36 protein-coding genes and 1 pseudogene are annotated in these 57,671 nt (G+C 42.7%); 24 read left to right on the top strand and 13 right to left on the bottom strand.

Annotated features, from left to right (window positions below; genetic code table 11):
* Positions 1-33: 33 nt before the first annotated feature.
* Both AACS90_RS12290 and AACS90_RS12285 read left to right on the top strand, forming a co-directional pair.
* Positions 34-7,533 (top strand): annotated as a pseudogene (locus AACS90_RS12290) (amino acid adenylation domain-containing protein); the annotation flags it as partial.
* Positions 7,530-9,221: a cyclic peptide export ABC transporter gene (locus AACS90_RS12285; RefSeq protein WP_099122932.1), complete on the top strand. Its 1,692-nt coding sequence runs from the start codon at positions 7,530-7,532 to the stop codon at positions 9,219-9,221. The pseudogene AACS90_RS12290 and the gene AACS90_RS12285, both read left to right, overlap by 4 nt.
* On the opposite strand, the gene AACS90_RS12280 is transcribed toward AACS90_RS12285, so the two are convergent.
* The 3 genes from AACS90_RS12280 to AACS90_RS12270 all read right to left on the bottom strand — a co-directional run bounded on the left by AACS90_RS12280 (position 9,199) and on the right by AACS90_RS12270 (position 11,966).
* Positions 9,199-9,603, bottom strand: coding sequence for an ASCH domain-containing protein (locus tag AACS90_RS12280; protein ID WP_193757254.1), 405 nt, complete (start codon positions 9,601-9,603; stop codon positions 9,199-9,201). The two genes, AACS90_RS12285 and AACS90_RS12280, sit on opposite strands and share 23 nt — an antisense overlap.
* A gap of 612 nt (positions 9,604-10,215) precedes the next feature.
* On the bottom strand, positions 10,216-10,578 hold the full coding sequence (locus AACS90_RS12275; RefSeq protein ID WP_099122930.1) for a nuclear transport factor 2 family protein: 363 nt from the start codon (positions 10,576-10,578) through the stop codon (positions 10,216-10,218).
* A 104-nt stretch (positions 10,579-10,682) separates the two neighbouring features.
* Positions 10,683-11,966 carry an aspartate aminotransferase family protein gene (locus AACS90_RS12270; RefSeq protein ID WP_371635590.1) on the bottom strand — a complete coding sequence of 428 codons (1,284 nt, stop codon included), beginning with the start codon at positions 11,964-11,966 and terminating at the stop codon, positions 10,683-10,685.
* Between the two features lie 195 nt (positions 11,967-12,161).
* Between AACS90_RS12270 and AACS90_RS12265 the strand changes: the two genes are divergently transcribed.
* The 6 genes from AACS90_RS12265 to AACS90_RS12240 all read left to right on the top strand — a co-directional run bounded on the left by AACS90_RS12265 (position 12,162) and on the right by AACS90_RS12240 (position 18,207).
* A complete protein-coding gene (locus AACS90_RS12265; RefSeq protein ID WP_099122928.1) occupies positions 12,162-13,064 on the top strand; it encodes a LysR family transcriptional regulator in 903 nt (300 codons plus the stop codon).
* Between the two features lie 223 nt (positions 13,065-13,287).
* On the top strand, positions 13,288-14,259 hold the full coding sequence (locus AACS90_RS12260) for a hypothetical protein (protein WP_099122927.1): 972 nt from the start codon (positions 13,288-13,290) through the stop codon (positions 14,257-14,259).
* Positions 14,260-14,296: 37 nt separating this feature from the next.
* Complete coding sequence (locus tag AACS90_RS12255; protein ID WP_099122926.1) at positions 14,297-14,695, top strand: hypothetical protein; 399 nt, start codon at positions 14,297-14,299, stop codon at positions 14,693-14,695.
* 124 nt (positions 14,696-14,819) lie between these two features.
* Entirely contained in the window at positions 14,820-15,476 is a 657-nt protein-coding gene (locus tag AACS90_RS12250) for an ankyrin repeat domain-containing protein (protein ID WP_099122925.1), read from the top strand.
* Between the two features lie 82 nt (positions 15,477-15,558).
* Positions 15,559-15,972 carry a DUF2946 domain-containing protein gene (locus AACS90_RS12245; protein WP_228860611.1) on the top strand — a complete coding sequence of 138 codons (414 nt, stop codon included), beginning with the start codon at positions 15,559-15,561 and terminating at the stop codon, positions 15,970-15,972.
* Positions 15,973-16,095: 123 nt separating this feature from the next.
* Positions 16,096-18,207 carry a TonB-dependent receptor domain-containing protein gene (locus AACS90_RS12240; protein ID WP_099122924.1) on the top strand — a complete coding sequence of 704 codons (2,112 nt, stop codon included), beginning with the start codon at positions 16,096-16,098 and terminating at the stop codon, positions 18,205-18,207.
* A gap of 157 nt (positions 18,208-18,364) precedes the next feature.
* On the opposite strand, the gene AACS90_RS12235 is transcribed toward AACS90_RS12240, so the two are convergent.
* Positions 18,365-18,856, bottom strand: coding sequence for a MarR family winged helix-turn-helix transcriptional regulator (locus AACS90_RS12235; RefSeq protein ID WP_099122923.1), 492 nt, complete (start codon positions 18,854-18,856; stop codon positions 18,365-18,367).
* Positions 18,857-19,042: 186 nt separating this feature from the next.
* Between AACS90_RS12235 and AACS90_RS12230 the strand changes: the two genes are divergently transcribed.
* The 4 genes from AACS90_RS12230 to AACS90_RS12215 all read left to right on the top strand — a co-directional run bounded on the left by AACS90_RS12230 (position 19,043) and on the right by AACS90_RS12215 (position 24,223).
* Entirely contained in the window at positions 19,043-19,930 is an 888-nt protein-coding gene (locus AACS90_RS12230) for an EamA family transporter (protein ID WP_099122922.1), read from the top strand.
* Between the two features lie 21 nt (positions 19,931-19,951).
* Complete coding sequence (locus AACS90_RS12225; RefSeq protein ID WP_099122921.1) at positions 19,952-20,548, top strand: NADPH-dependent FMN reductase; 597 nt, start codon at positions 19,952-19,954, stop codon at positions 20,546-20,548.
* A gap of 297 nt (positions 20,549-20,845) precedes the next feature.
* The gene (gene aspT, locus AACS90_RS12220) at positions 20,846-22,537 is read left to right on the top strand and encodes an aspartate-alanine antiporter (RefSeq protein ID WP_099122920.1); all 1,692 of its coding nucleotides are present in this window, start codon (positions 20,846-20,848) and stop codon (positions 22,535-22,537) included.
* A gap of 33 nt (positions 22,538-22,570) precedes the next feature.
* Positions 22,571-24,223 carry a bifunctional aspartate transaminase/aspartate 4-decarboxylase gene (locus AACS90_RS12215; protein ID WP_099122919.1) on the top strand — a complete coding sequence of 551 codons (1,653 nt, stop codon included), beginning with the start codon at positions 22,571-22,573 and terminating at the stop codon, positions 24,221-24,223.
* 130 nt (positions 24,224-24,353) lie between these two features.
* Here AACS90_RS12215 and AACS90_RS12210 read toward each other — a convergent pair whose 3' ends face one another.
* A complete protein-coding gene (locus tag AACS90_RS12210; protein WP_099122918.1) occupies positions 24,354-25,751 on the bottom strand; it encodes an MFS transporter in 1,398 nt (465 codons plus the stop codon).
* A 107-nt stretch (positions 25,752-25,858) separates the two neighbouring features.
* Here AACS90_RS12210 and AACS90_RS12205 point away from each other — a divergent pair, with 107 nt between their 5' ends.
* The gene (locus AACS90_RS12205) at positions 25,859-26,656 is read left to right on the top strand and encodes a helix-turn-helix transcriptional regulator (RefSeq protein WP_099122917.1); all 798 of its coding nucleotides are present in this window, start codon (positions 25,859-25,861) and stop codon (positions 26,654-26,656) included.
* A gap of 46 nt (positions 26,657-26,702) precedes the next feature.
* Entirely contained in the window at positions 26,703-27,140 is a 438-nt protein-coding gene (locus AACS90_RS12200; RefSeq protein ID WP_099122916.1) for a DUF3574 domain-containing protein, read from the top strand.
* A 54-nt stretch (positions 27,141-27,194) separates the two neighbouring features.
* Here AACS90_RS12200 and AACS90_RS12195 read toward each other — a convergent pair whose 3' ends face one another.
* Both AACS90_RS12195 and AACS90_RS12190 read right to left on the bottom strand, forming a co-directional pair.
* Complete coding sequence (locus tag AACS90_RS12195) at positions 27,195-27,809, bottom strand: pyridoxamine 5'-phosphate oxidase family protein (protein WP_371635585.1); 615 nt, start codon at positions 27,807-27,809, stop codon at positions 27,195-27,197.
* 58 nt (positions 27,810-27,867) lie between these two features.
* Complete coding sequence (locus AACS90_RS12190; RefSeq protein ID WP_099122915.1) at positions 27,868-28,293, bottom strand: N-acetyltransferase; 426 nt, start codon at positions 28,291-28,293, stop codon at positions 27,868-27,870.
* 880 nt (positions 28,294-29,173) lie between these two features.
* Between AACS90_RS12190 and AACS90_RS12185 the strand changes: the two genes are divergently transcribed.
* The 8 genes from AACS90_RS12185 to AACS90_RS12150 all read left to right on the top strand — a co-directional run bounded on the left by AACS90_RS12185 (position 29,174) and on the right by AACS90_RS12150 (position 47,525).
* Positions 29,174-32,278 (top strand): autotransporter domain-containing protein, encoded by a 3,105-nt coding sequence (locus AACS90_RS12185; RefSeq protein WP_099122914.1) that lies wholly within the window; start codon positions 29,174-29,176, stop codon positions 32,276-32,278.
* A gap of 267 nt (positions 32,279-32,545) precedes the next feature.
* A complete protein-coding gene (locus AACS90_RS12180) occupies positions 32,546-35,620 on the top strand; it encodes an autotransporter serine protease (protein ID WP_099122934.1) in 3,075 nt (1,024 codons plus the stop codon).
* An 85-nt stretch (positions 35,621-35,705) separates the two neighbouring features.
* Positions 35,706-38,786, top strand: a complete 3,081-nt coding sequence (locus tag AACS90_RS12175) for an autotransporter domain-containing protein (protein ID WP_099122913.1) — start codon at positions 35,706-35,708, stop codon at positions 38,784-38,786.
* A 172-nt stretch (positions 38,787-38,958) separates the two neighbouring features.
* Positions 38,959-39,978 (top strand): NADP-dependent oxidoreductase, encoded by a 1,020-nt coding sequence (locus tag AACS90_RS12170; RefSeq protein WP_099122912.1) that lies wholly within the window; start codon positions 38,959-38,961, stop codon positions 39,976-39,978.
* Positions 39,979-40,551: 573 nt separating this feature from the next.
* On the top strand, positions 40,552-43,620 hold the full coding sequence (locus tag AACS90_RS12165) for an autotransporter domain-containing protein (protein WP_099122911.1): 3,069 nt from the start codon (positions 40,552-40,554) through the stop codon (positions 43,618-43,620).
* 193 nt (positions 43,621-43,813) lie between these two features.
* Positions 43,814-45,295, top strand: coding sequence for a trypsin-like serine peptidase (locus AACS90_RS12160; protein ID WP_099122910.1), 1,482 nt, complete (start codon positions 43,814-43,816; stop codon positions 45,293-45,295).
* Positions 45,296-45,489: 194 nt separating this feature from the next.
* Positions 45,490-46,695: an MFS transporter gene (locus tag AACS90_RS12155; RefSeq protein WP_099122909.1), complete on the top strand. Its 1,206-nt coding sequence runs from the start codon at positions 45,490-45,492 to the stop codon at positions 46,693-46,695.
* 50 nt (positions 46,696-46,745) lie between these two features.
* Positions 46,746-47,525: a class I SAM-dependent methyltransferase gene (locus AACS90_RS12150; protein WP_099122908.1), complete on the top strand. Its 780-nt coding sequence runs from the start codon at positions 46,746-46,748 to the stop codon at positions 47,523-47,525.
* 102 nt (positions 47,526-47,627) lie between these two features.
* Here AACS90_RS12150 and AACS90_RS12145 read toward each other — a convergent pair whose 3' ends face one another.
* The 4 genes from AACS90_RS12145 to AACS90_RS12130 form a co-directional block, all read right to left on the bottom strand.
* The gene (locus AACS90_RS12145) at positions 47,628-48,626 is read right to left on the bottom strand and encodes a hypothetical protein (protein ID WP_099122907.1); all 999 of its coding nucleotides are present in this window, start codon (positions 48,624-48,626) and stop codon (positions 47,628-47,630) included.
* Entirely contained in the window at positions 48,616-49,473 is an 858-nt protein-coding gene (locus tag AACS90_RS12140) for a TauD/TfdA dioxygenase family protein (RefSeq protein ID WP_099122906.1), read from the bottom strand. The genes AACS90_RS12145 and AACS90_RS12140 overlap by 11 nt, the downstream gene beginning before the upstream one ends.
* Positions 49,474-50,464: 991 nt before the next feature.
* On the bottom strand, positions 50,465-52,429 hold the full coding sequence (locus AACS90_RS12135) for a pyridoxal phosphate-dependent decarboxylase family protein (RefSeq protein WP_099122905.1): 1,965 nt from the start codon (positions 52,427-52,429) through the stop codon (positions 50,465-50,467).
* Positions 52,430-52,736: 307 nt separating this feature from the next.
* Positions 52,737-53,633, bottom strand: coding sequence for a dimethyl sulfoxide reductase anchor subunit family protein (locus AACS90_RS12130; protein ID WP_099122904.1), 897 nt, complete (start codon positions 53,631-53,633; stop codon positions 52,737-52,739).
* A 366-nt stretch (positions 53,634-53,999) separates the two neighbouring features.
* Here AACS90_RS12130 and AACS90_RS12125 point away from each other — a divergent pair, with 366 nt between their 5' ends.
* Both AACS90_RS12125 and uspE read left to right on the top strand, forming a co-directional pair.
* The gene (locus AACS90_RS12125) at positions 54,000-54,755 is read left to right on the top strand and encodes an FNR family transcription factor (RefSeq protein ID WP_099111633.1); all 756 of its coding nucleotides are present in this window, start codon (positions 54,000-54,002) and stop codon (positions 54,753-54,755) included.
* 124 nt (positions 54,756-54,879) lie between these two features.
* On the top strand, positions 54,880-55,824 hold the full coding sequence (gene uspE / locus AACS90_RS12120; RefSeq protein ID WP_099122902.1) for a universal stress protein UspE: 945 nt from the start codon (positions 54,880-54,882) through the stop codon (positions 55,822-55,824).
* Between the two features lie 70 nt (positions 55,825-55,894).
* Here the strand turns inward: uspE and AACS90_RS12115 are convergent, their stop codons facing one another.
* Together AACS90_RS12115 and AACS90_RS12110 are read right to left on the bottom strand one after the other, a co-directional pair.
* Entirely contained in the window at positions 55,895-56,893 is a 999-nt protein-coding gene (locus AACS90_RS12115; protein WP_099122901.1) for a tyrosine-type recombinase/integrase, read from the bottom strand.
* A 598-nt stretch (positions 56,894-57,491) separates the two neighbouring features.
* Positions 57,492-57,671, bottom strand: a 180-nt coding sequence (locus AACS90_RS12110) for an IS1 family transposase (protein WP_241538287.1), incomplete at its 5' end; no start/stop codon positions are given.

Genomic DNA, 57,671 nt, shown 5'->3' with positions numbered 1-57,671 from the left:
TTACAGGGACAGGCGGACACGCTGTCTCCCCCCTTGCCGTACCGCAATTTTATTGCCCAGACCCTGCGCGTACCGGCCTCAGTCCATGAAGCGTACTTCCGGGAACGGCTGGCCGGGATTGATGCGCCTACCGCGCCGTTTGGCCTGCTCAATGTTCAGGGAAGTGGCGCTGACGTGACAGAAGTCCGTTTATCTCTGGATAAGACACTGGCTCATACTCTGAGGATGCAGGCACGTCGTTTAGGTGTCAGTCCCAGTGTATTGTTCCATGTGGCCTGTGCACAGGTACTGGCCCACACCAGTGGGCGTGATGACGTGGTGTTCGGCACCGTATTACTGGGGAGGATGCAAGGCACGATCAACGTGAGTCAGGGGATGGGGATGTTTATCAATACCCTGCCGATCCGGATAGCCCTGAAAAATCTCAGTGTGCTGGATGTAGTAAAGGCGACCGCAGGAGATCTGGCGGTCTTGCTGACTCATGAACAGGCTCCGTTAGCTTTGGCTCAGCGTTGCAGTAATGTCATCCCTCCTATGCCTCTGTTTAATGTTTTGTTTAACTATCGTCACAACTCGTCAGACTCTATTGAAAATTCTGTTTGGGGAGACGTGCGTCTGCTGGTATCAGAAGAAAAGACAAATTATCCTCTGGCCCTCGCGGTAGATGATTCAGGGGAAGATTTCGATTTGGTAGCCCAGTCTGTAACCGGGATAGATGCTGAACGAATAGTCAATTACTTGCACACTGCGATCAGCGAGTTGACTGAAGCGCTGGTCACTGAACCCCGGCAGCTCGTACGGGAACTGCCTGTTCTGCCGGAGTCTGAACGTCAGCAGTTACTGGTCGAGTTCAATGACACGCAGGCTGACTTCCCGCAGGCTGCTCTGATCCATGAACTGTTTGAACAACAGGTGGTAGAAACTCCAACAGCTATCGCTATCGTGTTCAAAGAACAAAAACTGAGCTACGACGAGCTTAATCGCCGGGCCAACCAACTGGCCCATTATTTAATTAAACTAGGTGTGAAACCGGATGATCGTATTGCCGTTTGTGTTGAACGTGGTCCGGACATGGTCGTAGGATTATTGGCTATTCTGAAGGCAGGTGGTGCTTACGTTCCCCTTGACCCGGCCTATCCGCGGGACCGCCTGAGTTATATGCTTCATGATGCTGCTCCGGTCGCTCTGCTCACTCAATCCACCCTGACGGAAAAACTGGATAATCAAGTACCAGCTATCCTGCTTGATGAATCTGTTTTATATGCTCCTGATGACATGCCAGATACAAACCCTGATCGTCGGGCATGTGGGCTCAACTCACGCCATCTGGCCTATGTGATTTACACCTCCGGTTCAACTGGTCAACCGAAGGGAGTCATGATTGAACACCGTAGTCTTTGCAATTTAGCCTTGTATCATCTGGATATTTTGGCCGTAAAACCGACTGACCGTGTCCTGCAATTTGCTTCACACAGCTTTGATGCCTGTATTTCAGAGTGTTTTATGGCTTTGCTGAGTGGTGCCAGTCTCTATCTTGCTGAGCGTGCAGATATCCTGCCCGGCACCGCCCTGTTAAGAACTTTAGAAACTGATGCCATTACGCATGTGACGCTGTCACCCACTGCATTGGCCGCGATGGATGCCCTCCCTGCCACTTTAAAAACGCTGATTACAGCTGGCGAAGCCTGCCCACTTTCGCAAGTCAAACGCTGGTCTGAAGGACGGAACATGATTAATGGCTATGGGCCGACTGAAATTACGGTCTGCGCAACCACTTATCTGTGTAATAGTCAGGATGATATAGCACCGCCTATCGGTAGCCCGATAGCGAATACACGGATTTACATCCTTGATCCCTCTGGTCAACCTGCTCCTCTGGGTGTAGTCGGTGAAATTTATATCGGAGGCATCGGTGTAGCCCGAGGATATCTGAACCGCCCTGAACTGACTGCTGAACGTTTTCTGCCGGATCCATTCTCTACTGAGCCAGAGGCTCGTCTGTATAAAACCGGCGATCTGGGTAGCTGGCTACCGAATGGTAATATTGAATACTTAGGCCGTAATGATTTTCAGGTCAAACTAAGAGGATTCCGTATTGAACTGGGAGAAATCGAAAGCCAGTTATTGCAATGCCCCGGTGTACGCGAAGCAGTAGTACTGGCTCGTGAAGGAAAAGAAGAAGGAGAAAGTGTTGGTGCGCAGAAGCGGCTGATAGCTTATATCTTACCTCAGCCCAATGTTGAACTGATCCCGGCTGAATTGCGGCGGCAATTAATGCAGCATCTGGCTGAATTTATGATCCCCAGTGCCTTTGTTATCTTAGATGCTTTCCCGTTGACTCCGAACGGCAAACTTGATCGTCAGGCTCTCCCCGTTCACGAACAGTCAGCAGTCATCACCCGAGACTATGAAGCACCAGTGGGTGATGTGGAAAAGGCACTGGCAGAAATTTGGCAGGAATTACTGGGACTGGAACGGGTTGGCCGTCACGACCATTTCTTTGAGCTGGGCGGACATTCGCTGATCGCGGTCAGCCTAATTGAACGGCTACGCTGCCGGGGATACGCGCTGGATGTACGTAGCATCTTTTCAGCACCACGACTTACAGATATGGCGCAGACAATACAGATCCGGCAAAACATACCTGATTCTGTGGTCCCACCTAACCACATTTCCGCCGATTGTACCGCCATTACGCCTGATCTCTTACCCTTGGTGACGCTGTCACAAGAAGAGATTGACATTATTGTCGCAACTGTTCCCGATGGAGCTGCCAACGTACAGGATATCTATCCCTTATCCCCTTTACAGGAAGGTATTCTGTTCCATCACCAGTTGCAGGAAAATGGCGATGCTTACCTGTCACACAGCGTACTGGCTTTTGATACCCGCTCGCGTTTGGAGGCTTTCCTTGATGCCCTGCAACAGGTTATCGATCGCCATGATATTCTGCGGACGGCTTTTTACTGGCAAGGCTTGAGCCAACCTGTTCAGGTAGTCTGGCGACAGGCGAAATTGTTAGTAATGCCATTTATTTCCACATCAGCAGAGAATATCCCGGCACAACATATTCTGGCACAGCTACAGGCAAGCATTCCCTCTCGGCTGGATATCAGTCAGGCACCGTTGTTCGCTGCCAGTACTGCCCATGATGCGGACAGTGACGAATGGCTGCTAACGCTGAGTTTTCACCATCTGGTCAGTGACCATGTCACACTGGAATTAATCATGGATGAAATCCAACACGTATTACAGGGACGAGAGGGATCCCTGCCGGTACCATTGCCGTACCGCAATTTTATTGCCCAGACGCTGAGTGTACCGGCTTTGGTACATGAAGATTACTTCCACCAGCGGCTGGCCGGGATTGATGAACCCACCGCCCCGTTTGGTTTACTGGATGTACAGGGCAACGGGCAGGCGATCACCGAAGCCCGCTTGCCGCTGGACAGCGCGCTGGCACATACCCTGCGTTCGCAGGCCCGCCAGTTGGGGGTCAGTCCCGGTGTGTTGTTCCACGTAGCCTGTGCGCAGGTATTGGCCCACACCAGCGGCCGCGATGATGTGGTCTTCGGCACCGTATTATTGGGCAGGATGCAAGGCACAACGGGAGCCGATCAGGTGATGGGGATGTTTATCAATACCCTGCCGATCCGGATATCCCTGAGCACTCAGAATGTACGGGAAGCTGTGCTGACCACGTCGCGGGATTTGGCTACCTTGCTGGAACATGAACAGGCCCCGCTAGCACTGGCGCAAAGATGTAGCGGCGTTATGCCGTCGCTACCCCTATTCAACGTCTTGTTCAATTACCGGCACAGCCCGTCAGACACAGGTGACAATTCTGGTTGGATAGGTATGCGCGTGTTGGTCTCTGAGGAGCGGACGAACTACCCCATTACTCTCTCGGTGGATGATCACGGGGACGGTTTCACGCTGGCTGCTCAGACAGTGAATGGAATCGATCCTGATAGAATAGTGCATTATCTGCACACTGCCCTCAGTGAACTGGCGGATGCGCTGACCGCTGACGCTCAGCAATCGGTGCTCAACTTATCTATTCTGCCGGCAGCAGAACGTCAGCAGTTACTGGTGGATTTCAACGCCACACAGGCCGATTTTCCACAGCATGTCCTTATTCATGAGCTGTTTGAACAACAGGTCGCCCGGACACCTGATGCCCTTGCCGTGCAATTCGAAGAACATTCCCTGAGTTATGATGCCCTCAATCGTAAAGCTAACCAACTAGCGCATTACCTTATGACGTTGGGCGTCAAACCGGATGTTCGGGTAGCTATCTGTGTTGAACGCAGCTTAGATATGATGGTAGGAATATTGGCAATTCTCAAAGCCGGAGGTGCGTATGTGCCTCTCGACCCGGCTTATCCATCTGAGCGGCTGGCTTATATGCTGGCTGATTCTGAACCCGTGGCCTTGCTGGCCCAGACAGAGCTGGCGGGCTTATTCAGCCATCTGATCTCCACGGTGCTGCTTGATAGCCAAACATCGCTTTTGGATATCCAGCCTGACCATAATCCCGATACAACCACATTGGGGCTGAATTCACGTCATCTGGCTTATGTCATTTATACCTCCGGCTCCACCGGACAGCCCAAAGGAATTATGGTGACTCACCGCAATGTCATCAATCTGTATACCGGGCTGCAATCGATGATCGATATCACACCACCGTGTCGCACCGCACTGAATGCCAGCATTGTGTTTGACGCTTCGGTACAGAGCTGGCTGCAATTGCTGGCGGGCCATACACTGGTCATCATTCCGGAGGCTATTCGTGCCAATGGGATACAGCTTTGGCATTATCTGGCGCACCACGCGGTGGATCTGTTTGATTGCACTCCCGTGCAACTGCAATGGCTACTGAATGCGGGGTTAGGTACCGATACGGATTATCAGCCCAAACTGGCGTTAATCGGCGGAGAGGCTATTTCTCCTGTCTTATGGTCGCGTTTGCAACAGATAAAAATGTCCCGTTTTATCAATGTCTACGGCCCAACAGAATGTACCGTTGATACGACTTTTTGTGTGATAGATCATTCACTGCCGTCTCCCAGTATCGGTCATCCGATAATCAATGCCCGAATTTATCTTCTCGATGATTATGGTCAGCCTGTGCCCCTTGGCGTCACTGGCGAGATTTATATCGGAGGGGCGGGTGTCGCCCGGGGATACCTGAACCGGCCTGAACTGACCGCAGAGCGGTTTGTGACCGATCCTTTCAGCTCGCAGCCTGATGCCAGAATGTATAAAAGCGGTGATTTAGGGCGCTGGCTACCAGATGGCAATATCGACTATCTGGGGCGTAACGATTTTCAGATCAAACTGCGCGGTTTTCGGATTGAACCGGGTGAGATCGAAGCTCAGCTTGTCCAGTGTTCCGGTGTAAATGAAGCTGTGGTAATAGTGCGTGAAGAGCTTTTGGTAGCTTATCTCCGCCCACATTCCGGTATTGAACTGGTGCCGGCTGAATTACGTCAGCAACTGACTCATCGTTTGACGGAATACATGATCCCCAACGCCTTTGTGATACTGGATACCTTCCCGCTGACCCCCAACGGCAAGCTCGATCGCAAGGCGCTGCCCGCACCGGACTTATCCGCCGTGATCACCCGGGATTATGAAGCACCGATCGGTGACGTGGAAATTGCACTGGCACACATCTGGCAGGAGTTACTGGGGCTGGAACGGGTCAGTCGTCACGATCACTTTTTTGAGCTGGGTGGTCATTCGCTTATCGCGGTACGGTTAATAAACTGCATGAGCAAGCAAGGCATGGCGGTATCACTGGCAACATTATTCTCTTACCCGATATTATGTGATCTGGCTCAGGCGATTAATAGTCAGTCAGCTAAACCAAGCTCTCCTCTTGACGCCAATCCAGTGCCTTTAAGCCCTGACGGTCATTTACCGCCATTATTCCTGATACACGAGACCACAGGTGATCCGCTGGTGTATTCGCGACTGGCAACTTTGCTGCCAGCCGAACTGCCCGTTTATACATTGCAGGCGATGGGTCTACACACAGTGGAGAATCCACCAGCGTCCATTGAGGAGCTTGCTACTTACCATATTGATGCTATTCGCCGGATCCAGCCGCATGGCCCTTATCGTCTGGCAGGCTGGTCCATCGGAGGAACTATCGCTTACGAGATAGCCCTGCAATTGGTTAGCGATGGCGAAAAAATCGATTACCTTGGCATGATCGATTCTTATAACTTAGATTCTTACAATTTCAGTGATCATGAAACAGACTGGCAGAAAGATATCAATCTGCTTATCCAGTCTCTGAATAATTACGGAGAGCAACCTGATGGAGACGATTCGGATGATCTTTATGATTTCCGTGATTGTGAAGCTCTGCAATGGTTGCCTGCGGACGTTAAAAAAGAGGATATTCTCTTCCGCTTGAATACCCAGAAACTGATCCTGCAACTTGAGAAAAAATATAGAATTTCTGCTTCCTCTCTCCCCATTCATCTCTATACCTGCGATGATTTAGCGGCCGGATCCGACTGCTGGCATGGCTGGCACGACATTGTTAGTGACCGCTCTGAACGCCACCCTATTGGCGGAGGGCATTACACCATCATGCAGCCGCCCTGGATAAACCATCTGGCCGATTCAATGACTGAGCATTTACTACCGGTTTCTTACTCACCGCACATCATTATTCAACATGGAGATGACTCTGTTTCACCACTTTTCTGTATTCCCGGCGCAGGTGCCAGTGTTTCCAGTTTTATTGAGCTGGCATTAGCCCTTCCCCCACAGTTGCCTGTCCATGCTTTGCAGGCTCGTGGCCTGATAAATACAGACCTCCCGCCTTATATCAGTGTGGAAGGTACAGCTCGCGCTTACATTAAGGCAATTCGTCAGGCACAGCCTCATGGCCCCTATTATCTGCTCGGGCACTCTTACGGCGGCTGGCTGGCTTTTGAAATAGCATTACAATTACAAAAGCAAGGGGAAGAGATTGCAGCTCTTACTCTTATTGATTCCGATGGGCCTGAACCACAGGAGAGCACTTCAAAAAACAGCCCTCCTAAGGTTATCGACCGGATTGAAACGTTAATGAGTCTGATTGATATCTACAACATGATGCTGACTCAGCCATTAACGCTAACAAGGCAGGATTTCGAGAATCTGACTGAAGACGAACAGATCATTCTCTTGCTTCAGGCTTTGGTCGATGTAGAGCTATTCCCTGAAAATACAGAGAAACCTTTGTTACAGGGTATCGTTCAGGTTATGCAGGCCAACCTGAACTCAAGCTATACACCCCAAAGCTGCTATAACGGCCCCGTTTATTTGATTAATGCCCAAGGGGAGAATATTGATGAAATAGCTACTCGAGAAAATATCTGGCGTCAGTATATGACTCAGTTAAATACTGAGATCGTGCCTGGTAATCACATGACTATGCTATCCAATCCTCAGGTGAAACAGCTGGCGACTTTGCTGTGGAAAATTCTGCGGGAAAAATTAATGACCGAGATACCGGAGCAGAAATGATGACGTCAACCATTAAACAACCGGCTTACCGGATTTTGTTCTCACTTTTACATCGTTCACGTTGGATCCTGTTCATTGCCATTTTAGCCAGTATTGTTAATGGCATTTCCAACGTTTTCCTCATCACGTTGGTTAACAGAATAGTCACCACGTCTGGCAATAGTTATCACTTACTCGCCGTATATTTCTGTATTATTGCAGTGCTGGCTATTGTCAGTCATGTAATGAGCGGGGTGATTTTCGCCAGACTCAGCCAGAATACCATCGCAAGGATGCGTGAGTTTATCTCTGAGCGTATTACCCGTGCTCCTTTTCGCCAGATAGAAATACTGGGCGCTTCCCGTGCCCAGTCTATTATCACCGATGATACAACCAATGTTTCACTGTTGTTTTTCACCCTACCCAATATCGTGACGCAGAGTTCCATTATACTGGGTTGCCTGATCTATCTGGCTTGGCTGTCATGGTCAGTGTTTTTTCTTGTGTTAACGGTGATAGTGATTGGCTCACTTGGTTATGCTATCGGTGGAACCAGCGCGCTCGCATCACTAAAAGCAGCAGGTAAGTCACAGGATCGCCTGTTCAATCATTTCAACGCCTTATTTACCGGAGCGAAAGAGCTAAAGTTACATTTTTCACGCGCTCAGGCTTTCTTCACCCATTCACTTGGTCGTGAAATTGGTGCGGTTAGACAGCATCGTATCCGTGCTTTCAGTGTTTATGCCTTTGGTGCCGGCTGGATGTATCTTCTATTTTATATATTTCTCGGGCTGGTTATTTTCGCTCCGGCGGTAATAGCGGGACTGAAAGTCACTACAATCGCAGGTTACGTGATTGTCTTTCTGTTTATATTGATGCCGCTGGATAGTCTGCTGAACAGTATTCCATCACTGAATGCGGCTCGCGTATCGCTAAACCGCATCGGTTATGTTCTGTCTGAACTGACTGAACAGGATCACTTGGACGAGCAGGTTTCTGCCAGTGAATTTGGTGAAGCTAACTTACTGCAACTGTCAGGCATTACACACAATTATTATCGTGAGAAAGAAGACGATATGTTTCAGCTTGGTCCAATCGATATGACGCTTAAACGCGGAGAAATCACTTTTCTGATTGGCGGTAACGGCAGTGGGAAAACAACACTGGCCAAACTGTTAAGCGGGCTGTATACACCGGAAAACGGCACAATTACTGTTGACGGAAATTTGATTACTGATAGTAACAGAGCTAACTATCGTCAGCTGTTCTCCGCCATTTTCTCGGATTTTCATCTCTTCGAAACACTGATAGGTCTGACTGATACAGATTCAGTACTGGATGCACGAGCAAACGCCCTGCTCGCTAAATTACATTTGGAGCACAAGGTTAAAATTCAGGATGGTTGTTTTTCAACTCGTGAGCTTTCACAAGGGCAGCGGAAACGCCTCGCCTTAGTGGTTGCTTATTTGGAAGATCGGCCATTCTATCTGTTCGATGAGTGGGCCGCTGATCAGGACCCACTATTTAAGATTGTATTCTATCAGGAACTATTGCCCGAATTGGCGGCACGCGGTAAAGCTGTACTGGCTATTACTCATGACGACCGTTTTTTCCATTTAGCCGATCGTTGCATCAAGCTGGAAAATGGTCAGCTGACCGGGCAGAAATCTGATATACATAATGGCGTTACAGAGCATCAATCACTTTGAATTCGATGACAACAACTTCCATTTCAGGTGAAAATGAGCCTTCACGTTCAAAGAAATGTTGATGTTCCTGTTGCCAGTGCTTCACCGAACGATCTCCCTCGCCTTCTTTCCAGGCGAGTTCGGTTGTCATTTCTGAGAATTTTATGAGGTGTAAGGCCATCACTCTGACAACACAGGCTGGCGTATCTTTGCTGTTCAATACAATGTATTCATTACCAATTAAAATACTGCTGCCACACTGTTTATAGGAGGAAAATGAACAGCTGGTTGCAGTTTTAATTTCTTTGGAGACTAATTCAGCAAGAACGTCCTGTAGTTCAGGTGAATCACCAAACTTCCAGTGTTCTGCTGCCGGATATTTGTTTTTGACCATATTCATCATTTTATGAGATTCCATCGTTACAACTATTATGTGACAACTACTATTAGCGGCAATATTTTCACTTAGGTCTTTGCCATAAGGAAGAAGACCTGGGAACTATATTTGTGTTACGTGAAATTAAAGCCAAAATACCACTAGAAAAAAGTAAAGACAGCTTTTCTAAATGAGAAGTATGTTGGCGATGATCCCACGCCTCTTCTCCTGCCCGCTGCACTTTTACTCCAATTTTATGGTAACACTTATATGCGCTGGCTATTGCCCACGCATGCGCCTATAAAAAAGGTACAAAGTATATTATTAATGTTGCAAAAGATACCAAGACTACTCAGAACAAAAAACAGAGCAAGTGATAGCAATACGGCGAGCGGTATGAGTGTTTCTGTTTTCAGAGGGGACTTGTTACTGGGCAGGTTATGAATATCACTGTTCTGATCGTAAGAGCCGAATTTAGTTCACTCGAATCCGGAGACAAAGCCAAACAAAGCCCAAATGGGTTACAGGGCCTTTGCTTAGCATCAAATTTATATTGGTCAGAAACGAGATGGAAGCCACCTCACCAAGTTATAAAACCGTGTTCTATACAGTGGGTATTGGTGGGACATTTCCGAAAAACTAAATCAGAGGAGTGTAGAAAAAGGTTTTCCTTTTACTTAACAAATGATTGTCAAACTGACAAAAATCACAAAACGAAAGTTCAATATTCTCCTTGTTTTTTAATGTACCAGAGAAAACACCGCTAAATACAGAGAAACTTCCTTCGGTGACTATATTTGTTATTGTATGTTTACCCTTTAGCACTACTCTTTCTTTCGAATAAAAATTAAATAAAGACTCCTTCCCTTGAATTGTAGAATAGCCGGGTCGTTCATATACAACATCTTCGGTGACAAGGTTTAAAATATTATTAAACTCTCTGTTATCAATGAATTCAAAAAATTCATATACCCATTTACTACGCTTTGCGTTATCACTCATGTATTTTATCTCTCCGTTTTACTTCGTCTGCTAATTTTTTGATAGTTGTATATTGAAAGAAATCAACAAATTCTATAGATAAAGTCGAATAGGACTCTTTCCCTTTATTTAACCTGATGCAAAACATCACCTACTGCATTGAACATCCGGTCAAGGTCTTCAGGTTTAGCATTAAACATCGGGCCGAACTGGAGCCCATCGCCACCAAAGCGAACATAAAAACCGGCTTTCCATAATGCAATTCCAGCTTCAAAAGGACGTATCACGCCATCGCCATTCCGTGGTGCAATTTGGATGGTACCAATCAGCCCACAGTTACGAATATCAACAACGTTAGGGCAATGCCTAAGTTCATGCAGGATTTTTTCAAAATGAGGCGCTAATTCAGCAGATTGTTGGATCAGGTTTTCCTTTTCCAGCAATGTTAACGTTGCCAGACCAGCGGCACAGGCTACAGGATGAGCAGAATAAGTATAGCCATGACTGAATTCAATCATATGCTCAGGAAGAGGTTGTGACATGAATGTGTCGTAGATCTTACTGGAGACAACAGCACCACCAAGAGGGATTGCACCATTTGTAATCTGCTTTGCAAAAGTAAGAATATCCGGAGTGACACTAAAATATTCAGCCCCTGTCCAGCTCCCTAAACGGCCTAATCCGGTAATAACTTCGTCAAAAATAAGCAGGATATTATGTTGAGTACATATTTCCCTTAAACGTTGCAGATAACCCTGTGGCGGAACAATCGCACCGGCAGATCCGGCAACAGGCTCGACAATAACAGCGGCGATATTACTGGCATCATGAAGTTCTATCAGTTTCAGTAGTTCATCAGCCAGTTCAGTACCGCCAGTTGCCGGAACGCCTTTAGTAAATGCCATATTGCTTTGTAAGGTGTGTGACAGATGGTCAACTTCCATCAACTGACCGAACATCTTGCGATTTCCGCCAATACCGCCAAGACTTGTTCCTCCGATATTAACACCGTGATAAGCGCGCATTCTGCCAATCATTCTGGTTTTAGTCGGCTGCCCTTTTATCCGCCAGTAAGCTCGGGCTATTTTCACCGCTGTATCAACAGATTCCGAACCTGAATTGGTAAAGAATACATGGTTTAAATCACCCGGCATCAGACTGGCGATTTTATCTGCTAACCGAAATGATAGCGGATGAGCATGCTGGAAACCGGGTGAGTAATCTAATGTACCTAATTGTTCAGAAACGGCCTGACGAATTTCTGAGCGTGAGTGCCCGGCTCCGCAAGTCCATAAACCAGATAAACTATCGTAAATGCGGCGACCTTTATCATCCGTCAGCCAGTGACCATCCGCAGAGACGATCATGCGTGGGTCTTGCTGAAAATGACGATTGGCACTAAACGGCATCCAGTGTGCTTTTAAATTCAGATCCTGGGATGGACTAACATGGAAGGAACGAGTTTGAACGGTATTGCTATCTGACATTTTTTTAACTCCTCGCACGAAAATGTAACAAAAAGTCATCACAGTGAGTTTGCAATAAAACGATATTCAAGTTAAATCTTATTTATTGAATCATTAGTAATGAGTTTACTCACGTAAATGAAACCTGCAAATTTTAGGCAAGTAACTGATTTTGATTTGAAATTATTACGTATATTTAAGATCGTTGCAGAATGTGGCAGTTTTTCTGCGGCTGAAAGCCTGCTCGGTATCACTCGTTCAGCAATCAGCCTTCATATGGGGGATTTGGAAAAGCGTTTGGGCATGCGCTTATGCCAGCGTGGTCGCGCTGGTTTTTCTCTGACTGATGAAGGGAGGGAAATTCTGCGAGCCAGTGAAACTATGATGGCGTCAATTGAAGAATTCCGCCAGTATGTCAATCAAATACATAAGCAGTTACGGGGAGAGTTTAATATCGGCATTATTAATAACCTTGTCACACAACCAATGATGCGGATTACTAACGCGCTGGAGCGCCTGCGTTCAGCAAGTGACAATATTCTGATTAATATTAGTATGAGTACTCCGACAGAAATTGAACGAGGTATATTGGATGGAAGATTACAGGTGGGCGCCCTACCTTTGATTACACCATTGTCGGGATTAAATTACTTACCACTCTATAATGAACGGTCATATCTTTATTGTAGTAATAAACATAAAGCATTTCTGCTTGCGGATAACTTTGATACTGAGCAATTAAATCAACTGGATGCTGTTATTCCCGGCTACCGTACAGGCACTGAAGCCATGAATCACCATAAGTTGCTGAACAGCGCGGCAACAGCATCTGATCGCGAAGGCATCGCATTTTTAATTCTTACCGGTAAGTTCGTGGGATTTATTCCGGATCACTACGCTCGTATTTGGGTAGAGAAAGGTTTTATGAGGGCACTGTTACCTGAGCAAATTTATTATGATTCTAAAATCTCAATCGTGACACGCAAAGGCAAACGAACGAATGCTATTCTTGATTTTTTTTGGTTAAATTGGGGAAGTTGAAAAAATAACCCTATAATTTATTAAGGAAAAGTCATTTCTGATGATGTTTCATTCATAATAATTAATGAAGCATTATAAATTTAATACAATCACTTTAAAAATTCATATTAAATATATCATTTGAGTATGATATGGTAGTTCTGGTTTTAAATTTTTCAAGAAAAAAATTAAACCATAAAAAATATCATTATCAAATTAACTTACATTGAGTGGGTTAAATGTCATGATAAAAAAAACCTCCTTCATGAAATTATTTTTTAAATTATCAATTATCTTTCTTTTTGCTAAAATTTCCTCCGCTGAAGAAATAATTAAATATAGACTTGATGCAACACAACTAAGTAACGACCAAAATTATAATCCTGTCAGTGCTTATGACGGAAGCATTATTTATGCTATACCTCCCGGAGGAGCTATAGCGCACGTTGAATTTGATGATGAAGCAACTCATAGAATTGACTACACAGATCAAATTGAGCTGGCTGTAGATTTCTGGAGAGCGTTTATTCGTAATATATATCCGCAATTAACTATTAGACAAGTCCGTCCCGGAGAACAAGCTAATTTTTTCATAGGGCACTCTGCATCACTAAACATCATAGCGGGAAGAGTAGGTTTTGAGCCTGCCATCGCCTATATTCCAAATAGCGAAAATATAAACACCACCGTTATGGGAGAATATAATCTGGCTAACCAATACGGAATATATATTGATAACTTCATAGTTGGAATAAATGAAAATACAATCTCATTTATAATGAGAACCTTTAGAGATGTTAATAATCGTGGGGAAGCAGTAAAAAGATACATGTATATGTTATTGGTTAGGCATTTGGGATACAGTCTTGGCTTCGTACCTGATGACCCTAATGTGCGTTTATTCCAAAATGACATACCTTGGTATTCTCCTGAGCTTTATTATATATCATTAAATGACAGTGCAACACCTCGACTTATGTATAGGAATAATACATTTGATTACATTCAAGATTTAGTCAACTTTAATGATGAAGAAGATGCCTTTGATATTCATGATATACATATTTCACCTCAAGAAGAAATAGTAGCAAGAATGTGTTTGAATACTTACGGTAATATTGTTTTAAATAAAGAAGATAAGGATCTATACCAGTTGTGCAATACTAAAAAAATAACATCCCCTTTAATTGCGCGTATCATGGCAATATTAGGATAAATGAACGATAATTGTAAATCGGAGTAATCGATTAACCATGAAAATGAAAGTATTTCTATTAACAATAGCGTTATTTCAATTATTCTTTTCAGTCATAACAAAGGCTGATGATGAAGATGTATTTAAATGTCGAAGTGGACTTGATACTGCATATACAGGCTATATAACTGGAATTGCCATGGGATACCACGGAGGTTCCAATAACAAAGTTACTCGTATTATACTGATGTTTACTACCGATAAAAATACTCCTGCTAAAGGAGTTATGACCCAGTCAAATTATAATGATCCAGGAGGTCCTGGTTTTTTATCACTCCTACAAACAGCCCTTCTTACCGGGCAAAAAGTGAGTATTGTATGTAATGGTAATTGGGTTCAAGGAATATGGTTAGGTGAAGGAGCCGATGTATCTTCAGTTCCGAAAGGGTTACCATAAAAATAGGTAAAACAGCACAATTTATACAGAAATTTATTGTTCTTTTTTTAATGTGACTCAATAATAAATATATTTATTACACGTATTCTCAACTTACATCTCTACGTTAATTAGGTATATTAAGATGAAATTTAAATATATTCCAATTTATTTCACTTTTCTTTTTTGTTTGTTAAATGTCAACGTGTATGCAAACCCTTTGCATGATGCTGTCAATCAGAACGATATAGAAACCGTCAAATCCCTATTGAATGATGATCAAACTTTACTTGATGAGCGTGACGGGCAACAGCGCACTCCTCTCATGCTGGCTACACGGAATAATTATGCTGCGATTGCTATTTTCCTTATTCAAAGCGGTGCAGATGTCAATGCTAAAGATAGACAGCTCGATACGCCTTATTTGCTGGCCGGAGCACAGGGGTACAATAAAATACTCATTGCAACTTTACATCATGGCGCGAACCTGAAAGATACCAACCGCTATGGAGGGACTGCGCTGATCCCCGCCGCCGAAAAAGGGCATCCTGAAACTGTACAAATCCTGCTGGATGCTGGTGTTAATCCTAATCACATTAACAAATTAGGATGGACGGCGTTAATGGAAGCTGTCGTATTAGGTAATGGTTCTTCGGTTTATGTCGACATTATTGATCGGCTCATTAAGGGCGGTGCTAATGTTAACATACCGGATAAAAACGGGGTTACTGCGCTTACTCATGCTCGTCAGCGTGGATATAAAGACATCATTAAACTATTGGAAAGTGCTAACGCCAAATAATCAGAGAAAAATTCTTTAACAAAATCAGTAAAAATACAGTAAGATTGGCGCCCAATCGTTAGTATTGATCCGGATCAATAGTTTGTTATCACTTTTTCATCTATCACAGCGCCGAACTCCTGCCTGGATTGCCTTACTGGCAATTCTGATGCTGTTCATTGCTCCAGTGGTATCAAAAACACTGGAACATCATCGCGGTGGTATGAAAAATGAAGCATGTCATGGTATGCCAATGCCTGATATGCAAAATAGTCATCATCAATCAGACAGCATGAATCATCATGGCGTTGATCATGTTCATATGGGGCTGATGGATGATATTGCCTGTGGTTATTGCCAGCTATTGATTAACCTGCCGTTATTGTCAGGTTCGTTTATTCCTTTCATCTTGTTGACGCTGACGATTTCCCGTGCGCCACCAGCCCCCCGCTTTTCTGGCCCGGCTATCCGGCTGTTCTATGGTGAGTCACAACCACGCGCACCACCCCTTAATTAATTCGCTTATCTGAATAAATAAATCATCTATTTTCCTTGCCTGAAATCATTTTTACAGGGCAAGTTGGTATTGTTTTAAACAAATTCAAAAACAGGATTTGTGATTAATTAAGGAATATTTTTCATGTCTGCTACACAATTGTTTCGCGCATCGCCTTTGGCTACGGCTTTAGCTATCGCACTCTTTATTCCAAATGGTATGGCTGTCACAAAAGAACGTGCTGAAGAGACAAAAAATTTAAACTCAGTTCGTGGAAATGTAGCCTATGAAAGTGAATCAGTCATTACCGTAACTGCTCCGGCTGTTTCGCCCCTGAATATTTTTTCCTCACTTAAAACTCCCCGTCAACCCGTCCCCGCCAGTGATGGTTCAGATTATCTGAAAACCATTCCGGGATTTTCTCAGGTTCGTAGTGGCGGAACTAACGGAGATCCGGTATTTCGTGGGATGTTTGGTTCTCGCTTACGAATGTTGATTGATGACGGCGAAGTTATGGGCTCTTGCCCATCACGGATGGACGCCCCAAGTTCATATATTTCACCAGAAAGTTATGATGTTTTGAGTTTGGTTAAAGGGCCGCAGACTGTACTTTGGGGACCGGGGAACTCCGCAGGAACGATTCGTTTTGAACGCTCCCGCCCACAATTTTCAGAACCGGATGCTAAAGGTAATATTAGCACAGTCGCTGGTTCTAATGGACGCTGGGATGGTAATGCAGACCTGAGTTTCGGCAATCAATATGGTTATATGCGCTTTATCGGTAATAAATCCCGTTCTAATGACTACAAAGACGGTGATGGGTATCGCATTCCTTCCCATTGGAACAAGTGGAATACGGATGTGGCATTGGGTTGGACACCGGATGATAATACCCTGCTGGAGTTAAATGCCGGACAGGGAGATGGAAAGGCTCGCTATGCTGGTCGAGCAATGGATGGTTCGAAATTCAAACGCGAAAGTTTGGGAATGCGCTTTGAAAAATCCAATATCGGCGATGTATTTGACAAGTTTGAGACTAATTTTTATTACAACGCCACCACTCATGTAATGGATAACTTATCCCGCCCTTCCCTTATAGCAATGAAAATGGGACATAGTGACAGCCATATGGGGCACGGAAATAGCCATATGAAAAGTAGCCACATGAATCATGGTAGTCATGGAGGACACGGCGGTCACGGTGGGCATGGTAATGGCATGAAAATGTCTCATCAGGTAGATCGCAAAACTCTGGGCGGACGCATGATGGGTACATGGATTTGGGAAGATTTCACATTACAAAGCGGTGTGGATATGCAGACCAATACGCACCGTAATCAATCACAAAAAGATGCCCGTTTCCGTGATTATGGTGTTTTTGGCGAACTGAGCTGGGATGCTGACGAACAAAGTAAGGTAATTGGCGGTGCTCGTTTAGATCGCGTTCTGGTGGATAGATATCCTCAAAAAATCGAGGAAAAACAGGATGAACGAACTGATACTTTACCAGCCGGTTTTGTCCGATATGAACATAACCTGAAAGAAGCTCCGGTGATGTTCTATGCCGGAGTTGGTTATACTGAGCGCTTCCCTGATTTTTGGGAGTTGTTCGCGTTAAAAGGCCATGTTTTCAATCAACTGAAAACAGAGAAAACAACGCAGTTAGATATCGGTGCTCATTATAACGATCATCATTTGCAAGGCTGGATTTCCGCTTATGCAGGTAAAATCGATGACTTTATTCTGTTCCATTATGCCGGTCAAAAAGCCGATAACGTTAGCAACATTGATGCCACTATACTGGGTGGAGAAATGGGAGTTGGCTATCATCTAAATGAAAATTGGAAAACCAATGCAAGTCTGGCTTATTCCTGGGCGAGAAATAATTCAAACCATCGTCCATTGCCACAAACTCCACCATTGGAAGCCCGCTTTGGTCTGAGCTGGGAGTCTGGTGACTGGAGTAGCAACGGTTTATTGCGTCTGGTCAGCAAACAAAACCAGATTGCGATGAATGAAGGTAGTGTGGCTGGAAGAGATTTTGAGCGCAGTGCCGGTTTTGCCGTTTTTTCTGCTAATGCCGCTTATAAGGTGACTAAAAATATGCAGGTCAGTGCCGGTGTGGACAATATTTTTAATAAAACCTATAGCGAACACCTCAATCGTGCAGGAAATGATGGCTTTGGTTATTCTGCCAATACGCCTGTTAACGAGCCGGGTCGTACTTATTGGGCCAGATTTAACGTGAAATTCTAATCTCTGACTGACCTCTCGGACTTTGCCCTGAATTAATTCGGGGCAAAGTTTCTTTTCATTTCTTAATGAACTCTTTTACTAAAGTTATTTTCACATCACATTAAGAAATATTTTTTTGAAAAGATTCTTTCAAAAGAATGAAATTATCAGACTAATCCTAAATATCTGACTCATTCGTTAGCAACCAATGACGTAAAAGCATAGCCAATTGCTCTTGCTGTTCATTCGATAATGCACTGAGAATCGCTCTTGAATTTTCCAAATGACTTTCAACCGCTTTATCGATCAAGGCTCTTCCCTCTGAAGTTAAAGAGACTTTGCAACTGCGTCGATCTTTATCATTAGCGGCACGTTCAACTAACCCACGCTGCACCATATGTTCAATACGGGTACTCATTGCACCTGAAGTTAACATAACTGACTGATACATTTCGGTTGGTGTGATTGGTGAATTGTGACGACGTAGTGTCGCAAGAATATCAAATTCAATAGCGCTCAGGTCAAAGGTTTTGAATGTTGCCTGTAATCGCTGTTCAATAATTTTATTCGCCCGGCATAAACGCCCGATAACACCCATCGGTGATGGGTCAAGATCTGGACGTTGTTGTTCCCACTGTATGAGTAAACGGTCAACGTGATCGTACTTCATGTTTTTTCCCTATTCATTTATTTTTGTGAAAAGATACTTGATAAAATTTGTATAGGCTATTATTTTAATTTATCTTTACATAAAGATACTTTTAAAAATGCAGTTTACAGTTAATTTTTAGCATCTATACCCAATGAATTGATAGATGAGACTGTAAACAAAGGAAAAATAACACAGGAAACTATAATGCTCCGTAATCTTATGCTTACTGCATTAGCACCAATTGTATGGGGAAGCACTTATGTTATTACTACTGAAATGTTGCCACCTAATACCCCCTTACTTGCTGCAACTCTCAGAGCACTACCTGCCGGAATTTTATTACTGTTAATTTGCCGTACATTTCCAAAGGGAATATGGTGGCTTCGTCTGGCTATTCTCGGGTTATTAAACATCGGCGCCTTTTTTTATTTCCTTTTTATGGCTGCTTGGTACCTTCCCGGCGGAACAGCCGCTTTGATTATGTCATGCCAGCCTATTTTTGTTATTTTGCTAAGTACCTTTCTACTCAAAACCCCGCTGACGAAAATGCATATCGTTTCAGCAATTCTCGGAATTATAGGTATTGCACTTCTCGTCACCAATGCAAACACTCGTTTAAACTGGCAGGGAATTATTGCTGGTTTTGCCGGTTGTGGCTGTATGGCATTGGGTGTTGTTTTAACCAAATATTGGAACCGCCCCACTAATTTATCGTTACTAAGTTTCACTGGCTGGCAATTAATGTTAGGTGGAATGATGTTACTGCCCGTGGCTATTTTAACTGAGGGAATACCTCACCAGATTACATTAACTAATATCTTCGGCTATGGTTATTTATGCCTTATCGGCGCAGTCTTTTCTTACATTATTTGGTTTAGGGGAATTGAAAAACTACCGGTTGTCACAATATCTTTTTTAGGTTTTATGAGTGCATTATCGGCGTGCATACTTGGCTTTGTTTTTTTAAACCAAACGTTTTCTTTCTTCCAATTTATCGGAGCCTGCATCATTATTACTGCGGTTTGGTTTTCTATACCCAGAAATAGGATCCAGACAGCTCCACAACCCTACAACCTTAAAAAGGCAAATTAAAAATAAAAGGAGCAGTACCGTATGAAGTTAACCTTAATCTCTGGTAGTCAGCGTCAGAATTCTAATAGCCAGCTTATAGCCCGTTATTTGCAAAAATTGAGTAGTGAATATGGATTTACTGATATCAAATTTCTTGAATTATGTAATGTAGATCTTCCTCTTCATGATGGCTATACAACCGATATATCAGCAGAATCACATCCGTGGCAGGCCATTGCTCATCATTTAAGAGACAGTGACGCTTTTATTTTTGTCTCTCCTGAATGGCATGGAATGGTACCACCAGCCCTGAAAAATTTATTGTTATATTGCTCTGTGACCGAATTAGGACATAAGCCCGCATTATTAACCAGTGTTTCTAGTGGCCCAAATGGAGTTTATCCTATCTCCGAACTGCGTATGACTGGTTTTAAAAATAACCATGTCTGTTTCCTGCCTGATCATTTAATTTTCCGTCAGGCTGGTAATTTAATTTCTCCTGAATTGGTTTGCAGTGATACAGCATTTGAAAATCGGGTTCACTATACATTAAAGCTACTTAAATCTTATGCCGAAGCTTTGAAGCATGTACGCGACGCTATTGGTGATGAAATGCAACAGTATCCGTACGGTATGTAAGGAAATTGTATTAAGTTTTAAAAATATATTTTCCGTCTTTCAGGTTGCAGCCTTACTGGCTGCAATTATTCATCCTAAGTCCCGTTTTTATATCTCTATATTTTTGGGAATGAAATGCCGTCTCCCTGTCTCTTATTTTATCCCCGTATTTGTCGTATCGGGCGATCAAAATTCATACTGCATCAAATGTGCTAAATTTAGTGGAGCGGCTTAGATTATTTCGCTTATCACATTAAAAGCCAGTCATTCTGTAATCCATTGCTAATTTCTATCTAAGAAAACAAAGGAGCTAATTTAATGGCCTGGTTACATGAACTTTTTAGCCTTTCTCCTGAAATTGCACTTTTTCTCGCTTTGGCTGGTGGCACATGGTTGGGGAGGTTCAAACTAGGAGCATTCCAACTGGGTGGTGTAGCCGGCGCACTGGTTGTCGCCGTGTTGATTAGTCAGGTTGGTGTCAGTATCGGCGACGGAATTAAAAATGTCCTATTTGCCCTGTTTATTTATGCTGTCGGCTTTGATAGCGGGCCTAAATTCTTTTCCTCACTGGGCCGTCAAACGCTACGTGAAGTCGCACTTTCTTTGGTACTGGCAGTGAGTGGGCTGTTGACACTCGTCGTCATGGCAAAACTTTTCTCTCTTGATCAAGGTACCGCTGCGGGCATCGCCGCAGGTGCATTAACACAATCCGCGATCATCGGCACCGCTGGTGCAGCCATTGCTAAACTTGATCTGGCTCCGGCACAGATACAGCAGTTGCAAGGCAACGTTGCCGTCGGTTACGCAGTGACTTACATCTTCGGTTCCCTTGGTACCATCATTATCTGCGTTAACATCCTGCCCAAAATAATGAGGCGATCCATTCGGGAAGATGCGATGAAAGCCGAGCTGGATTTACTCAAAGGAGCACCTTTATTATCCGCAGACCAGACGCCTGCTCTACCGGGTATTGTGGGCCGTCTCTATGAGGCCGGGCCGGCAAAAAATATACACGTCTCAGAACTGGAAGCGTTAGCTTCTCCACAGTTCCCCGTTACGCTGGAAAGACTCAAACGCGGAGGAGAAGAAATTCATGTTACACCGGATCTCCTCCTTATGGAGAATGATGTTTTACTTCTGGTCGGGCGCCGACAAGGTATTGTCGCTCTGGCTAAGCATCTGGGTAAGGAAGTGCTGACCGAACATGGGCCATCGATGGTCATGACAACCAGTGAAGCGTTGGTGGTAAACCCGGCCTTTATTAATAAGCGGCTTGCAGAACTCCGCACTCAGGTAGCCTCCGATGTACGTCATGGTATCTATGTCATCAGCATAAAACGTGGAGAAAATATGCTGACCCTCTCTGATGATACGGTCATCAAGCATAACGACGTGATAACGCTGTACGGCAGCGAACAGGATATTCAGCGAGCGATATCACTGGTCGGCGCTTCTCTGGTGAAAAGCATCAAGACAGATTTGCTTTTTCACTGTCTGGGTATTGCCGTTGGCCTGTTAATCGGCCTGCTAATAGTACGTATTGGCTCAGTACCTCTTACGCTGGGAAGTGGCGGTGGCGCACTTCTATCCGGCCTGCTTTTTGGCTGGTATCAGTCGCGTAAGCCACTGAGCGGTAATATCCCCAGCGGTGCCTCTTCAATCCTTCGTGATTTGGGGCTGGCCGGTTTTGTGGCCGTAGTAGGACTGCAATCAGGCCTGCAAGCGGTTGAAACCATTCGCTCAAGCGGTATTTCGATTTTTCTTATTGGTGTGGTGGTCACTGTTGTGCCGTTGATGATTACGCTATTTATCGGACGTTATCTCCTACGCTATGACAATGCCGCCATTTTTGCCGGAGCCTTGTCGGGAACCCGCAGTGCTAATCCCGCTTTTGGTGAAGTTCTCAATAAAGCCGGCAATGCCATACCAACAGCTCCTTTTGCTGTGACGTATGGTTTAGCCAATGTGTTCCTGACTTTATTAGGCCCACTCATCGTTGCTATTGCGTAAGCCAATGTAACCTTTACAAGTGGAGTAAACTACATGTCTAAACAACAGGATAAGTATGCTGCTCTCAGTCCTTTTGAACTTAAAGATGCGTTGATCCAATTGGCGTCAAGTAAATCCGGACGCACGATGCTCAATGCAGGTCGTGGGAACCCGAACTTTCTGGCAACCTTACCGCGCCGGGCGTTTTGGCGTTTAGGTCTATTTGCCACTTCAGAAGCTGAGCTCTCCTATTCTTATTTGCCGCATGATATCGGTGGATTGCCCCGAATTGAGGGTATTGAGGCGCGCTTTGATGAGTTTCTGTCAGCAAACCATGACCAACCCGGTATCTCTTTTCTCGCCAGAGCCGTCAGCTACGTTCGTGATCAACTTGGTCTGTCAGCTTCTCAGTTTCTGCATGAAATGGTTGAGGGAATTCTCGGAGCCAACTACCCAGAACCTCCTCGTATGCAGCGGATTAGTGAGCAGATTACCCGAGAGTACATTGTAAAAGAAATGGTAGGCGGTCTGGTTTCAGCACATGATGTGGAACTTTTTGCTGTTGAGGGCGGCACAGCAGCAATGACTTATCTGTTCAATAGCCTACGCAATAATGGTCTGGTGAAAGTCGGTGATAAAGTGGCGATAGGCTCCCCCATCTTTACGCCTTATATTGAGATCCCTCAGCTTGAAGATTTTCAGCTTAAGACGGTGATGGTACAGGCGTCACCCAAAAACCGCTGGCAGTATCCCGACAGCGAGCTGGAGAAGTTGTTAGATCCTTCGGTAAAAATATTTTTCTGCGTAAACCCCAGTAACCCGGCTTCCGTTAAAATCGATGAGCATGGTTTGGAAAAACTGGCAGACATTATCCGTCAACGCCCTGATTTGATTATTCTTACCGATGATGTTTATGGCACCTTCGCTAATGATTTTAAATCCCTTTTCGCGACCTGCCCACGGAACACAATTCTGGTTTACTCATTCTCCAAATATTTTGGCGCAACCGGATGGCGTCTCGGTGTAATTGCGTTACACCGTAACAATATTCTCGAGCAGAAATTGGCTGCTTTACCTGCCAGTGAGAAAAAACGCTTGAATAAGCGTTATGAGTCCCTCACCCCTGATGTCAGTGCCCTGCGCTTCCTTGACCGGGTTGTTGCAGACAGCCGCAGCGTGGCGCTGAATCATACCGCCGGATTATCCACCCCACAGCAGATTCAGATGGTACTGTTTGCTCTGTTTTCCCTGATGGATAGTGATAATGGTTATAAATCCTCTGTAACCAAGATCATTCGTCGGCGTCAGGCGGTGCTATATCGTGAACTGGGCATTGTTCAGCCTGATGATGAAGAATCCGTTGATTACTATACGCTGCTTGATCTGGAGGAAATATCCCGCCGCATTTATGGTAATGCGTTCGCAACATGGGTGAAGGGTACGGTTGATTCAACTCAGTTCCTGTTTAAAATCGCTGAAGACACCGGCATTGTGATGTTGCCAGGTTCGGGTTTCGGCACCCTGAACCCCGCAGGCAGAATATCGCTTGCCAACCTCAATGAGTATGAATATGCCACTATCGGCAAGGCGTTGAAAAAATTGCTTGAGGAATACTTTGTTGTTTTCACAAAAGAGGGAAAACACAAATCAAATGTCTCCCCGAGTAAAGTGAATAAAAAAGATCGTTCTAAGATAGATAGTTATTAAATTTAATAGGTGGCTATTAAGTTGAACTTCTATCAGAAAACGGAGCCTGGAAGACACGCTGATACGCCACTCGCCTGCTACGACGATAGAGTGCAAAACTTTGCACTCTATCGTTCAATGACCTTAGTCATTATGGAGCGGTTCGATTCAACGCTCTCAACAGACAAAATGCAACAAAAGCAGCAGCGATGTTATAAAACATTCCACTAACCAAGGCATTTTGGTATCCAATAAAAGCAGAAACACCAGTAATGTCTAATTTCCATTGAACCAGAATACTGACAATAGCAACCCCAAAAGCAGCACCAACTTGCTGTAGTGTAGAGACAATACCTGAAGCCATTCCGGCAAATTTGGCATGAACAAAAGCCAGCACAATATTAAGCAATGGTGTCATCACAAAACCCTGCCCGTACCCCAAAATGGTAACAACTGGAATGATTAACAGTAAGTTAGAGTTAACCTGTAATTGAGCGATAACAACAGCCAAAACAATAAATGAGACAAAATATAGCAGTGCTCCCGCCACAATAGCCCGATTCCCGAATCGTTTAACCCAATAAGGCGCCGTGAGTGAAGATAAAACAAACCCAATACTGGCGGGTGCAAAAATTAGTCCGGCATCTATGGCAGCAAGACCCAGACCACTTTGTAAAAATAATGCAAAAATGAGAAAAAATGAACTGGACGTGGAATAGATACACAAAACCAATAAGCAACCTAATCGGAACTGTCTGTTTTTCAGTAACTCGAAATTGAATAATGGCGTTTTTCCCTGATAGACATAACGCCTTTCATGTCGTACAAATTGTGACAACGTCACCAATGATAACAAGAGCAGTAACCAACACCATGCTGGCCATCCCAGGACTGGACCGACTAAAAGTGGCGACAATAAAGCAAAAATACTAATACCGGAAAGTGCGACGCCTCCCCAGTCCAACCCTGTTTTTTCCTTCGCCTTGCTCTCAGGAATATAACCAGAAAAAATCAGTGCCAGTATCCCGACAGGGATATTAACGAGGAAAATAGATCGCCATTGTAAATCCCAGAAATTGGCCGATATCATCCATCCGCCTAAAATTTGCCCTGCGATAGCAGCAAACCCTAAAGTCATACCCAGTAATCCAAATGCCTTGCGTGCGTTGTCCCCCTCGAAATTAACACGAATACAGGCATATACCTGTGGAAATAATAGTGCAGCAGCAAGGCCCTGCAAGAAACGAGCGATAATTAAAGTATTTGCGGTTGGCGCTAAACCACAAAGTAATGATGTGAATGTAAAGGTAAGAATACCCAACTGAAATAACCGCCGTCTGCCAAACAAATCGCCTAAGCGACCACCGGTAATCAGCAATAAACCGAATCCAATTTCATAGGTCACAATGACCAGCGTAACCTGAAATATACTTGCCTGTAAGTGGGTCTGAATATTGGTAACGGCAATATTGACAACAAACAAATCAAAAATAGTCATAAATCCAGCCAGTAATAATACGGACAGGGCTAAATAATCCTTTTTAGTCATAATCAAAATCCTCTTGCTATTTGAAATGAAGAGGATTTTAGTTCTCATATTATCCTGTTACAATTTAACCAATTATACTATTACTAAAAGCAATGGGATTGAGCTCAATGTCAAAGTTAAAAAGAACTCGTACTGAATTGGCCAATTTTTTGCGTACTAAAAGAGAAAGTATCAGCCCTGAATCTGTCGGACTACCGCACATTGGCCGACGGAGAACATCGGGATTAAGACGTGAAGAAGTCGCGGCTTTAGCTGGTGTTGGCCTGACATGGTACACATGGTTAGAACAAGGTCGGGAAATTGGAGTATCGGCAACTTTTTTGGATAATATCGCCAGCGTTTTTAAACTCAATTCAGCAGAACGCCGACATCTCTATTTACTGGCTCATATGCGTGAACCTATTACCACCAGCCAGACGCGAAGTTTTATTTCTCCCCTGATCAAACGATTGATGGGGGATTTATCTCCTCATTTAACGTATGTATTAAATCTATATTGGGATGTGCTGGAATTTAACCAGCAGGCCGATGAGTATTTTCATTTCAGCCAGATAAAAGATGAGCAACGCAATTTATTATGGCTATTATTTACCAATAATCACTACCGTGAATTATTACCAAATTGGCAACAGGATGCTTATAAAATGTTAGCCAGTTTCAGACGCGATTATGCAATAGCCTCAAAAGATAGTTATGTTCAGGATCTGGTGAATAAATTACTTAAAATTTCCCCTGATTTTTATGAAATGTGGCATCGGCATGAAATCTATGAACCCTGTAATGGAATGCGGTCGTTGAGTATTAATCAGCAGATTACTTCTTTTGAGTACACCTCAATGACCATTGATTTAGAAAAATATCTACGTTTAATTGTTTATGCGAAACTGACACCCTCCTCGCGTTAAAAAACAGGAACTTTATCAATACAAGATATCCGTAGAGAAACAGTAAATGAAAAATACCCCAATACTGGTTGCCGCAGCAATAACCGCCCTGTTGTTAAGCAGCTGTGCAGTACCAAACCGTAATACCATTTCACCAACATCCTCGCAGGTTTGTCGCACAGGTGATCCCATGATCCAGACTACGCTCTATTTTGGCCTGAACCGTCCGTCAGGGCCGGTGATTACTGCCGCCGAGTGGCAAACATTCATCGACCAACAGGTCACGCCGCGCTTTAAAGACGGACTGTCGGTGTTTGATGCGAAGGGACAGTGGTTAGGTAACAATGGCAAGCTGGCTCGCGAAAACAGCAAAGCGTTACTGTTAATCCATACTCAGGGCAAGAAAAGCGAAACAAATATCGAGGCGCTACGCAGCAGCTATAAACAGCAGTTTGTGCAAGATTCAGTAATGCGGGTAGATGCGCCGGTATGTGTAGCGTTTTGAGAGATATCCCGGCAATACGCCGGGATAAGGGATCTTTACTGACACCTGAATAAATTAGTACAAATTGTCTTTCAGTCTCTGATCTAAGTGAGTGTCGTATTCAACATCATCAAACTCACTTTTGCTCAATGCCTTGAGAACATAGCCCGGGCTGGGTAAGGCACTACGGTCAATCTGAGTTGATGCATCCCATAAACCTGAACGCATAATGGCGCGGCTGCATTGGAAGAAAACTGCATCAACCGTAATCCGCAATACAGATTGCGGTAAAATATTACGATGGGCAAAACGTTCTAATATTGACGGCGTAACCAGAATTTCTGCCCGACCATTAATACGCAGTGTCTCGCCAATACCCGGAATTAACAGTAACAATGCAACACGATTATCATGCAGAATATTACGCAGGCTATCAATACGATTATTTCCCCTTCGATCAGGCAAGATTAGCGTCTTTTTATCCTCGATATGAATAAATCCCGGCTGATCTCCCCGGGGTGAAGCATCCAGCCCGTCTTTGCCCGCAGTCGCCAACATGGCAAATGGTGCTGCTTCAATAAATGGCCGATAAGCCGGATGAATATGGTCAGTTTCTTTAAATACAGAAGCCCCTACTGGCTTTCCGTAAATTTGCTCAAGTTCAGTAATATCAGTAACAATTTTATCCATTATGGAATCTATCCTCATATCAACCCGTAATCGGCTCTGTTTTATAGGGTAGGCGTATTTAATTGCGAAAATGCATCACATATTCAGAATGCCCTGTCACCTCATCTTTACCCTCTTCCGCTACATAAAAACCTTGTGACAGGTAAAAATCATAACTGCTTTTGTTTTCCTGATAGACGGACAGGGTAAGTTCAGTTCTGCGACTTTTAGCATCCATGATCAATTTCTTACCCACTCCCTGCCCCTGACTATCAGGTGATACAAAAATTGCAGCTAATATATCATTATGTAACGCATAAAAACCGATGGCCTTTTGGTTTTGAGTATAGACATACACTTCAGATGCCGGAATATAGATATTCCTCATATTTTCAATCTGGGATTGCCAAAAATCAGCCGCGACGAAGTGGTGTGCTTTAATGGACGCCTCCAGCCAGATTGCCAGAACCGTGTCCATATCTTCTCTTAAAAATTTTCTGATCATTATTATTCCAATGTTTTCTCTTTTTTGAGTACAGATATGATAAATGAAGGTTTAATGAAATTTGGAGGATAAGGAATTATTTTTTAGTAGAGTAAAAAATTCCCCACTACTGCGCACGACATTCTTTTCAGAAGTAAACCCTAGATCCAAAAAAATTTTTTTGGAATTATATTATTTAATAAAGTTACAGATAGTTGTGAAGCCATATTTTATTTCAATACTATTGCTATATTGTAAAAAAAAATCAGATAACTCTTTTTCAGCCTATTTGCTCACACATTAACCTCTTGTTAGTTTTATAAAACTATGAGCTAAACCAGAATCCAGATTAATTATCTATTATCACGTTTTTAAATAGCTATTTTTCTGTGTATTAATGAAAATGAGTTTAGTCATAAAAATAAAATCTCATTATGATTACAGATAAGAAAATTAAATTAATAATGGAGTTTAAAAAATAAACCAGACAAACAAAAAACAATCTAATTAAATCAGCTTGAAGTATTTTTTTTATTATTAAAATAATAAATTTTATTTGTATATAAATGTAAAATAAAGAAAATTAAAATTATGTCATTGATTTTAAATAAAAAATAAAATTAATAATATGTAAACAAGATGTTTATTTTAAGTTAATTTAAATCTTGCCTTTGCGATGAAAATATTATTTCATAGAAACTCGCTGGCATTCTGCTGATATTAATTTCGTGCATATTAATTTCTGTTATCAGATTTATTTCTACAATAATCATTTATTGTGGGATGGGGTTTGGCTGCCAGTTATATAAACAAAAAATAACCTTTTTATTATAAGAGGCTTCTGATTATTTATTAAAAATAAATCGGAATGCCTCACTATATGGAAAATAGGCCTATTTCTATGAGAAAAAACAATTCCGTAAAACCTATTGTTTTGTGGGTGACATTATTGTGTGGACTTTTACCTGCTACTGCTGCCATCGCTGATAGCGGTTATCAAGAACAGGGGCAGTTAAATTCACCTGATAGCTGGTTATCAGAAGAGTTTAAACGCCAGTGGGGGTTAACTACTATTGGTGCACATTATGCCTATGCCCGTGGATATACCGGGAAAGGGATCAATGTCGGAGTGCTGGATGAAGCAGTAACCCCCCATCCTGAATTTGCAAACAAACTGAGAAGATTAAGCCCGGAAGATCCAGTCAATTTTGACGAAGATATTTGGACAGATATCATTGAGTTCGGCGCTCATGGTAACCATGTCGCCGGCACTATTGCGGCAAACCGGGACGGTACAGGGATGCATGGAGTTGCATTTGATGCTGGCTTGATCACCGGTAAATATTTACAAAATGAATTCAACCGAACAGAAGCGATGATCCAAAGTAATGCCCGGGTTATCAATAACAGTTGGGGGGTCCGCCCTCAGATAAGACGGGATATAAACGGCAATCCGATAAGGCGACCAGATGGTACATGGGACTATGTTAAAACCACTCTGGAGGATGTCCGTAAATATGTTGAGAAGGATAATCTTAGAGAGAAATTGGATCGTTTAAGCCAATCAAAAATCCCTGAATCAGATGATTATACAACCAGAACAGCGGGCTTATTACGTGCTGCGCGACATGGAAAATTAGTTGTTTTTGCGGCAGGAAATGCCAACAACTATAACGTTACCTGGTTGCATGCGGGTATGCCGTATTTCTTTCCTGACGTTCTGAAAAACTATCTCAGTGTCGCCAACATAACGCAGGACAAGGAGCTGGCTCTGTCATCAACCAGTTGCGGATATACCGCCAGTTATTGCTTATCTGCACCGGGCACCCGAATTTACAGTAGTACCGGTAAATTTGTTTCAAAAACAGGTGGTGTAATAAACGAAGATGCTCTGAATAAGGGGGATCTTGAGATTGATTCTTCCTATGATACCTATACTGGTACATCTATGGCGGCACCTCATGTCGTCGGAGCCGCGGCTGTCCTGATGCAACGCTTCCCTTATATGACCGCGGGGCAAATTTCTGATGTCCTCAAAACTACAGCGACAGATTTGGGTGAAAAAGGCATTGATAAACTCTATGGCTGGGGAATGCTTAACCTGAAAGATGCCATTGATGGTCCGAAAATGTTTATCACGAAGGACGATATTCCTGAAGAATTCCGTATTTCCGGCTCCTATACTGATACGCAGTTTGTCGCAAATGTCGCCGGAAAAGGGGGAATAATAGTAGAAAAAGTCATAAAAAAAGGCACAAATATAGAAAAGATAGAGCGGGTATGCGACAGCATCGAATGTACCTACGACTACTGGAGTAATGATATTTCCGGTCACGGTGGGTTAACTAAAACCGGTAAAGGCATGCTGGAACTGACCGGTAAAAACAGTACCTATCAAGGTCCTACCCTAGTTGAACAGGGCCAGTTACAGGTCAGTGGCGGCATCACTTCTAAGGTGACGGTACATGAGGGTGCCACACTGAGCGGAAACGGTACGATTGGTTCACTCACCGCTCAGAGCAGCTCCTATATTGCCCCCGGTAATGTGGGCCCCATGAATACTGATTTAATCGGCACACTGAAAGTTAACAACGGTGTGACTTTTGAAGCAGGCTCAAATTACCTTGTTGAAGTCGCCAGAAATACCGCTGGGTTGAGTGACCGTATTTATGCTGGCGGTTTAGCCACGTTAAACGGTGGCAAGGTTGACGTTAGGTTAGAAAACAGCAGCAACCTGCTGCTTTCAAAACAAGAAGTTCGCAGCCTGCTGGGTCAGCAATACAATATTCTACAGGCCCACAAAGGTATCAATGGTCAGTTTACTGCCGCTTCACCTAATTATCTGTTCATTGGCGCTCAATTGAACTATCAGCCGAATAGCGTCATGTTAGATATCAATCGTAACGCCACCCCATTTGCCAGTGTGACAAAAACCGCCAATGAGCGCACCATCGCCAACGCTGCGGAGAAATTGCATCTGGGCCACCCGGTTTATGAAAGTATTTTGATGTCGGATACGGCGCCACAGGCGGGCAAGGCCTTCCAGCAATTATCTTCCGGTCAAATCCACGCCGATATTGCATCTGCACAAATCAATGGCAGCCGTTACCTTCGTGATACTTTGAATACGCGTCTGCGTCAGGCTGACACCGGATTGGCCAGTCAGGATATCAAAGCTGACCAAAACGGGGTCTGGGCGCAGATCAGCAGTAACTGGCAACGCACCAACAGTAACAGTGAAGCCAACGGTTATCGCATGTCTAACTACGGCGTATTTCTGGGGGCTGATCGGGAAGTAGCCAATGACCTGCGTCTCGGGATGGCTACCGGTTTCACCCGCTCTTCCCTGCGTGGCGGTGATAATACTTCCGCAGGCAGTGATAACTTCCATCTGGCATTTTATGGCAGCAAACAACTGGATGCTCTGGCCTTGCGTACCGGCGTAGCCTATAGCTGGCACCGGTTTGATACCGAGCGTTCAGTGGCCTTCGGTCGTCAATCTGACAACCTGAAAGCCAAATACGGTGCGCAAACCGGGCAGTTGTTTGCGGAAGCCGCTTACGGGATCAACCCGGACTGGCTGAATCTGGAGCCTTTCGCCAACCTGTCCCATGTTAATTTCCGCAACGATGGCATCAATGAAAAAGGCGGGGCCGCTGCCCTGACCGGTAAAAAACAATCGAAGAATGCCACCCTCTCGACATTAGGTTTACGTGTAAATCAAAACTGGCAAACGCAGGATCAACTGACGGTCGGCATGTATGGTGAGTTAGGCTGGCAACATCAGTTCGGTAATGTCAAACGCGACAGTCAATTGAGTTTCAGTAACAGCGATGTGTCATTTACGGTTAACAGTGTCTCCGCTGCACGTGATGCGGCAGTCATTAAAGCCGGCACTTCCCTGAGCATTAATGAAAATACCAAATTATCAGTGGGATACAACGGTGTCTTATCACGTGGTCACAAAGATAACGGCGTATTCTTAAATGCCAACTGGAAATTTTAGTCAATAAAAAATCCCAACTCACTGCCCACCAGCAGTGAGTTTTTTTCTTTATTCATGTTTAAAGATTTTTGAGTGGTTATTCATCAAATAATCACCCGAAAGAATTCACTATACACAATGAATTTCAAGGTGCGTCGCGACGGCAAGGGAGTGAATCCCCGGGAGCATAGATAACTATGTGACCGGGGTGAGTGAGCGCAGCCAACAAAGAGGCAGTTTGAAAGGCGAAGTGTATAAATCCATTATATGAAAAACGGACTTACCACTATGAAAAAGAATAATTCCTTAAAACCTATTGTCTTGTGGATAACATTATTGTGTGGGCTTTTACCTGCTACTGTTGCAACCGCGGATAACGGGTATCAAGAAAAGGGACAGTTAAATTCGCCGGATAGCTGGTTATCAGAAGAATTTAAACGTCAATGGGGATTATCGGCCATTGGTGCGCATTATGCTTATGCCCGTGGTTATACCGGGAAAGGGATCACTGTCGGGGTGCTGGATCAAGCCGTAACGCCTCATACTGAGTTCGCAAACAAACTGAGAAGATTAAGCCCGGAAGATCAGGTCAATTTTGACGAGCTTTTTAATGGACTTTTCATTCTGTTCGGCAATCATGGTAACCATGTTGCCGGCACTATTGCGGCAAACCGGGACGGCGAAGAGATGCATGGAGTCGCATTTGATGCCGACCTGGTTACTGCAAAATTTTTAGGCAGCTATCAGAATCGCACAGAAGCGATGATCCAGAGTAACGCCCGGATTATTAACAATAGTTGGGGCGTTCCTCCTGAACGTAATCGGGATGAAAACGGTAAACCGATAAGGCGACCAGATGGTACGTGGGATTATGTTCAAGTGACGATGGACGAAGTCAGGAAACATGGAGAGTCAATTCGAAATACACTGGATCAGTTAAGCCGTTCACCAATCCCTGAAACATTCGACGATAACTCCGCTACAGCAGGTTTATTACGTGCAGCACGCCACGGAAAACTCGTGGTTTTTGCGGCAGGAAATTCCAATAACTATAACATTACCTGGATAGATGCGGGTATGCCGCTTTTCTTTCCTGACGTCCTGAAAAACTATCTCAGTGTCGCCAACATAACGCAGGAAAAGGGGCTGGCTCTGTCATCAACCAGTTGTGGATATACCGCCAGCTATTGTTTATCTGCACCCGGTACAGGCATATACAGTAGTACCGGTGAATTTATTTCAAAAACAGGTACTCTCATAAATGAAAAGTATCTGAATGAAGGGAATTTTGAGATTGTCTCTTCTTATGGTCTCAAGACGGGTACATCTATGGCAGCACCGCACGTTGCCGGAGCTGCGGCTGTTCTGATGCAACGCTTCCCTTATATGACGGCGGGACAAATTTCTGATGTCCTCAAAACTACAGCGACAGATTTGGGTGAAAAAGGCATTGATAAACTCTATGGCTGGGGAATGATTAACCTGAAAGATGCCATTGATGGCCCGAAAATATTTATCACGAAGGACGATATTCCCGCTGAATTTTACATTAAGGATTCCTATACCGATACGCAGTTTGTCGCCAATATCGTCGGCATGGGGGAAAAAGTAGAAGCAGGCACAACGGTAGAACGCGTCTGCGACAGCATCGAATGTACCTATGACTACTGGAGTAATGATATTTCCGGTCACGGCGGGTTAACCAAAACCGGCAAAGGGATGCTGGAACTGACCGGAAAAAACAGCACCTATCAAGGCCCGACAATCGTTGACCAGGGTCAGTTACAGATCAGTGGCAACATCACTTCTAAGGTGACGGTACATGAGGGTGCCACACTGAGCGGAAACGGTACGATCGGTTCACTCACCGCTCAGAGCGGCTCTTATATTGCCCCCGGTAATGTGGGTCCCATGAATACTGATTTAATCGGGACACTGAAAGTTAACAACGATGTGACTTTCGAGAAAGACTCACATTATCTGGTTGAAGTCGCCAGAAATACTTCTGGGTTGAGTGACCGTATTTATGCCGACGGTTTAGCTACATTAAAAGGTGGCAAGGTTGACGTTAGGTTAGAAAACAGCAGCAACCTGCTGCTTTCAAAACAAGAAGTTCGCAGCCTGCTGGGTCAGCAATACAATATTCTACAGGCCCACAAAGGTATCAATGGTCAGTTTACTGCCGCTTCACCTGACTACCTGTTCATTGGCACTCAACTGAACTACCAGCCTAATCGCGTCATGTTAGATATCAATCGTAACGCCACCCCATTTGCCAGTGTAACCAAAACCGCCAATGAGCGCGCCATCGCCAACGCGGCGGAGAAATTGCATCTGGGCCATCCGGTTTATGAAAGCATTCTGATGTCGGATACGGGATCACAGGCGGGTAGAGCCTTCCAGCAATTATCTTCCGGCCAGATCCACGCCGATATCGCGTCTGCACAAATCAATGGCAGCCGTTATCTGCGCGATACCCTGAATACCCGTCTGCGTCAGGCAGAGGGTGGATTAGCCAGTCAGGATATCAAGGCTGACCAAAACGGGGTCTGGGCGCAGATCAGCAGTAACTGGCAACGCACCAACAGTAACAGTGAAGCCAACGGTTATCGCATGTCTAACTACGGCGTATTTCTGGGCGCAGACCGGGAAGTAGCCAATGATCTGCGTCTCGGTATGGCTACCGGTTTCACCCGCTCTTCCCTGCGTGGCGGTGATAATACTTCCGCAGGCAGTGATAACTTCCATCTGGCATTTTATGGTAGCAAACAACTGGATGCTCTGGCCTTGCGCACGGGTATCGCTTACAGCTGGCACCGGTTTGATACCGAGCGTTCAGTGGCCTTCGGCAGTCAATCGGACAACCTGAAAGCTAAATATGGTGCACAAACTGGGCAGTTATTTGCAGAAGCGGCTTACGGGGTCAACCCGGGCTGGCTGAATCTGGAGCCTTTCGCCAACCTGTCCCATGTTAATTTCCGCAACGATGGCATCAATGAAAAAGGCGGGGCCGCAGCCCTGACTGGTAAAAAACAATCGAAGAATGCCACCCTCTCGACATTAGGTTTACGTGTGAACCAGAACTGGCAGACGCAGGATCAGCTGACTGTCGGCATGTATGGCGAATTAGGCTGGCAACATCAGTTCGGTAATGCTGAACGTGACAGTCAATTGAGTTTCAGCAACAGCGATGTGCCATTTACGGTCAACAGTGTCTCCGCTGCCCGTGATGCGGCAGTCATTAAAGCCGGTACGTCCCTGAGCATTAATGAAAATACCAAATTATCAGTGGGATACAACGGTGTCTTATCACGTGGTCACAAAGATAACGGCGTATTCTTAAATGCCAACTGGAAATTTTAGTCAATAAACAATCCCACTCACTGCTGGCAAGCAGTGAGTTTTTCTTTGTGTATAAATCCATTATATGAAAAACAGGCTTATCACTATGAAAAAAAACAACTCAGTAAAACCTATTGTTTTGTGGATAACATTATTGTGTGGGCTTTTACCTGCTACCGCCTCCATCGCGGATAACGGGTATCAAGAAAAAGGTCAGCTAAATTCACCGGATAGCTGGTTATCAGAAGAATTTAAACGCCAGTGGGGATTAACGGCTATTGGTGCGCATTATGCTTATGCCCGTGGTTATACCGGAAAAGGGATCACTGTCGGGGTGCTGGATCAAGCCGTAACGCCTCATGCTGAGTTCGCAAATAAGCTTAAAATATTAAGCCCGGAAGACATTGTGAGCTATAAATATAATGACGATAAATCTGGCAATATCTCTTTCGGCAACCACGGTAACCATGTCGCCGGTACTATTGTCGCAAACCGGGACGGCAAGGAGATGCATGGAGTCGCATTTGATGCCGACCTGGTTACTGCAAAATTTTTAGGCAGCTATCAGAATCGCACAGAAGCGATGATCCAAAGTAATGTTCGGGTTATCAATAATAGTTGGGGCGTTAGGCCTGGCTATGAAGTAGATAAACGGGGCAACCCCAAACGCTGGCCGAATGGGACAGTAAAATATAAACAGGTGACATTAGCTCATGTTATTAACGAAATGGAACCGATTAAAGGAATATTGGATCATTTAAGCCATTCGCCAATCCCTGAGATATACGATGAACTCTCCGGTACAGCAGGTTTATTACGTGCTGCCCGCCATCATAAATTAGTTGTTCGTTCTGCCGGAAATGCTAATAACTATAACGTTACCTGGATAGATGCAGGCATACCATTTTTCTTCCCTGACGTTTTGAAAAACTATCTCAGTGTCGCCAACATAACACAGGACAAGGAGCTGGCTCTGTCATCTACTCGTTGTGGATATACCGCCAGCTATTGTTTATCTGCGCCGGGCACCCTAGTTTACAGTAGCACCGGTGAATTCATTCCAAAATCAGGTGGTGCAATAAACGAAGGTGCCCTGAATAGAGGGGAGCTTGAAATTGACTCTTCCTATGGTTTCAAGACGGGTACATCTATGGCAGCGCCTCATGTCGTCGGAGCCGCCGCTGTCCTGATGCAACGTTTCCCTTATATGACGGCGGGACAAATTTCTGATGTCCTCAAAACTACAGCCACCATTATTAATAAAGAAGGCAAAAGGATCCATGAACTTTCCGGCTGGGGCATGCTCAACCTGAAAGATGCCATTGATGGCCCGAAAATGTTTATCACGAAGGACGATATTCCCGCTGAATTTTATATTGAGGATTCCTATACCGATACGCAGTTTGTCGCCAATATCGTCGGCATGGGGGAAAAAGTAGAAGCAGGCACGACAGTAGAACGCGTCTGCGACAGCATCGAATGTACCTATGACTACTGGAGTAATGATATTTCCGGTCATGGCGGATTAACTAAAACCGGTAAAGGGATGCTGGAACTGACCGGTAAAAACAGCACCTATCAAGGCTCGACAATCGTTGATCAGGGTCAGTTACAGGTCAGTGGTGGTATCACTTCTGCGGTAACGGTACACAAGGGTGCCACACTGAGCGGAAACGGTACGATTGGCTCTCTCATCGCTCAAACCGGCGCTTACATTGCCCCCGGTAATGTGGGTCCCATGAATACTGATTTAATCGGCACACTGAAAGTTAACAACGATGTGACTTTCGAAGCAGGCTCAAACTACCTTGTTGAAATCGCCAGAAATACCGCTGGGTTAAGTGACCGTATTTATGCTGACGGCTTAGCTACATTAAAAGGTGGCGAGGTTGAAGTTAGGTTAGAAAACAGCAGCAACCTGCTTTCAAAACCCGAAGTCCGCAGCCTGCTGGGTCAGCAATACAATATCCTACAGGCCCACAAAGGTATCAATGGTCAGTTTACTGCCGCTTCACCTGACTACCTGTTCATTGGCACTCAACTGAACTACCAGCCTGATCGCGTCATGTTAGATATCAATCGTAACGCCACCCCATTTGCCAGTGAAACAAAAACCGCCAATGAGCGCGCCATCGCCAACGCGGCGGAGAAATTGCATCTGGGCCATCCGGTTTATGAAAGTATTTTGATGTCGGATACGGCGCCACAGGCGGGCAAGGCCTTCCAGCAATTATCTTCCGGCCAGATCCACGCCGATATTGCATCTGCACAAATCAATGGCAGCCGTTACCTTCGTGATACCCTGAATACCCGTCTGCGTCAGGCAGAGGGTGGATTAGCCAGTCAGGATATCAAAGCTGATCAAAACGGTGTCTGGGCACAGATCAGCAGTAACTGGCAACGCACCAACAGTAACAGTGAAGCCAACGGTTATCGCATGTCTAACTACGGCGTATTTCTGGGCGCAGACCGTGAAGTAGCCAATGACCTGCGTCTCGGTATGGCTACCGGTTTCACCCGCTCTTCCCTGCGTGGCGGTGATAATACTTCCGCAGGCAGTGATAACTTCCATCTGGCATTTTATGGCAGCAAACAACTGGATGCTCTGGCCTTGCGTACGGGTATCGCTTACAGCTGGCACCGGTTTGATACCGAGCGTTCAGTGGCCTTCGGTAGCCAATCTGACAACCTGAAAGCTAAATATGGTGCACAAACTGGGCAGTTATTTGCGGAAGCCGCTTACGGGATCAACCCGGGTTGGCTGAATCTGGAGCCTTTCGCCAACCTGTCCCATGTTAATTTCCGCAACGATGGCATCAATGAAAAAGGCGGTGCCGCTGCCCTGACCGGTAAAAAACAATCGAAGAATGCCACCCTCTCGACATTAGGTTTACGTGTGAACCAGAACTGGCAGACGCAGGAGCAACTGACGGTCGGCATGTATGGTGAATTAGGCTGGCAACATCAGTTCGGTAATGTCGCACGCGACAGTCAATTAAGTTTCAGCAACAGCGATGTATCATTTACGGTTAACAGCGTCTCCGCTGCGCGTGATGCGGCAGTCATTAAAGCCGGCACGTCCCTGAGCATTAATGAAAATACCAAATTATCAGTGGGATACAACGGTGTCTTATCACGTGGTCACAAAGATAACGGCGTATTCTTCAATGCTAACTGGAAATTCTAGCCAATAAAAATTATTTAAATCAATAAACTCACTGCTGGTGATGGCTGGCAGTGAGTTTTTTCTTTCGCTATCTTCTTTCACAGCAGTACATACATTTAAGAAAAATGCATTATGCTCACATCAGAGGCAGACTGGTTGATTAACGTGTTGAACGACTGAAGGAGTCACTACCATGAGTAAAAGACTGAATCGGCAAATTGTTCTTGCATCAAGGCCAGAAGGCCCACCTGTTGAAAGTAATTTTCGTCTTGAAGAATCGAGTATCCCCTCACCTTCTGAGGGTCAAGTACTTTTAAAATTGCATTATCTTTCACTTGACCCTTATATGCGTGGCCGAATAAGTGCGGCAAAATCATATGCTGAACCAACAAAAATTGGTTCTATCATGGAAGGTGCAACGGTCGGTGAAGTAATAGAAAGTCGCAGTGCTGATTTTAAAACGGGTGATATGGTGCTTTCCTATTCCGGTTGGCAGGAATTCGCCACCGCTCAGGATACGAGTTTACGCAAGCTTGATCCTACAATTGCTCCCTTAACAACGGCATTAGGCATACTTGGAATGCCCGGTTTTACTGCATATTCAGGGCTGTTAACTATTGGGAAACCCATGAAGGGAGAAACTCTTGTCGTTGCCGCCGCTACAGGCCCGGTTGGTTCTGCTGTCGGTCAAATTGCAAAAATCAAAGGAGCGCGGGTTATTGGTATTGCAGGTGGTGCAAAGAAATGCCGGGCTTTACTGGATGAATTTGGGTTTGATTCAACGATTGATCACCATGAAGCTGATTTTGCTCAAAAACTGGCAGCAGCCTGCCCTCAGGGTATTGATATATACTTTGAAAATGTAGGAGGAAAGGTTTTTCAGGCTGTGCTTCCCCTTTTAAATAAATTTGCACGTATCCCTGTATGTGGCCTGATTGCACACTATAATCATGATACTTCATCAGAAAGTGCGGGTTATGTCCCCTTATTTATGCGTGACATACTGACAAAAAGCCTTACCGTGCGAGGTTTTATTCAATCTGATTTTTCCAGTCAGCGTTCGGATTTTCACCGTGATATGGAAGAATGGGTTTCCAAAGGAAAAATTCATTATAGAGAGGATATTATCGGTGGTCTGGAAAATGCGCCGAAAGCCTTTATTTCCCTTTTAGAGGGAGGAAATTTCGGCAAGCTGATTGTGAAAGTTGGCTAAAAATATTTATCGTTTTTTGGTTAGTATAAGAACATTCTCAATTCCTGAAAAATAAACTGACCTTATCAATTTTATGTCTAATATAAATAAGATGGATAAAATATAGGATAATATTTTATCCATCTTTATTTTTGAAAATAATTTTTATTTGATAACTCACGGAAACATTAACCACATAAACAAAAAAAATAGAAATTAAATCAGTTTGAAGTATTTTTTATTTTAAGAAAAAAATCTCACATAAAAATACAACACACTGATTAAATTAAACTAATTCCATGCAGTTAAAATGAAAAAACCATTAAGATCATAAGCTTTAAGTTAAATTATTCCTTGCTTTTAGCTTTTACTTATTATTTTATAATAGGCCACTGGCAGGAAATTAATATTACTCACAGAGTATTAATCACCATTATCAGAACTACTCCCGAAATGATAGCTCATTTCTATGACAAACTGATGTCGCCAGAAACATATAGTTTTAAATCAGATTTTATTATAAATATTTTTGAGTGATTATTTATCAACCAGTCATTCAAAATAATTCACTATATGAGAAACAGGCTTATTGCTATGAAAAAAAACAATTCCGTAAAACCTATTGTTTTGTGGATATCATTATTATGTGGACTTTTACCTACTACCGCATCAATGGCTGATAACCGATATCAGGAACAGGGTCAGCTAAATTCACCAGATAGTTGGTTATCCTATGAGTTTAAACGCCAGTGGGGATTAACGGCTATTGGTGCACATTATGCCTACGCCCGTGGTTATACGGGTAAAGGGATTAATGTGGGAGTTCTGGATGAGAGAGTGACTCATCATGCTGAATTCGCAGATAAACTTAAAATATTAAGTCCCGAAGATCCGGTTAACTATGATGTAGACGAAGATTCTGGCAATATCACTTTCGGTGCCCATGGGAATCATGTCTCAGGTATTATTGCGGCAAACCGAGACGGAAAGCATATGCATGGGGTCGCATTTGATGCTGGCTTAATTACTGCAAAATTTTTGGATAGTAAATTTTCAAAGAACAAATATAACCGTACAGAGGCGATGATCCAGAGTAATGCTCGGATTATCAATAACAGTTGGACCGTTCCTCCTAAAATTAATCTGAATGCTAACGGTAAACCTATAATACGACCAGATGATACATTGGATTATGTTCAAGTTACTCTGGACGAAGTCAGGGAATATGGAGACTCAATTAGAGATAAATTGGATCAGTTAAGCCGTTTACCAATCCCTGAAGTATTCGAAAATAACTCCGCTACAGCAGGTTTATTACGTGCTGCGCGTCATGGAAAATTAGTTGTTTTTGCTACAGGGAATACCAACAACTATAACGTCACTTGGTTAGATGCGGGTATGCCGTACTTTTTCCCTGACGTATTAAAAAATTATCTTAATGTCACCAACCTGACTCAGGAAAAGAAACTGGCTCTGTCATCAACTATTTGTGGATATACTGCCAGTTATTGTCTATCTGCACCAGGCTCATACATTTACAGTAGCACAGGTAAGTTCGTTGATAAAATACACAAGGATGATCTGGTTAAAGGCGAGATTAAAGCTGAAATTGACCCTTCTTCTTATGCTCGCTACAGCGGTACATCCATGGCAGCACCACATGTCGCTGGTGCTGCAGCTGTTCTGATGCAACGCTTCCCTTATATGACAGCAGCTCAAATTTCTGATGTTCTCAAAACCACAGCAACAGACTTGGGTGAAAAAGGAATCGACGCACGCTATGGCTGGGGATTATTGAATCTGAAAGATGCCATTAATGGCCCGAAAATGTTTATCACGAAGGATGATATTCCGGCTGAATTTTATATTCCGGGGTCCTATGAGGATACGCAGTTTATCGCGAATATAGTCGGTATTGGCGGTGTAGTAGAAAAAGGTACAACGGTAGAACGCACATGTGACAGCATCGAGTGTGGCTATGACTACTGGAGTAATGATATTTCCGGTCACGGCGGGTTAACCAAAACCGGCAAAGGTATACTGGAACTGACCGGTAAAAACAGCACCTATCAAGGCCCGACAATCGTAGAGCAAGGTCAGTTAAAGATTAGTGGTGGCATCACTTCTGAGGTTACTGTACAGAATGGGGCTTCACTAAGCGGAAACGGTACAATTGGTTCACTCATCGCTAAAACCGGTGCCAATGTTATTCCGGGTAATTTTGATTCAGTCGCAACATTGAAAGTTAGTCGCGATGTTGAATTCGAAAAAGGTTCAAATTATTGGGTTCAGGTTTCTCCCGATATCGGAGGATTAAGCGATCGTATTTACAGTGAGGGTTCAGCAACTTTACAAGGTGGCGCTGTACAAGTTTCATTCGCAAATAACGATAATCTGTTTTTAAAATCAAAAATTCGCAGCTTGCTGGGTCAACGATACAATATCCTACAAGCCAACAAGGGTATCAAAGGTCAGTTTACTGCAGTTTCACCTCATTATCTATTCATTGGCACTGAGCTGAGCTACCAGCCTGATCGCGTTATGCTGAATATCAACCGTAACGTCACCTCATTCGCCAGTGTGGCGAAAACCGCCAATGAACGCGCCATCGCCAATGCGGCGGAGAAATTGCATCTGGGGCATCCGGTTTATGAAAGTATCCTGATGTCGGATACGGCGACACAGGCAGGCAAAGCATTTCAACAACTGTCTTCCGGCCAGATCCACGCCGATATCGCGTCTGCACAAATCAACGGCAGCCGTTATCTGCGCGATACCCTGAATACGCGTTTACGTCAGGCAGAGGGTGGATTAGCAAATCAGGAGATCAAGGCTGACCAAAACGGGGTCTGGGCGCAGATCAGTAGTAACTGGCAACGTGCTGATAACAGCAGTGAAGCCAACGGTTATCGCATGTCTAACTACGGTGTATTTCTGGGGGCTGACCGGGAATTAGCGAATGATCTGCGTCTTGGCATGGCCACCGGTTTCACCCGCTCTTCCCTGCGTGGCGGTGATAATACTTCCGCAGGCAGTGATAACTTCCATCTGGCATTTTATGGCAGCAAACAACTGGATGCTCTGGCCTTGCGTACGGGTATCGCTTACAGCTGGCACCGGTTTGATACCGAGCGTTCAGTGGCCTTCGGTAATCAATCTGACAACCTGAAAGCTAAATATGGTGCGCAAACCGGGCAGTTATTTACGGAAGCGGCTTACGATATCAACCCGGACTGGCTGAATCTGGAGCCTTTCATCAACCTTTCCCATGTTAATTTCCGCAATGATGGCATCAATGAACAAGGCGGTGCCGCGGCCCTGACCGGTAAAAAACAATCGAAGAATGCCACACTCTCGACATTAGGTTTGCGTGTGAACCAGAACTGGCAGACTCAGGAGCAACTGACTGTCGGCATGTATGGTGAATTAGGCTGGCAACATCAGTTCGGTAATGCCGCACGCGACAGCCAATTGAGTTTCAGCAACAGTGATGTGTCATTTACGGTCAACAGCGTCTCCGCTGCGCGTGATGCGGCAGTCATGAAAGCTGGCACTTCCTTGAGTATTAATGAAAATACTCAATTGTCAGTGGGATATAACGGCATATTATCAAGCAGCCATAAGGACAACGGTGTGTTCTTTAATGCTAATTGGAAATTCTAGTCAATAAAAATTATTATAAATCAACAAACTCACTGGTGGCGCTAGCTGGCAGTGAGTTTTTATTTTATTTCTTATTTATTTCTCAATTGCCAGATTTGTATACGCAAAGGCACAAAACAGTTAAATAGAACTTATTAATGTTAATCCTGATAATAGCCTCCGAGTCATCGACATAACCTAAAGGAGGAAAATTATGACTTATCGTAAAGCCCTATTAGCTAGTTTAATTTCTATCGCAGCATGCTCAAATGCTTTGGCTAATGAAGCACCATTAATGAAATCCACTGATCCTGGTGCTGATAAATTCAAAACTGTCGGTAAATTTATGGGTGGTTCGCATTGTACCGCAACCCTGATTGCTGGCGAAAATACACCGGCTAAAGATACACCAGCGCTAATCGTAACAGCAGGTCACTGTGTTGAAAATAGCAGCAATACAAATGAAGTCATTGTTGATCAACCAGCATCTGAATACTGGGAATTTACACCAGATTATTTCATTGATAAAAAAGACAGTCTTTCACCAATAAAGATTGATCGTATTTTATATTCAACCATGAAATATGAAGATATCGCTGTCTTACAATTGAAAGCAACTTATGGTGATTTGGCTCAAAAAGGCTATCATCCACTGAAGCTGAAGAAAAATCTTTCGATGGAACATCAGCCTATCGTGTTAACTCACATTCCTGTCAATAATGTTGACTATGAGTCCACTTATCTCAGGAAATCTGAATGTGATATTACCGGAAAAGCGCCTGTACTCTATGAAAGCTCCATTCCATGGCTGTGGTCCCCGGTTTTCTCTGTTAACTGTGCGGGTGTCGTTGGCGGAACGTCTGGTTCTCCTGTTTTTGAAAAAGGAAAAACAGATGTTATCGGTATTCTAAACACGACTACCGAGCCGGGAATGAATGGTTGCGGAAGTGGCAGACCATGTACGATTGAAGACAATAAAGGTGTTTCGGCAGAAGGTGCCAGCTATTTTATTCCTGTAGACTCTATTGCTAATGCAATAACCAAAGACAATAAACTGGATCTGTCTAAACTTGAAAATAATAGCGGTAATTTCTTAGAAAGAAGCCAGTTTTGGTCACCTTGGGTTACTCAAAGTGTTGTTGATGGTGAGAAAGCTAAATGGGATGTGGTCATTAAAGAAGACGCTGATGTCAAAAATATCCGCTATAAAGTCGGATTAATCAGTGAAATTGACTGTAAAGATGCAAGCGGATATGGTGCTCCAGTTTCTGCCAGCCAGAAGCCACTGGAAAATCTGTTAGTACCTGAAGGCGAAGGTATCTATAAACTCTGTGCTATTCATCAGAATAATTCTGGTAAGTGGCAGAACGCAAAAGATGCATCTGTGATGTTGCGGGAAATTGATGATACTCCACCAACCACTAAGCCAACTATTCGTTATGATGACCATGGAACTGACAATTGGTTTGTAACGATTGAAGCTCTGCCATATGAACTTTCAGGGCTGACACAAGTAAAATACGGTCCTAAAGCAACAACGGACTGTGAAGATAAATCAGGTTATGCTCCTTTGTGGAGACCTGTCAATCTGGCTAAATCTGAAGCACCATGGCGTGTTTGTGCATTCAGCCACGATGTAGCAAAAAATGAAAGTCCGATTAGTGTACTTGATCTTGAAGCAGCCTCTGCTAAATAAGTAATAATCACCAACCTCACTGCCGGCAATCGCTGGCAGTGAATCTGAACTAACTCATCTGAATATCTGCATTACCCAAACTCTCCCCCTACTCATCCGTATCTATTTTTCAATGCGAAACGCATTCGCTTAAAACTTCATCAGTTATTCAACTCACCCTACACAATCTATTTTTTTACTAAGGAGACTTTAATATGTCACCACGTATTGTATCGCCTGTCGCTTCACCCTTTATTTTGTTGATATTTTCGTGTGCTGTATTTTTTATCGGTACGACAGAGTTTATGTTAGCCCCTATACTCCAGCCATTAGCTGAGGCATTTAACACAACAACCGATAAAGCTGCCTGGCTGGTATCTGGTTATGCTTTCTCTTATTCGCTTATGGCACCCGTTTTTGGCTGGTTATCAGATAGGATAAACCGGCCTAAATTGCTGCTGGCATCTTTATTCTTTCTTTCACTGGATGGGCTGCTATTAACTATAGCGCCCAATTTAGCAGTTGCTATCGGGCTACGTATTTTTGGGGGTATCGCAGCGGCTGCATTGATTCCAACTATTTTTGCTTTGATTGCAGAGATTTTTCCCCTTCACAGGCAAGCTTCAGCAATGGGGATCGTTATGCTCGGTATGACTATGGGAATTGTTACTGGCCCTGTCTTTGCTGGTGTTTTAACTGAGAAGTTTAATTGGCAGATGCCATTTTTGATTAGTGCGATAGGGTGTTTTTTGCTCTGCATTTTAAGCCAAAAACAAGTATTACACCTAAAGTACAATTCACACCAACCTTCAGGAAAAGAAAAAATAAAACTTCCGTTGGTAAAGTTTCAATGGATATCTCAGGGCGACTTAATCCGCCCTCTTATTGCAAAAGGACTTTGGAATGGAACGGCAGTGTCTGCTTTTATCTTATCTGGAGAAGTTTTGCGGCGTTATTATGATTTAGCAACAGACACGATTGGTATATCTGTATCCGTATTTGGTATCGGACTTGGCATTGGCAATTTATCCATAACTTTTGTGAAGCATAGAGGTATTCGGGATGAATACATACTACTGTTGACAATAACCTTACTTTTCGTAGCTTGTACGGTATTTATGCTAATTCCATTATCCCTGCTTTTCAGCCTGAGTTGTCTAATGTTATGGGGTTATGCTCAAGGAATTGCAGCCCCTGTTAGTACCTCTATTCTGGCGAATCGGGCCAAACAGAATAAAGGCCAGATATTAGCAGTATCAGAAAGCTTCAATAACCTGACAATTTTATTCTTACTCCCTATTGCGACTGTACAGTTAACTCAACATAGTATTGTCGCTACGATGATCACTCTGGGAAGCTGTCTGATCGCGGGAATTGGGCTGACATTAAAAGATTTTTTAGTGACACCGTCACTTAACTGAGGCCGATGTTTGAAATTCATTTAGTAAATCCATTAATGAAGGAAACTCAAATGGCAATTGATTTTAATGCAAAAGAGAACCGGCATACTTATCTTGGACGCGATGCACAACAGGAATGGTACGATATAATTCATAGTTTGACTGAGCCTAAAGGTAAAGATATCGCAGATATTGGCTGTGGTGGCGGGATTTACTCTCGGGCATGGGCTAATCTGGGAGCAAAGAGCGTCACTTGTGTTGATTTTTCAGATCAAATGCTGGCTGATGCGGCTGAGAATACTCAGGAGTTGAAAAATATCACCCTCAAAAAAGGGAATGCTCTCCATACCGGCCTTCCCGCAAACAATCAGGATATTATATTCGAGCGTGCACTTATTCATCATATCAGCGAAGAAGACAGAGTACTTTGTTTTGCCGAAGCCAATCGTTTATTGCGATCAGGGGGTATGTATATCTTACAGGATCGAACTGTTCAGGACGTTAACCTGCCCGGCTCACCTGAACACATTCGTGGTTATATTTTTGATGTTTACCCACATTTACGCGATTTTGAAAACCAACGGAGACCTGATACCGACAATGTGATTAATGGGTTTAAGGAAGTCGGATTTAGGCATGTAAACACGCTTTCTTTTTTAGAAAAACGCACTACGTATAATGATTTTTCACAATTAGCGGACGATTTTCGATTACGGAAAGGACGTTCTATTTTGCACGAACTGAGTGATAAAGAAATAGCTTATCTTGTTGATTATATAAAGAACTCCCTTCCCTCTTTAACCAATATTGTTGAAAATGATTATTGGACTATTTGGACAGGTATTAAATAAATAACATATATATGTTACTAAAAACTCAGTCTCGACTTTGTCAATTAAACGATTTCGTCACTAATCAAAAAGATAAAGCGAGACTGAGGTAAGTTTTATTAATTAAGTGTTTTGGGCACAACGGCGTGTATCAGATACACCACACATTTTGGGGCTGGCTAAAGGTGAGGATGAAGAAATGACTTCTTGATTGGTTTTAACCGGATCGATAAATAATTTATTAATATCATCCAGTTTTAAATTAGATAGGTAGCTATTGTTAATTCCTTGGTAGTTTTCTGGAATTGTTGTTGTTGTTGGGAAAATAAGTTTCTCAGGATATAAACGACCGCTCCAAAATTCATCTCCTTTTTCTAACGGCCTAGTCATTCTCTGATCTATTAACTCAGAAATCTTTGCATCATATGGAAACCGCAGGCTATTTTCGGCTGCTGGATAATCATGTTTCACCATCCAGTTGACAATATTTTCCTGACGTTCCATTAAAGTAATATCTTTAAAAAAACCAGTTAGCACAATAGGAACAGTAATACCTCCAGCATTTCGATACTGTTCAATAAATTCAAGCCGTTTCTTTAATTGCTCATTTGTATCCAGTGCACTCACCGAAACTCTCATTTCTGCTCTGACAGCGACTAATCGCTGCATAATATTATCCTGAATATTCCTGAAAGCCTTAGTAATAAAAATCATCAGTAAATTAGCATCTCTGGCCAGTTCAGCAATGCGGGTTGAAAGTGACCAGTTCCACGAAGGATCGCTATTCCATCCACAGCGGATATATTTCTGTGAATCAGGAAGTGAACGTAAGTCAGAATTAAAAATATCTTCGTCTAAATAATTATCTACCCTTTTACCAAAATCAATGCCATTTCTCCAACTGGAGATAGCAGCAAAACACATTCCATAACAAGCCATACTTTCTGGTAAACAACCAGTTACAACATCAGAAGTTAAACTATCGAACGGTAAACCTCCTGTAATACCAGCCCTAATCAGCATTGCTTTTGCAGGCTTAAGAACAGCATCTTGAGTGTAGCCTCTGTTGCTGTCTTTAACCAGATGCTTAATGAAGCTTTCATTTTCTTTTTTAATATACATAACTATTTTCCTCGATTTTTCTACCAGGTATTTTTGGCTGGTAGCACTCATCGGGATAAATTTTTAATGCCTTAATAAATCTATTACCGTTAAAACATTCCCGGCGATGTAATAGTTGGCTGTTGTCATATAAAATAAGGTCTCCTTCTGACCATATATGTGAATAAATATTTTCAGCAGATAAAATCCTTTCTAGAACAGTTTGTTTTATTTTTCCCGATTGAGGTAATGTTTCACTATTATCAATAAATTCAATGGTGTTTTCACTTACATATATATACTCCCTTTCTGTCTTCTCGTTTTTAATTATTACAGGGTGAGCTACTGTAATATGAGGAGCATTATCATGAGAAGCTGCGGGTTGTCTGGTTGACCAAAGTTTATTTAATACTGAAACTTCATCAGTAGAAAAACCCAGATAATCAATAGATGTTGATGCAAAAGAGGTATTACCACCATTACATTGTGTAACAACACCATAAAGAATGCTGACAGAAGCAGGATTAACCCGAAATTCTTGATCAGAATGCCAGTAATCAGTATCACTTCCTGAGAAACCTAATGGACTTCCACTCTTATCATTCAGGTTTGTTAGATAAGCAATATGTTTTCTATGATCAGATAAAGAAATTTTCCTGGCTGGCTGTTCTAATTTCCCATTTCCTATTTCGAGAGCTAAATTAACAAGTGATTCATCATCCATCCTTTGATTATTAAAAATTAGCAAACCAAAAATAGAAAGGTATTCTTTTATTTTTATATAATCTCTGGAAGATAATTTAGAAATATCATCACAATTAACATACGCACCATAATGTTTTTTAATGGGCTTTATTTCTAATGTCATATAATAATCTCATGCTATATTAGTGAATATAAAATCAGATAACTAATTAGATAATCACATTAATTAAAAACAACCAGGGTTAAATAACAATAACCCAGTTTATGACAACAACCCCCATTCTAACAATTCAGATAACGTGCTTTTAATTTAAGCCTTCAAATTTAACGTTCAATAAAAACAATTTATTTTTTTGATGTTCGTCACAAAAAATAAAAAATAATCTTTAATAAAAACAAATAATTAGGTAATTGAATGAAAAGATTAAATATTAATTTTTATATGAAATATTACTCAACACGCTAAGTTTTCGGCTTTTTTAATACACATATTTCATCTTTCTAAGTTAACTTGTTGCTTTTAAATGGTTATTATTATTTTTCTTAATTTTGTTTTTTTATGAAAAAAACAATCTCACTTGTTAACATTTTGTTAAATAACATAAAATTAATTTTTGAAATAAATTCTAATAAAATTAAGTGATTAAATTTAATTAATAGACATAAATTGGATATAGTTATATGATTTATATACTTAAAATTTTTTGTTATTAACATATAAAAATTTATAACCATAAAGTAATAATCATTATTACCCTGTCAATATCGTGTTAAAAAATATTTAACAAGAACAGCTATCTGGATCACAATAATTTAGCACAATAAATAAAAACCAGAATTATGGTCTATTTTGTACCAAAGACTCAATACTGGTATTTTTTTTGATTATTATGATTAAAAATCAATATATTAAATCATGAAAAAGTAAGGTTTTAATAGTGAAATAGCAGTATATTTCAGCGAAAAACAAATCTATCGAACTATCTCTAACTGACAAAGGATATATACACAATGGATTTCAAGTTGCCCCTTTGTTGGCTCTGCTCACATATCCTGTCATAGAAGACCCGACTTTGACCGGGTCAACTGAGTTTGCAGTGTCCTCACTTCTGAGATACAACTTGAAATTTTACTGGGTGTATTCTCTTCGCGTATCAGCTAAGAAATGAAATGTTGAAATCTGATTTTTGATATAATGATTTTTCTTGTTCATCAACAAGCTGAATTAATTTTTTCACAAAAATGGATTTTAATTGCTCCCAATATTCTTCGAAGTGTTCTTGATCACGTAAACAATGTGTCATTACTGCTGCCCGTAATACATATATATGATGTATTTTTTCCCATTCGCTCTGGCTAAAACCACACTGTTCAGCATAATGCCGAGGAGTATCTCCGTAATCTTTATAACCCAACATTGTCGATGATGTGATGAAGTCGTTGGTATAAGCACGCTCGGTGGAATATGAACAGAGTTCATAGAGCCGTTTATTGAGAGCATTGTGATTCAGCAGGCTATCATTTCCGATTTCCTTAAAAGAAAAGTTAATCATATGAAAATCAGGAGATGGCATGATATGTATTTCAAATTGGTATTTTCCAACCTTTATAGGTTGCATATTCTTTATGTTATTTAATAACCAATTTGCTGTGACTATCCCTGCAGCTATAACTTTGCCATATCCACTGATATTTAGAGGCAATAACCTATGTGCTGCCCATAATGCAGCGGCCGTCGCCCCTGATTTCGAGCCTTCCATAATGGAAGAGCCTAATATATTCTTATTATTGTTTGATAAGTTATTGATTAATGAATCGCTTTGAGGGGAACTATCCTGAAAAACATAAGCTGCACGAGAGGAAATTAAATCAAGAATTCGCTTGTCCTTCATACAGATAGCCCCGGCAGAATATTGGATGAAACCCATTTTATGGGGATCAACTGTAATCGAATCAACATGTTTCAATGCCTTGAAACTCCGGTAGACTGCCGGTTTAGGCCAAATAATATTTTCAGGCGTCAAACCAAGTTCCTGATGCTTTTTAACCAACTCATCATATTCCATAAATTTCCCCTGCTCATCCAGCAGCAAAGAGCAGGCATATCCGGCATAGGCAGCATCAACATGAATATAAAATGATGCGCCATAACGTTCTTCACACTCTTTTCTTAACGTAATGACTTCATCAATACAATCAATAGCACCGACTTCTGTTGTCCCTACCATTGCAATCATAGCTAAAATGGCTTCTCCTTTCTCAATAAGGGAAAGTGTAATTTCGCGCATTTTGGCAACATCAGTCTGATACTCTGCATTCACAGGTAGAGGAATAATATTCTCCTGACCGATACCGAAGATATCCGCTGCTTTGACCCAGGAATAATGTTTCGATTGTGGAACAAGTAGCTTACCTATAACTTCCGGTTTAACTCCTGAACCACGACACGTCAGATCACGGATTTCATTAAATATCCCCTGTTCTTTTAACTCACTGATTAAATCAAGCACTTCTGTTGTGGGCATATTCATTAACTGTTTTGGGGATTTGTGACTGAGCAAATTTTTAGTTTCAGGATGTTGAGAAATAGCAAAAGGCAGTGTTTTCAAATTTCTGGCAACCCAAAGGCCTTCGTAGTTTGCTACTGTACCGCCTGAAGTAATGTGCCCCCAGGCTCGTTGTGGATCGTAGCCAAACATGCGGCAGAGATCTAAACCTGATTCGAGCTCAAGTTCAGTGGTTGTTGGTGATACTTCATAAGAACAATTATTCGGGTTGTACATCATCGCCATGACATAAGCGAGGTTAGAAACCATCAGAGTATCAGCGTTGATATGACCAAGATAACGGGGAGAAAAGAAAGGGATAGAGGAATTTTTTAGTTTTGCTGACAACTGATTAAGTATTCCTTCAGTTCGATACAGTGTTTCTCTGTAGTTATGCTCATAGCGATCAACAGATGTTACTAATGCCGCGTCTTCAGGGTGAAACCCCGAACGCCAGTGCATGTGTTCACTGACTGCATAATCTATCATTTCTTTGAAGAACACAGCATTCTCTGACTTTGGGCCTAAAAACAGAGCATCAATATTTAAGTTAGGATTAAATAGCTTAGGCATAATTACAATATCCTCACTGATTATTATTTTTTGTTATTTATTAACCATTCATTATATAAATCAAACTACGGATACAGATATAAAACATACGAGCGAAAACTTTAATAAGAAATTAACAAATACTTTGAATTTGTGCACGGAAACAAAGAAATGAATGAAAAAAGAGATTAGTAGCTGAAATTATCTACTTATATGACTTTATGGATAAAAGGTGTATTTCTGCACATAAAAATAAGTATTGGTGTTACATTTTTTATTGTGCAGAATGGAATAAATGGAGGGTATGCACTCATTAATTGAGTAATAATTAGACGTTACTCATGGCAAAGAAGATATATTGGTTAATTATTTCAGCCACCAGCATGATCATTGTTCCTGATAAGATGGGACAACTTGTGCGAATGAGTGTTTTATTTCTGCTTTTCCACAATGTATAGGCCCATATCGTCATGGCAAGAATATATAAACACCAAGTTATCATCCTGAAGCCAAATGCGCTTTTCAGGTTAATTTCGGGTTGGTGGGGAAAAATGATATTTTCAGTTTCACCATCAGTGACTGCCTCTACTAACCAACCCATGTATGCCGGCTGTTCAATTAAGCGCGTTGTCACACTGATAAAGACAATGATTAGTGCTGCCATGAGCAATTTAGTCGGAATTTTTTCCCGCATGAATTGCCTGCCAGACTGACCAATAAGTGATAATGACAGTGCCGGCCCCAGAGTAAAGACTGCACCATAAAACAGAAAATAAGTGTTAACATTTGTCCAGGTAATTATGTCACTATTAGAGTAAATATTGACCATGTAGTGAATATCAACTAATCCAATAACGCTAATTCCCGCCATAATATATGCATGGCTCTGCTTGGTAAGCAGGACAAAAAGCGTATATAAACTCAGAGTAATAAAATAGATAGCAGCCAGTGCTGTTTCTGTATTTATCCACTCCTGCATTATGTTATGTAATTGTAATAACTGATATACGCTGAATGGGTATCCTATGATATCCAAAGAAGAGAGCAGCCCTATTCCGGCTAGAATACTGCTGATGACTAAAATTCTGCGAACAGGTACAGCTTCTGGTTTCTGCCCTGTCCCTGCTTTTCGATTAAAAAAATGAGTATAAAGTGCACTCATCAATACCAGACCAATAGAACTTTGCACTATCATTGTAAATGCAATCAACAGCCATTCACTCATGCTAATCCATCCATTTATTTGTAAAACCACCGCTATTACAACGTATTATACTCAATGGATTTCAAGATGCATCGCGGCTAAAAAAGAGTGTTCCGGGTGCATAGTCAGCAATTTGATTGAGTTCAGCCAACAAAATAGCAACTTGAAAGACCAAGGGTATATATTATTAATGTAATTTAAGTTTAATTGAAATGTTATATCGAGTATGCAAGATTTTACGCAAGTTATGCATGAATCGCAGCAAAATTTCATTTTTTTCTTCTTCGATAATAACCGTGAGTGATTAACATAAAAAGCAAGCTCTTATCAGAGCAGCCGAAATATGTTAAATTGACAGGCATCAATAATTTCTAACGAGCGCTTCCTATGGTCCCGGAAAAACGTATTATCAGGCGAATTCAATCAGGTGGTTGTGCAATCCACTGTCAGGATTGCAGTATTAACCAACTATGCATTCCTTTCACTTTAAACGAACATGAACTCGATCAGCTTGATAATATTATTGAGCGTAAAAAACCAATCCAAAAAGGGCAAACGCTTTTTAAAGCTGGTGATGCACTAAAATCGCTTTACGCTATCCGTTCTGGGACTATTAAAAGCTACACTATCACCGAAGAAGGTGATGAGCAGATCACAGGCTTTCATCTGGCTGGTGATTTAGTCGGGTTCGATGCCATTATAAATACTGAACACCCCAGCTTTGCTCAGGCTCTGGAAACTTCAATGGTATGTGAAATCCCGTTTGAGACACTGGATGATCTTTCCGGAAAAATGCCAAATCTTCGCCAACAGATGATGCGTTTGATGAGTGGTGAAATCAAAGGTGATCAGGAAATGATCCTGTTGCTATCCAAAAAGAACGCAGAAGAAAGACTGGCAGCGTTTGTTTATAATTTGTCCCGTCGTTTTGCCCAACGCGGTTTTTCTCCCCGTGAATTCCGTCTGACCATGACCCGCGGTGATATCGGTAATTATCTCGGTTTGACCGTTGAAACAATCAGCCGCCTGCTTGGACGATTCCAGAAAAATGGTATTTTAAGCGTTAAAGGTAAGTATATCGCTGTCGAAAATATGGAAAAATTGACTGAACTTGCAGGCAAAGCCCATACAAATGTAACGTAGCGTTGTTTCAAAATTTAAGCCAGATCACTATATTTTACTGATCTGGCTACCCTATCCCCTGTTATAGTTGTCTATAGTTTATCTTCCGTACAAAAATTACATCCAGCCTCTGCGAGGGATTAATATGGCAAACTATCAAAACCTCTTAGTTGCAATTGATCCGAATCAGGATGATCAGCCAGCGTTAAGACGCGCGGTATATATCGTGCAACGTAATGGTGGCCGGATTAAAGCTTTCTTACCCATTTATGATCTTTCATACGATATGACCACGTTACTTTCTCCTGAAGAAAGAAACGCGATGCGTAAAGGTGTTATTGGTCAACGAATCGCCTGGATAAAACAACAGGCGTACTACTATCTTGAATCCGGGATTGATATTGAAATCAAGGTAGTCTGGCATAATCGTTTCTATGAAGCGATTATTCAGGAAGTTATCTCCGGAAAGCATGATTTGTTATTAAAGATGGCACATCAACATTCTCTGCTGGAATCGATGATCTTTACACCACTTGACTGGCATTTGTTGCGTAAATGTCCTTGCCCTGTCTGGATGGTAAAAGATCAGATATGGCCGGAGAAAGGCTCTGCTGTTGTTGCCGTCAATTTATCAAATGAAGAATCCTATCATAACGAACTCAATCTGAAATTAGTTCATGAAACACAGGATCTTGCCAACAGAATTGTGAAAGAACCCCGGATTCATCTGGTCAGCGCCTACCCTGCGGCTCCTTTAAACATCGCAACAGAACTTCCTGACTTTGATCCCAATGTATATAACCGAGCATTACGTGGTCAGCATTTAGTCGCAATGAAAGAGCTAAGACAAAAATTTTGTATTAGTGAAGATCAAACTCACGTTCAGGAAGGTTTACCGGAAAACGTCATTCCCGAAATTTGTGATGAACTCAATGCAGGCGTGGTCGTTTTAGGTATTCTTGGCCGTACTGGTTTATCTGCCGCATTTCTTGGTAATACTGCCGAACATGTGATTGGCCGATTGAAATGTGATTTGTTGGCAATTAAACCAGACGGCTTTGTTTGCCCGATTAATGTGGATGAAGAATAGACAACCCCGCCGCTTGCGGCGGGAAATGAGTTCCTGTGAAATATTATGCTCGTCTGGCTGATATAACTCGTCAGAAATTCAAATTTCTGGCTGCATTTTTCAAACGCTCATCTCCACGTCGATCATATTTTTGAGTTGTTGTGATACTTGAGTGCCCCATCGCATCTTTGACTGTGACAATATCTTCGCCATTATCCAGCATGGCTGAAGCAAAAGTTCTGCGTAGATCATGCGGAGCAAATTTTTCTATCCCGCTTTCAACTCTGCGATTTTCCAATATATGATAAATAGCCTGATCTGAAAGACGACTATCTGTCACATCATCATGACGCCGGATACGAGTAAATAATGGGCCGGCATGATCACCGCGGACTTCATCTATCCAACGATTTAATCGTCTCCATGTTCCTTCCGGCATATAAGACAAACGCTCTTTATTACCTTTTCCCATTACCCTTAATGCCTGCTCACGATAAATAATACTTTTCATATCTAATGAAACAATTTCTGATCGGCGCAGACCGCACCCCACCAAAATGCCAATAATAGCTGCATCACGTAAACCTTTTGTACTGATATCATCTTCACAGACATAAAATAAATTTTTAATTTCATGTCGCTCAAGTGCCCGCCCTTTCGGTAAACGATTTCCCCTGACAGACCGTACTTGTTTGATGTGCTGAAAACTATCGGTATCAAGTTGTTTCATTGTCCATGCTTCTAAAGCAACACCTTTCAGAGCTGAAAGATAAGTATTAATTGTTGCTGGAGCTTTTTCGGAATCAGAGAGCATTTCCATTACAGCCTGTATATGATGCCGCCGCAAATCACTCCATGAACAATCCCGCACATTCTGATACCCCAACATTTTTGCCACAATATTAAGGAATGATTTCATTGTCTGTCGGCTTCGTTTTGATCCCAAACTGACAAGATAGGCAATAGCCGGATTGTCATATACCTGATTACCAGGTACCGATATTGACATGCCCATTCCCTGATTTTTTTGCTCACTGGAAAGCACAATCAATGATTGTTTCTCTGTATTTTTTTCATCTTCATTGTGCATAACTGCTTCCTGATCCCAATATTTATTGATTGCTCTACGTAAAAAGTGGGGCTAATGACCCACACCATTTTATTGCTCTAACCTTACTTTTTCAAATGTATATTTTAATAAGTAGAAGAATAAAGAAGCAGAAATTTGTACATAAGGAATAGCTTATTACACATAACATTTTGATATTATTGATATAAAATTATCAAAAACTGCTAAATCAATGTTTGAATGAAATGTCTACTATAGCAACTAACTTTAAGATGCTTGGAATTTTGGCGAGAAGTATGATTGGGAGTCCTTGCATCACATACATTGTATCGCCCGCTCAATATATTCAGGATGCAGCATTGCCCCTTCAGTCATTGAGACAACGCTACTATTTCCATGCTATGAATATGATGAGCTAGATTCATTTGACTATATGGACAAGTGTGGTTTTTGTTCGTTTTGGGTCATACTTCATCTTGGCGGTGTTGAATGATTGTGGTCTGGTTAAAAAAATTCTCAAAAATAGGCTTGATAGAATTACTGGACCACTACAGGTAATTCAGATCCTAGAGTTATTTGCTTGGGCATGCGAAGCAAATTTAGGTCATGCCTCCAACAGTTAGATTGCTTCTGAAAGATAGTATTCACGCTCAATGAACGTGCCTATCACTTTGTCGTGCATTTCTTCGGATTTGGAGTCGCCAATCGTTTTCCGATTTAGCCGCTTGATGCGAGTACGCAGGGTGAGGTTGGTTCTTTCGATACGCTGAGTGAATTTCTTGCCTCTGAGGTGTTTTTC

Source organism: Xenorhabdus sp. KK7.4, from assembly GCF_963876465.1.
In the GTDB taxonomy this organism is placed as follows: Bacteria; Pseudomonadota; Gammaproteobacteria; order Enterobacterales; family Enterobacteriaceae; genus Xenorhabdus; species Xenorhabdus stockiae.
The sequence above is the reverse complement of the archived record's forward strand: the minus strand, read 5'-3'. Positions and strand labels throughout refer to the sequence as shown.

Coding starts and splice junctions, on each gene's coding strand:
- AACS90_RS12285 (WP_099122932.1), top strand. CDS start 7,530: ATGATGACGTCAACCATTAAACAACCGGCTTACCGGATTTTGTTCTCA.
- AACS90_RS12280 (WP_193757254.1), bottom strand. CDS start 9,603: ATGATGAATATGGTCAAAAACAAATATCCGGCAGCAGAACACTGGAAG.
- AACS90_RS12275 (WP_099122930.1), bottom strand. CDS start 10,578: ATGAGTGATAACGCAAAGCGTAGTAAATGGGTATATGAATTTTTTGAA.
- AACS90_RS12270 (WP_371635590.1), bottom strand. CDS start 11,966: ATGCCGTTTAGTGCCAATCGTCATTTTCAGCAAGACCCACGCATGATC.
- AACS90_RS12265 (WP_099122928.1), top strand. CDS start 12,162: ATGAAACCTGCAAATTTTAGGCAAGTAACTGATTTTGATTTGAAATTA.
- AACS90_RS12260 (WP_099122927.1), top strand. CDS start 13,288: ATGATAAAAAAAACCTCCTTCATGAAATTATTTTTTAAATTATCAATT.
- AACS90_RS12255 (WP_099122926.1), top strand. CDS start 14,297: ATGAAAATGAAAGTATTTCTATTAACAATAGCGTTATTTCAATTATTC.
- AACS90_RS12250 (WP_099122925.1), top strand. CDS start 14,820: ATGAAATTTAAATATATTCCAATTTATTTCACTTTTCTTTTTTGTTTG.
- AACS90_RS12240 (WP_099122924.1), top strand. CDS start 16,096: ATGTCTGCTACACAATTGTTTCGCGCATCGCCTTTGGCTACGGCTTTA.
- AACS90_RS12235 (WP_099122923.1), bottom strand. CDS start 18,856: ATGAAGTACGATCACGTTGACCGTTTACTCATACAGTGGGAACAACAA.
- AACS90_RS12230 (WP_099122922.1), top strand. CDS start 19,043: ATGCTCCGTAATCTTATGCTTACTGCATTAGCACCAATTGTATGGGGA.
- AACS90_RS12225 (WP_099122921.1), top strand. CDS start 19,952: ATGAAGTTAACCTTAATCTCTGGTAGTCAGCGTCAGAATTCTAATAGC.
- aspT (WP_099122920.1), top strand. CDS start 20,846: ATGGCCTGGTTACATGAACTTTTTAGCCTTTCTCCTGAAATTGCACTT.
- AACS90_RS12215 (WP_099122919.1), top strand. CDS start 22,571: ATGTCTAAACAACAGGATAAGTATGCTGCTCTCAGTCCTTTTGAACTT.
- AACS90_RS12210 (WP_099122918.1), bottom strand. CDS start 25,751: ATGACTAAAAAGGATTATTTAGCCCTGTCCGTATTATTACTGGCTGGA.
- AACS90_RS12205 (WP_099122917.1), top strand. CDS start 25,859: ATGTCAAAGTTAAAAAGAACTCGTACTGAATTGGCCAATTTTTTGCGT.
- AACS90_RS12200 (WP_099122916.1), top strand. CDS start 26,703: ATGAAAAATACCCCAATACTGGTTGCCGCAGCAATAACCGCCCTGTTG.
- AACS90_RS12195 (WP_371635585.1), bottom strand. CDS start 27,809: ATGGATAAAATTGTTACTGATATTACTGAACTTGAGCAAATTTACGGA.
- AACS90_RS12190 (WP_099122915.1), bottom strand. CDS start 28,293: ATGATCAGAAAATTTTTAAGAGAAGATATGGACACGGTTCTGGCAATC.
- AACS90_RS12185 (WP_099122914.1), top strand. CDS start 29,174: ATGAGAAAAAACAATTCCGTAAAACCTATTGTTTTGTGGGTGACATTA.
- AACS90_RS12180 (WP_099122934.1), top strand. CDS start 32,546: ATGAAAAAGAATAATTCCTTAAAACCTATTGTCTTGTGGATAACATTA.
- AACS90_RS12175 (WP_099122913.1), top strand. CDS start 35,706: ATGAAAAAAAACAACTCAGTAAAACCTATTGTTTTGTGGATAACATTA.
- AACS90_RS12170 (WP_099122912.1), top strand. CDS start 38,959: ATGAGTAAAAGACTGAATCGGCAAATTGTTCTTGCATCAAGGCCAGAA.
- AACS90_RS12165 (WP_099122911.1), top strand. CDS start 40,552: ATGAAAAAAAACAATTCCGTAAAACCTATTGTTTTGTGGATATCATTA.
- AACS90_RS12160 (WP_099122910.1), top strand. CDS start 43,814: ATGACTTATCGTAAAGCCCTATTAGCTAGTTTAATTTCTATCGCAGCA.
- AACS90_RS12155 (WP_099122909.1), top strand. CDS start 45,490: ATGTCACCACGTATTGTATCGCCTGTCGCTTCACCCTTTATTTTGTTG.
- AACS90_RS12150 (WP_099122908.1), top strand. CDS start 46,746: ATGGCAATTGATTTTAATGCAAAAGAGAACCGGCATACTTATCTTGGA.
- AACS90_RS12145 (WP_099122907.1), bottom strand. CDS start 48,626: ATGTATATTAAAAAAGAAAATGAAAGCTTCATTAAGCATCTGGTTAAA.
- AACS90_RS12140 (WP_099122906.1), bottom strand. CDS start 49,473: ATGACATTAGAAATAAAGCCCATTAAAAAACATTATGGTGCGTATGTT.
- AACS90_RS12135 (WP_099122905.1), bottom strand. CDS start 52,429: ATGCCTAAGCTATTTAATCCTAACTTAAATATTGATGCTCTGTTTTTA.
- AACS90_RS12130 (WP_099122904.1), bottom strand. CDS start 53,633: ATGAGTGAATGGCTGTTGATTGCATTTACAATGATAGTGCAAAGTTCT.
- AACS90_RS12125 (WP_099111633.1), top strand. CDS start 54,000: ATGGTCCCGGAAAAACGTATTATCAGGCGAATTCAATCAGGTGGTTGT.
- uspE (WP_099122902.1), top strand. CDS start 54,880: ATGGCAAACTATCAAAACCTCTTAGTTGCAATTGATCCGAATCAGGAT.
- AACS90_RS12115 (WP_099122901.1), bottom strand. CDS start 56,893: ATGCACAATGAAGATGAAAAAAATACAGAGAAACAATCATTGATTGTG.